This is a genomic window from Brevundimonas sp., assembly GCF_051858995.1.
Classification (GTDB): Bacteria; Pseudomonadota; Alphaproteobacteria; order Caulobacterales; family Caulobacteraceae; genus Brevundimonas.
Window position 1 is genome coordinate 218,241 of the sequence record NZ_JBHYGN010000001.1, and the last position, 53,565, is coordinate 271,805.

Annotated in this window: 61 protein-coding genes and 1 pseudogene (2 of these 62 running past the window's edge); 31 read left to right on the top strand and 31 right to left on the bottom strand. The window is 67.5% G+C overall.

Annotated features, from left to right (window positions below):
* A protein-coding gene (locus ACTIEF_RS01140) for a methyl-accepting chemotaxis protein (protein WP_439470345.1) crosses the window boundary here: on the bottom strand, positions 1–678 show its beginning. The gene continues 1,224 nt to the left of window position 1, outside the view; only the first 678 of its 1,902 coding nucleotides appear in the window; it begins with the start codon at positions 676–678; the stop codon falls past the left edge of the window.
* Positions 679–726: 48 nt separating this feature from the next.
* Positions 727–1,434, bottom strand: a complete 708-nt coding sequence (locus ACTIEF_RS01145) for a TorF family putative porin (RefSeq protein WP_439470346.1) — start codon at positions 1,432–1,434, stop codon at positions 727–729.
* Between the two features lie 415 nt (positions 1,435–1,849).
* Here ACTIEF_RS01145 and ACTIEF_RS01150 point away from each other — a divergent pair, with 415 nt between their 5' ends.
* The 8 genes from ACTIEF_RS01150 (at position 1,850) to truA (ending at position 7,305) form a co-directional block, all read left to right on the top strand.
* Entirely contained in the window at positions 1,850–3,289 is a 1,440-nt protein-coding gene (locus ACTIEF_RS01150) for a two-component system sensor histidine kinase NtrB (RefSeq protein ID WP_439470347.1), read from the top strand.
* Positions 3,286–3,900 carry a response regulator transcription factor gene (locus ACTIEF_RS01155; RefSeq protein WP_439470348.1) on the top strand — a complete coding sequence of 205 codons (615 nt, stop codon included), beginning with the start codon at positions 3,286–3,288 and terminating at the stop codon, positions 3,898–3,900. Before ACTIEF_RS01150 ends, ACTIEF_RS01155 begins: the two co-directional genes overlap by 4 nt.
* Positions 3,901–4,028: 128 nt before the next feature.
* A complete protein-coding gene (locus tag ACTIEF_RS01160) occupies positions 4,029–4,385 on the top strand; it encodes an acyl-CoA thioesterase (RefSeq protein WP_439470656.1) in 357 nt (118 codons plus the stop codon).
* A gap of 34 nt (positions 4,386–4,419) precedes the next feature.
* Positions 4,420–4,692, top strand: a complete 273-nt coding sequence (locus tag ACTIEF_RS01165) for a hypothetical protein (protein WP_439470349.1) — start codon at positions 4,420–4,422, stop codon at positions 4,690–4,692.
* Positions 4,693–4,749: 57 nt separating this feature from the next.
* Positions 4,750–5,340 (top strand): peptide deformylase, encoded by a 591-nt coding sequence (locus tag ACTIEF_RS01170; protein ID WP_439470350.1) that lies wholly within the window; start codon positions 4,750–4,752, stop codon positions 5,338–5,340.
* Positions 5,340–5,567, top strand: a complete 228-nt coding sequence (locus ACTIEF_RS01175; RefSeq protein WP_439470351.1) for a hypothetical protein — start codon at positions 5,340–5,342, stop codon at positions 5,565–5,567. Before ACTIEF_RS01170 ends, ACTIEF_RS01175 begins: the two co-directional genes overlap by 1 nt.
* 17 nt (positions 5,568–5,584) lie before the next feature.
* Positions 5,585–6,559 (top strand): methionyl-tRNA formyltransferase, encoded by a 975-nt coding sequence (gene fmt, locus ACTIEF_RS01180; protein WP_439470352.1) that lies wholly within the window; start codon positions 5,585–5,587, stop codon positions 6,557–6,559.
* Positions 6,559–7,305, top strand: coding sequence for a tRNA pseudouridine(38-40) synthase TruA (truA, locus tag ACTIEF_RS01185; protein WP_439470353.1), 747 nt, complete (start codon positions 6,559–6,561; stop codon positions 7,303–7,305). Before fmt ends, truA begins: the two co-directional genes overlap by 1 nt.
* Positions 7,306–7,359: 54 nt before the next feature.
* Here the strand turns inward: truA and ACTIEF_RS01190 are convergent, their stop codons facing one another.
* The gene (locus ACTIEF_RS01190; RefSeq protein WP_439470354.1) at positions 7,360–7,497 is read right to left on the bottom strand and encodes an entericidin A/B family lipoprotein; all 138 of its coding nucleotides are present in this window, start codon (positions 7,495–7,497) and stop codon (positions 7,360–7,362) included.
* A gap of 99 nt (positions 7,498–7,596) precedes the next feature.
* On the opposite strand from ACTIEF_RS01190, the gene ACTIEF_RS01195 reads away from it, so the two are divergent.
* A complete protein-coding gene (locus tag ACTIEF_RS01195; RefSeq protein WP_439470355.1) occupies positions 7,597–9,258 on the top strand; it encodes a thiamine pyrophosphate-binding protein in 1,662 nt (553 codons plus the stop codon).
* 8 nt (positions 9,259–9,266) lie between these two features.
* Positions 9,267–9,722 (top strand): hypothetical protein, encoded by a 456-nt coding sequence (locus tag ACTIEF_RS01200; RefSeq protein ID WP_439470356.1) that lies wholly within the window; start codon positions 9,267–9,269, stop codon positions 9,720–9,722.
* Between the two features lie 7 nt (positions 9,723–9,729).
* Here ACTIEF_RS01200 and ACTIEF_RS01205 read toward each other — a convergent pair whose 3' ends face one another.
* Positions 9,730–10,365, bottom strand: a complete 636-nt coding sequence (locus ACTIEF_RS01205) for a hypothetical protein (RefSeq protein WP_439470357.1) — start codon at positions 10,363–10,365, stop codon at positions 9,730–9,732.
* A gap of 107 nt (positions 10,366–10,472) precedes the next feature.
* Between ACTIEF_RS01205 and polA the strand changes: the two genes are divergently transcribed.
* On the top strand, positions 10,473–13,382 hold the full coding sequence (gene polA / locus ACTIEF_RS01210) for a DNA polymerase I (RefSeq protein ID WP_439470358.1): 2,910 nt from the start codon (positions 10,473–10,475) through the stop codon (positions 13,380–13,382).
* Here polA and ACTIEF_RS01215 read toward each other — a convergent pair whose 3' ends face one another.
* The 3 genes from ACTIEF_RS01215 to ACTIEF_RS01225 form a co-directional block, all read right to left on the bottom strand.
* Entirely contained in the window at positions 13,383–14,249 is an 867-nt protein-coding gene (locus tag ACTIEF_RS01215) for a hypothetical protein (RefSeq protein WP_439470359.1), read from the bottom strand.
* 2 nt (positions 14,250–14,251) lie between these two features.
* Positions 14,252–14,803 (bottom strand): hypothetical protein, encoded by a 552-nt coding sequence (locus tag ACTIEF_RS01220; protein WP_439470360.1) that lies wholly within the window; start codon positions 14,801–14,803, stop codon positions 14,252–14,254.
* Between the two features lie 186 nt (positions 14,804–14,989).
* Complete coding sequence (locus tag ACTIEF_RS01225; RefSeq protein WP_439470361.1) at positions 14,990–16,681, bottom strand: DNA methyltransferase; 1,692 nt, start codon at positions 16,679–16,681, stop codon at positions 14,990–14,992.
* Positions 16,682–17,877: 1,196 nt separating this feature from the next.
* On the opposite strand from ACTIEF_RS01225, the pseudogene ACTIEF_RS01230 reads away from it, so the two are divergent.
* From ACTIEF_RS01230 to rplS, 5 genes and pseudogenes are all read left to right on the top strand, one after another.
* Positions 17,878–18,447: pseudogene (locus ACTIEF_RS01230) on the top strand (terminase large subunit domain-containing protein); the annotation flags it as partial.
* Between the two features lie 282 nt (positions 18,448–18,729).
* Positions 18,730–19,608 carry a hypothetical protein gene (locus ACTIEF_RS01235; protein WP_439470657.1) on the top strand — a complete coding sequence of 293 codons (879 nt, stop codon included), beginning with the start codon at positions 18,730–18,732 and terminating at the stop codon, positions 19,606–19,608.
* A 63-nt stretch (positions 19,609–19,671) separates the two neighbouring features.
* The gene (locus ACTIEF_RS01240) at positions 19,672–20,859 is read left to right on the top strand and encodes an NAD(P)/FAD-dependent oxidoreductase (RefSeq protein WP_439470362.1); all 1,188 of its coding nucleotides are present in this window, start codon (positions 19,672–19,674) and stop codon (positions 20,857–20,859) included.
* A 63-nt stretch (positions 20,860–20,922) separates the two neighbouring features.
* On the top strand, positions 20,923–21,687 hold the full coding sequence (gene trmD / locus ACTIEF_RS01245; protein WP_439470363.1) for a tRNA (guanosine(37)-N1)-methyltransferase TrmD: 765 nt from the start codon (positions 20,923–20,925) through the stop codon (positions 21,685–21,687).
* A gap of 1 nt (position 21,688) precedes the next feature.
* Positions 21,689–22,111, top strand: coding sequence for a 50S ribosomal protein L19 (gene rplS, locus ACTIEF_RS01250; RefSeq protein WP_439470364.1), 423 nt, complete (start codon positions 21,689–21,691; stop codon positions 22,109–22,111).
* A 100-nt stretch (positions 22,112–22,211) separates the two neighbouring features.
* Here the strand turns inward: rplS and ACTIEF_RS01255 are convergent, their stop codons facing one another.
* The 6 genes from ACTIEF_RS01255 to ACTIEF_RS01280 form a co-directional block, all read right to left on the bottom strand.
* Positions 22,212–22,511, bottom strand: coding sequence for a hypothetical protein (locus ACTIEF_RS01255; RefSeq protein WP_439470365.1), 300 nt, complete (start codon positions 22,509–22,511; stop codon positions 22,212–22,214).
* A 96-nt stretch (positions 22,512–22,607) separates the two neighbouring features.
* Positions 22,608–23,093 (bottom strand): PA2169 family four-helix-bundle protein, encoded by a 486-nt coding sequence (locus ACTIEF_RS01260; RefSeq protein WP_439470366.1) that lies wholly within the window; start codon positions 23,091–23,093, stop codon positions 22,608–22,610.
* A gap of 79 nt (positions 23,094–23,172) precedes the next feature.
* On the bottom strand, positions 23,173–23,967 hold the full coding sequence (locus ACTIEF_RS01265) for a tryptophan 2,3-dioxygenase (RefSeq protein ID WP_439470367.1): 795 nt from the start codon (positions 23,965–23,967) through the stop codon (positions 23,173–23,175).
* A 100-nt stretch (positions 23,968–24,067) separates the two neighbouring features.
* The gene (locus tag ACTIEF_RS01270) at positions 24,068–24,436 is read right to left on the bottom strand and encodes a DUF1318 domain-containing protein (RefSeq protein WP_439470368.1); all 369 of its coding nucleotides are present in this window, start codon (positions 24,434–24,436) and stop codon (positions 24,068–24,070) included.
* A gap of 14 nt (positions 24,437–24,450) precedes the next feature.
* A complete protein-coding gene (locus ACTIEF_RS01275) occupies positions 24,451–24,645 on the bottom strand; it encodes a YnbE family lipoprotein (protein WP_439470369.1) in 195 nt (64 codons plus the stop codon).
* Positions 24,646–24,722: 77 nt separating this feature from the next.
* The gene (locus ACTIEF_RS01280) at positions 24,723–27,944 is read right to left on the bottom strand and encodes an intermembrane phospholipid transport protein YdbH family protein (protein ID WP_439470370.1); all 3,222 of its coding nucleotides are present in this window, start codon (positions 27,942–27,944) and stop codon (positions 24,723–24,725) included.
* Positions 27,945–28,353: 409 nt separating this feature from the next.
* On the opposite strand from ACTIEF_RS01280, the gene ACTIEF_RS01285 reads away from it, so the two are divergent.
* Together ACTIEF_RS01285 and ACTIEF_RS01290 are read left to right on the top strand one after the other, a co-directional pair.
* Positions 28,354–29,706, top strand: a complete 1,353-nt coding sequence (locus tag ACTIEF_RS01285) for a peptidoglycan DD-metalloendopeptidase family protein (RefSeq protein ID WP_439470371.1) — start codon at positions 28,354–28,356, stop codon at positions 29,704–29,706.
* Positions 29,707–29,890: 184 nt separating this feature from the next.
* The gene (locus tag ACTIEF_RS01290) at positions 29,891–30,799 is read left to right on the top strand and encodes an alpha/beta fold hydrolase (RefSeq protein ID WP_439470372.1); all 909 of its coding nucleotides are present in this window, start codon (positions 29,891–29,893) and stop codon (positions 30,797–30,799) included.
* A 134-nt stretch (positions 30,800–30,933) separates the two neighbouring features.
* On the opposite strand, the gene maiA is transcribed toward ACTIEF_RS01290, so the two are convergent.
* Positions 30,934–31,566: a maleylacetoacetate isomerase gene (gene maiA / locus ACTIEF_RS01295; protein ID WP_439470373.1), complete on the bottom strand. Its 633-nt coding sequence runs from the start codon at positions 31,564–31,566 to the stop codon at positions 30,934–30,936.
* On the bottom strand, positions 31,563–32,213 hold the full coding sequence (locus tag ACTIEF_RS01300) for a fumarylacetoacetate hydrolase family protein (RefSeq protein ID WP_439470374.1): 651 nt from the start codon (positions 32,211–32,213) through the stop codon (positions 31,563–31,565). Before ACTIEF_RS01300 ends, maiA begins: the two co-directional genes overlap by 4 nt.
* Positions 32,214–32,417: 204 nt before the next feature.
* Here ACTIEF_RS01300 and ACTIEF_RS01305 point away from each other — a divergent pair, with 204 nt between their 5' ends.
* From ACTIEF_RS01305 to greA, 4 genes are all read left to right on the top strand, one after another.
* A complete protein-coding gene (locus ACTIEF_RS01305; RefSeq protein WP_439470375.1) occupies positions 32,418–32,798 on the top strand; it encodes a glycine zipper domain-containing protein in 381 nt (126 codons plus the stop codon).
* Between the two features lie 29 nt (positions 32,799–32,827).
* Complete coding sequence (locus tag ACTIEF_RS01310; protein ID WP_439470376.1) at positions 32,828–33,202, top strand: hypothetical protein; 375 nt, start codon at positions 32,828–32,830, stop codon at positions 33,200–33,202.
* Between the two features lie 91 nt (positions 33,203–33,293).
* A complete protein-coding gene (locus tag ACTIEF_RS01315; protein WP_439470377.1) occupies positions 33,294–33,458 on the top strand; it encodes a DUF1328 family protein in 165 nt (54 codons plus the stop codon).
* 104 nt (positions 33,459–33,562) lie between these two features.
* Complete coding sequence (gene greA / locus ACTIEF_RS01320; protein ID WP_439470378.1) at positions 33,563–34,039, top strand: transcription elongation factor GreA; 477 nt, start codon at positions 33,563–33,565, stop codon at positions 34,037–34,039.
* Positions 34,040–34,042: 3 nt separating this feature from the next.
* Here greA and ACTIEF_RS01325 read toward each other — a convergent pair whose 3' ends face one another.
* Entirely contained in the window at positions 34,043–34,825 is a 783-nt protein-coding gene (locus ACTIEF_RS01325) for an SDR family oxidoreductase (RefSeq protein ID WP_439470379.1), read from the bottom strand.
* Complete coding sequence (locus ACTIEF_RS01330) at positions 34,825–35,124, bottom strand: 4a-hydroxytetrahydrobiopterin dehydratase (protein WP_439470380.1); 300 nt, start codon at positions 35,122–35,124, stop codon at positions 34,825–34,827. The genes ACTIEF_RS01325 and ACTIEF_RS01330 overlap by 1 nt, the downstream gene beginning before the upstream one ends.
* 120 nt (positions 35,125–35,244) lie before the next feature.
* Between ACTIEF_RS01330 and ACTIEF_RS01335 the strand changes: the two genes are divergently transcribed.
* The 5 genes from ACTIEF_RS01335 (at position 35,245) to ACTIEF_RS01355 (ending at position 39,643) form a co-directional block, all read left to right on the top strand.
* Positions 35,245–35,949 (top strand): Crp/Fnr family transcriptional regulator, encoded by a 705-nt coding sequence (locus tag ACTIEF_RS01335; protein ID WP_439470381.1) that lies wholly within the window; start codon positions 35,245–35,247, stop codon positions 35,947–35,949.
* A 61-nt stretch (positions 35,950–36,010) separates the two neighbouring features.
* The gene (locus tag ACTIEF_RS01340; protein ID WP_439470382.1) at positions 36,011–36,790 is read left to right on the top strand and encodes a class I SAM-dependent methyltransferase; all 780 of its coding nucleotides are present in this window, start codon (positions 36,011–36,013) and stop codon (positions 36,788–36,790) included.
* Positions 36,778–38,379 (top strand): 2-polyprenylphenol 6-hydroxylase, encoded by a 1,602-nt coding sequence (ubiB, locus tag ACTIEF_RS01345; protein ID WP_439470383.1) that lies wholly within the window; start codon positions 36,778–36,780, stop codon positions 38,377–38,379. Before ACTIEF_RS01340 ends, ubiB begins: the two co-directional genes overlap by 13 nt.
* A gap of 22 nt (positions 38,380–38,401) precedes the next feature.
* Positions 38,402–38,869 carry a hypothetical protein gene (locus ACTIEF_RS01350; protein WP_439470384.1) on the top strand — a complete coding sequence of 156 codons (468 nt, stop codon included), beginning with the start codon at positions 38,402–38,404 and terminating at the stop codon, positions 38,867–38,869.
* A 45-nt stretch (positions 38,870–38,914) separates the two neighbouring features.
* Positions 38,915–39,643, top strand: a complete 729-nt coding sequence (locus ACTIEF_RS01355; RefSeq protein WP_439470385.1) for a hypothetical protein — start codon at positions 38,915–38,917, stop codon at positions 39,641–39,643.
* A 9-nt stretch (positions 39,644–39,652) separates the two neighbouring features.
* On the opposite strand, the gene ACTIEF_RS01360 is transcribed toward ACTIEF_RS01355, so the two are convergent.
* From ACTIEF_RS01360 to ACTIEF_RS01415, 12 genes are all read right to left on the bottom strand, one after another.
* Positions 39,653–40,207 carry a hypothetical protein gene (locus ACTIEF_RS01360; RefSeq protein ID WP_439470386.1) on the bottom strand — a complete coding sequence of 185 codons (555 nt, stop codon included), beginning with the start codon at positions 40,205–40,207 and terminating at the stop codon, positions 39,653–39,655.
* Between the two features lie 90 nt (positions 40,208–40,297).
* A complete protein-coding gene (gene arfB, locus ACTIEF_RS01365) occupies positions 40,298–40,705 on the bottom strand; it encodes an alternative ribosome rescue aminoacyl-tRNA hydrolase ArfB (RefSeq protein ID WP_439470387.1) in 408 nt (135 codons plus the stop codon).
* The gene (locus ACTIEF_RS01370) at positions 40,702–41,163 is read right to left on the bottom strand and encodes a YaiI/YqxD family protein (protein WP_439470388.1); all 462 of its coding nucleotides are present in this window, start codon (positions 41,161–41,163) and stop codon (positions 40,702–40,704) included. Before ACTIEF_RS01370 ends, arfB begins: the two co-directional genes overlap by 4 nt.
* Positions 41,164–41,270: 107 nt before the next feature.
* Entirely contained in the window at positions 41,271–42,626 is a 1,356-nt protein-coding gene (locus tag ACTIEF_RS01375) for an amidohydrolase family protein (protein WP_439470389.1), read from the bottom strand.
* Positions 42,626–44,107 (bottom strand): amidohydrolase, encoded by a 1,482-nt coding sequence (locus ACTIEF_RS01380; protein ID WP_439470390.1) that lies wholly within the window; start codon positions 44,105–44,107, stop codon positions 42,626–42,628. The genes ACTIEF_RS01375 and ACTIEF_RS01380 overlap by 1 nt, the downstream gene beginning before the upstream one ends.
* Positions 44,108–44,201: 94 nt before the next feature.
* Positions 44,202–44,480 carry a DUF167 family protein gene (locus ACTIEF_RS01385; protein WP_439470391.1) on the bottom strand — a complete coding sequence of 93 codons (279 nt, stop codon included), beginning with the start codon at positions 44,478–44,480 and terminating at the stop codon, positions 44,202–44,204.
* A 12-nt stretch (positions 44,481–44,492) separates the two neighbouring features.
* Entirely contained in the window at positions 44,493–44,867 is a 375-nt protein-coding gene (locus ACTIEF_RS01390; RefSeq protein ID WP_439470392.1) for a hypothetical protein, read from the bottom strand.
* 157 nt (positions 44,868–45,024) lie between these two features.
* On the bottom strand, positions 45,025–45,546 hold the full coding sequence (locus ACTIEF_RS01395; protein WP_439470393.1) for an SMI1/KNR4 family protein: 522 nt from the start codon (positions 45,544–45,546) through the stop codon (positions 45,025–45,027).
* A gap of 86 nt (positions 45,547–45,632) precedes the next feature.
* Entirely contained in the window at positions 45,633–45,869 is a 237-nt protein-coding gene (locus ACTIEF_RS01400; RefSeq protein WP_439470394.1) for a DUF4926 domain-containing protein, read from the bottom strand.
* The gene (locus tag ACTIEF_RS01405) at positions 45,862–46,209 is read right to left on the bottom strand and encodes a DUF6883 domain-containing protein (protein ID WP_439470395.1); all 348 of its coding nucleotides are present in this window, start codon (positions 46,207–46,209) and stop codon (positions 45,862–45,864) included. The genes ACTIEF_RS01400 and ACTIEF_RS01405 overlap by 8 nt, the downstream gene beginning before the upstream one ends.
* A 4-nt stretch (positions 46,210–46,213) precedes the next feature.
* Positions 46,214–47,143 (bottom strand): electron transfer flavoprotein subunit alpha/FixB family protein, encoded by a 930-nt coding sequence (locus ACTIEF_RS01410; protein WP_439470396.1) that lies wholly within the window; start codon positions 47,141–47,143, stop codon positions 46,214–46,216.
* The gene (locus tag ACTIEF_RS01415) at positions 47,143–47,907 is read right to left on the bottom strand and encodes an electron transfer flavoprotein subunit beta/FixA family protein (RefSeq protein ID WP_439470397.1); all 765 of its coding nucleotides are present in this window, start codon (positions 47,905–47,907) and stop codon (positions 47,143–47,145) included. The genes ACTIEF_RS01410 and ACTIEF_RS01415 overlap by 1 nt, the downstream gene beginning before the upstream one ends.
* Positions 47,908–48,014: 107 nt before the next feature.
* Here ACTIEF_RS01415 and ACTIEF_RS01420 point away from each other — a divergent pair, with 107 nt between their 5' ends.
* Positions 48,015–48,365: a hypothetical protein gene (locus ACTIEF_RS01420; RefSeq protein ID WP_439470398.1), complete on the top strand. Its 351-nt coding sequence runs from the start codon at positions 48,015–48,017 to the stop codon at positions 48,363–48,365.
* Here the strand turns inward: ACTIEF_RS01420 and ACTIEF_RS01425 are convergent.
* Both ACTIEF_RS01425 and ACTIEF_RS01430 read right to left on the bottom strand, forming a co-directional pair.
* Complete coding sequence (locus tag ACTIEF_RS01425) at positions 48,362–48,934, bottom strand: cob(I)yrinic acid a,c-diamide adenosyltransferase (RefSeq protein ID WP_439470399.1); 573 nt, start codon at positions 48,932–48,934, stop codon at positions 48,362–48,364. The genes ACTIEF_RS01420 and ACTIEF_RS01425 overlap by 4 nt on opposite strands.
* Positions 48,935–48,938: 4 nt before the next feature.
* A complete protein-coding gene (locus ACTIEF_RS01430; protein WP_439470400.1) occupies positions 48,939–49,142 on the bottom strand; it encodes a twin transmembrane helix small protein in 204 nt (67 codons plus the stop codon).
* Positions 49,143–49,290: 148 nt separating this feature from the next.
* Between ACTIEF_RS01430 and ACTIEF_RS01435 the strand changes: the two genes are divergently transcribed.
* The 3 genes from ACTIEF_RS01435 to ACTIEF_RS01445 form a co-directional block, all read left to right on the top strand.
* Positions 49,291–51,693 carry a TonB-dependent receptor domain-containing protein gene (locus tag ACTIEF_RS01435; RefSeq protein WP_439470401.1) on the top strand — a complete coding sequence of 801 codons (2,403 nt, stop codon included), beginning with the start codon at positions 49,291–49,293 and terminating at the stop codon, positions 51,691–51,693.
* 115 nt (positions 51,694–51,808) lie between these two features.
* Positions 51,809–52,930: a hypothetical protein gene (locus ACTIEF_RS01440; protein WP_439470402.1), complete on the top strand. Its 1,122-nt coding sequence runs from the start codon at positions 51,809–51,811 to the stop codon at positions 52,928–52,930.
* Between the two features lie 99 nt (positions 52,931–53,029).
* Positions 53,030–53,565: the beginning of a methyl-accepting chemotaxis protein gene (locus ACTIEF_RS01445; protein WP_439470403.1), read on the top strand. Its footprint extends 946 nt past the window's final position; the window shows 536 of its 1,482 coding nt (coding positions 1–536); its start codon is at positions 53,030–53,032; its stop codon lies off the right edge, out of view.

Sequence of the window (53,565 nt, forward strand, 5' to 3'; positions counted from 1 at the left end):
GGTGTCGCCGCCGATCAGGCGCTTCATGTGTTCGACCATGCGCAAGACCGGACCACCGATGCCACGCGACAGGGTCAGGCCAGCGAGCAGCGACAGGATGATGGCGGCGGCAATACCGATGCCCAGCGTCCATTTGGCGGTCGTGGACGCGGCGGCCTGGGCTGCGCGAACGCGCTCCAGTTCGGCCATGTCCTTTTCCTTGATCGCGTCGAGGGCGCCTTCGACCGGCTCCATGACCTGATCGGCGCTGCCGGTGCGACCCACCATGGCCACGGCGCGGGCGCGGGTGGCCGGGTCATTAGCCAAGGCGCCGCCCTGGGTCACGACATGGTCGTACCAGGCGTCAGCCGTGCTCTTCAGGGCCTCGATGTCCGCCTTCAGGTTCTCCGGAGCGATCTCCTCCATCTCCTTGACCGCGTTGTGGAAGGACTGGCGGTGCGCGGCGGCGCGCTCGATGTAGTACTCGTCGCCGGTCAGCAGGAACCCGCGGAAGCTGTTCTCCTGACGAGCCAGATAGAACTCGGCCGCGGACGCCGAGCGGACCATGGAGTTGGCGGCGGACCGCTCCACGCCGGCCTTGTCGAGGGCCATCATCTGCAGGAAGACGACCGCGCCCATCACGGCGATGGCGGTAAGGACGCAGGCGAAGGCCAGGAAGAGCTTCCGGCCGACGGGCAAGTTGTTCAGGAAATTCACAGTGAAGCCTCGAACGTTCGGAAATGGAAATCAGAAGGCGTAGGTGAGGGCGCCGACCAGTCGGCCCTCGTAGGGCTCGCCCAGGTCATGCTCGTCGGTGTCGTACCAGCGCAGGTCAGCCGAGACGGCGTCGGTCAGCTTCTGCTTCACGCCGACGTTCCAGGCGGTGTAGTCGGCGCCGCCGTGGGCGCGACGCGAGCCGACCGCGACCGAAGCGCGGGTCTTGGCGGAAATCTTGTAGGCGCCCTGGGCTTCGACCCACCAGGCTTCCTCGGTCGAGGCGAAGCCGTCGGCGGTGTAGTTCACGCGGAGGCGGCCGCTGACCGGACCGATCGCGCGCGACACATCCGCCTGATATTCCCAGTAGTTGGCGTCGACGCCGGCGCGGGTGCCGGGCAGGTCTCGGTTAACGGCCGAGAAGTCGAATTCGAAGCCGAAGGCCTCGGGAGCCCAGCCGATGGTGGTCACAATCTCGGCATCCGAGCCCTGCGACAATTCGGCGGTCGAGACGAAAACGCCGGCGTGGAAGTCGCCTTGCGAGACTTCGGCCTGGCCCGACCAGGCGATCTCGCCGTTGCTCTTGCCGACACCCTTGCCGAGATATTCGCTGGCCACGCCGACCTGGAAGTCGAAATCAGGATTGGCCGCGGCAGGGCTCGCGATCAGCAGGACGGCCGAGGCGGCCGCGATAAAGAAGGCGCCGTTCCGACGCGCTGCTTGAAGTTTGGAGGAGGACATTCTTACCCCTTGGAGAACTCCACCACACTCGGGGTAACGCTAATATTCTTCGTAAACTGAGCGGTACGTACAAAACCTTACGTATAAGTATGATTACGTAATCAGGGCATACTTAGCCCGTACAACTAATCACTTACGGGCTGCTTGCGGATGCCGTCCGGAGCCTTCAAAGGTGGTGACGGGTCGTCGTTTTGGGCTCGCGCTGTAAATTCGTCAGCAAAAATTTGGCCATGGATGAAAATGGCGCCGCAAGCGTCACGTTTTTTCACACGGGCGGAGCTTATACGTATTTTCCCCTATACGGATAATTGGTATGCCTGACTCCAGCGGGGCGACAGTCTCGGCAAATGGAGGAGTCGATCCGATTACCGGCATCGACCTGAGACAAGTGACTGGCAGACGCTCGGCGTCCGAAATGCTGTTCGCCATGGCGACCACCCGAACCTATCGCGGATGGCGCGCTTACCTGTTGGCGATCGCTTCGGTCCTGGCCTGCTTCGCGCTGCGCGGCGTGCTCGAACTGTTCGGTCATTTCTACTACCTGCCGATGGTGCCGGCGGTGGTGATCACCGCCATGCTGGCGCGTCGCGCGCCGACCGCCCTGGCCATCGCCCTGTGCGTGGCGGGCAATGTCGCCCTGGTGGCCCGTGAAGGGTTGGTGGACACCGCCGTCAACGCCGGACTGTTCGTGGTGGTCGGCTGGCTGGTGGCCGAAATCTGCTGGGCCCAGCGCCGGATGCACCGTCGTTCGATGGAGCTGACGCGGACGCTGGCGGGACGCAATGCGGTGCTGGACACCGTCCTGGCCACGGTGCCGGTGGTCATTCTGGATCGGGCGGGACGGATTCGCCGCCTGACCCCCGCCGCCGCCAGCCTGTTCGGGGTCGACAGCGCCCCCACCGCCGGGCGTCCCTTCGGCGATCTGGTCCACGGCTTCGATCTGCAGAGGCTGGACGGCAAGGCCTCGAACGGGCCGCTGGAGGCGCCCACCGGCCACTGGATCGGCCGCCGCCCCGACGGCCGTCCCCTGATCCTGAGCCTGCAGATGGGCGTGATGCCCGAAGCGTCGGAAGACGACTATGCGGCGGTCTGCGTCACCGACCTCACCGAGGCCGAAACAGCCACCGAACGGGCCCGCGATCTGGATATCCAGCTGAACCGGGTCTGGCGCCTGAACTCGCTCGGCGAGATGGCTGCGACACTGGCGCACGAACTGAATCAACCGCTTAGCGCCGCGACCACCTATATGCAGGCCAGTCAGCGCGACATCGAGCGCGCCGGCGTCCCGGGCCAGAGCGCCGCCCGGACGCTGGACCTGGCGAAGGGCCAGGTGCTCCGTGCGGGAAGCATCATCCGGCGCATGCGCGACATGCTGGCCACCGGGACCCGTCGACTGGAACGAGAGAGAGTATCTTCCATGATCGAGGACCTAGGCCAAGCTTTCGCCCTTATTGCTCGAGATAGGGGGGTCGAGATTCGCACTGATATCGATAACAAAGACGATATCGTGCGAGCCGAGCGTATTCAGTTCCAACAGGCCCTGATCAACCTGGTCCGTAACGCCGCCGAGGCGGTCACGGATCAGGCGCAACCCGTTGTGCTGATCCGCGGCCAGGTCTCTGACCACGGGGGTTATCGATTGACGGTTGAGGACAGCGGGCCGGGGATTCCCGGCAACGACATCGAAGGCATCTTCCGCCCCATGACCACGACCAAGTCGTCGGGCATGGGCCTGGGCCTGTCCGTGACGCGCACCATCGTCGAAAGCCACGGCGGAACCCTGTCCGTCGGCCGCAGCGATCTGGGCGGCGCCGCCTTCTCCATCGACCTGCCGCGTGAGGCCGAGGACACATGAGCAACATTCGACATTCTGTCTTTGTGATCGACGACGATGCGGCGGTCCGCGATTCCCTGCTTCATCTGCTGCGCAGCGAAGGCGTGCGCGCCCGGGGCTTCGCCAGCGGCGCCGATTTCTTCGCCAACCTGCCGGAGGACCGCTCGGCCTGCGTGGTCACCGACATCCGCATGCCCGGCATGGACGGCGGCGAGGTGGTGCGGCGCCTGGGCGAGCTGAATGACCGCGCCTGGCCGGTCATCGTCTTCACCGGCCACGCCGACGTGCCGATGGCGGTGCAGCTGATGAAGGCGGGGGTCATCGACTTCATCGAGAAGCCGTTCGATCCGATGCGCATGATCGAGACGGTGAAGAACGCCCTGGACCGGCTGGACGACCTGTCGGCCCGGCAGGAGCAGCGGATGGAGACCGACCGCAAGCTGGGCCTGCTGACCCCGCGCGAGCGTCAGGTGTTCGACGCCCTGATCGAGGGCCGGTCGAACAAGGAGATCGCCCTGCTGCTGTCGATCAGCCCGCGCACGGTCGAGATCTTCCGTTCGAAGGTCATGGACAAGATGCAGGCCGACAGCCTGTCCGCCCTGGTCCGCATGGGCCTGTCCGTCGGCGGGTGACCACAGAATTCCCGAGGCGCGGCTGACCCCCGGCCGCCCTCTTCGACCTCCCTCCCCGGAGCCTTGCCTTGACCACCCAGGACACCCCCACCCGACCCGAGGGCCAACCCGTCGGTCGCGTCATCGCCATGCCCGCCGACACCAACCCCGAGGGCGACATCTTCGGCGGCTGGCTGCTGGCCCAGATGGACCTGGCCGGCGCCACCCCGGCGTTCGAGCGCGCCCAGGGCCGCTGCGCCACCATCGCCCTGGACGGCATGGTCTTCCACCAGCCGGTCTCGGTCGGCGACGAGGTCTCGATCTATGCGAAGGTCATCAAGACCGGCCGCACCTCGATCCGCGTCCATGTCGAGGCCTGGAAGCGCCCGCGCAATCACGTCGGCGTCGACCCGGTGCGCGTGACCGAAGGCGTCTTCACCTATGTGGCCATCGACGCCGAGCGAAAGCCGCGCCCCCTGCCGATGGTCGACAACGCCGACGGATAACGCCACTGTCCCGCTCAAACGGGGGATAGTCGTCATGTGGTTTCTGATCGGCGCCGGCGCGATCGGCGCGGGCCTTTTGCTGGCCTTGCGCGAGCTGCTGCCGTGGATGGAGGCCAATCGCACGGGCCGCATCAGGACCCGCGGCGACCGCGCCCAGACCGTCCTGCGCGACGAGGATCCCGAGCGCTTCAAGGCCCTGCTGAAAAAGCGCTTCAACGCGGCGGGACCGGGCGCCCTGTTCGTCATCGGCGGTGTCGTCTGGCTGGCTTGGAACCTGCTGGGCCTGCTCATGATGGCCGCCGCATAACCCAGCGAAACAGTCGGAAATCTTGACCTTTCGGCCCCGTGCGCCTACCTCGCGGGCATGACCGTTCGCCGCATCCTGACCATCGACAACGCCGCCGACCTGGCCGTGCTGAAGCAGATCTCCACCCCGGTCGAAGGGCCGGTAACCGATGAGCTGCGCGCCCTCATGGATGACATGCTCGACACCATGTACGACGCGCCCGGCATCGGTCTGGCCGCCGTGCAGATCGGCGACACCCGCCGGGTGATCGTCATGGACCTGGGCGACAAGCTCGGCGACGATGATGACACCGACCCGTCCAAGCTGAGCAAGGAAGAGCGCGAAAAGTGGGAGGCCGAGCGCCGCAACCCCCGCTATTTCGTCAACCCCGAGATCACCTGGTCCTCGGACGAGCTGTTCACCTACGAGGAGGGCTGCCTGTCGGTGCCGGAGTATTTCGACGCCGTCGAACGCCCCGCCCGCGTCCGCCTGAAGTTCATGAACTACGCCGGTGAGACGGTCGAGGAAGAGGCCGAGGGCCTGTTCGCGGTCTGCATCCAGCACGAGATGGACCACCTCGAAGGCGTGCTGTTCATCGACCATCTGTCGCGACTGAAGCGCGAGCGCGCCGTCGCCAAGGTTAAGAAGGCCGCGAGGATGGCCGCCTGATGGCTCGTCTCAAGCGCAACCGCGACCGCATCATCGACACCAGCGGCCGCCGCCGCATGACCCGCAACGAAAAGGTGGGCGTGGCCTCGGTCGCGACCATCGTCGGCGTCGCCGCCATCGGCGTCATCGCGGGCCTGCTGCTGGACCGCCTGCTCGACTTCGACGACGCCCTGGACGCCGGTGGCGAATGGGACGAAGGCGGCGGGGTGTTCACGCGCTGGGATTAAGAGGGTAGGAGGCGCGCATGCGCCTCGCCTTCATGGGTACCCCCGACTTCGCCGTGCCGTCGCTGGCCGAACTGATCGCCAGCGGCCATGAGGTCGTGGCCGTCTATTCCCAACCGCCGAAGCCCAAGGGGCGCGGTCAGAAGCTGACCCCCTCACCGGTCCACGCCTTCGCCGAAACCATGGGTCTGCCGGTCTTCACCCCGGACAGCATGAAGGCCGCCGAGGCCATCGAGACCTTCCGCAGCCTCGATCTGGATGCCGCCTGCGTGGTCGCCTACGGCCAGATCCTGAAGACCGAGGTGCTGGAGGCGCCGCGTCTGGGCTGTTTCAACCTGCACGGCTCCCTGCTGCCCCGCTGGCGCGGCGCCGCCCCGATCCAGCGCGCCATCATGGCCGGCGACAAACAGACCGGCGTGCAGATCATGCGGATGAGCGAGGGCTTGGACGAGGGCGACATCCTGCTGTCCGAGATTCTGGACATCCGCGCCGACGACACCGCCGCCACCCTGTCGGAGCGGATGTCGCACACCGGCGCCAGCCTGTGGCCGCGTGCGCTGGCCGCCATTGATCGGGGCGGGGCCGAGGGCACGCCGCAAGTCGGCGAGCCGACCTACGCCCGCAAGATCACTCCGGCTGAGGCCCGCGTCGACTGGTCGCGCCCCGCCGCTGAGGTGGACGCCCATATTCGCGGCCTGTCGCCCTTCCCCGGCGCGTGGTTCGAGGCGCCCGGCCCGGACGGCCCGGTGCGGATCAAGGCCCTGCTGTCGGCGGTCGAGGCCGGGACGGCCGCCCCCGGAACCGTGCTCGACGGCGACGGCCTGCGCATCGCCTGCGGCGAGGGCGCCGTGCGCCTGACCCGCGTCCAGCGCGAGGGCAAGGCCCAGCAGGCGGCGGACGAGATGCTGCGCGGCTTCGACGTCCCTGTCGGGACGATTCTTGCTGGGCCGCGGTCAGAAGGCTCCGCCTTCTCGACCCGACGCGGCCTGGACTGATGCCCCGGTACAGGCTGACCATTGAGTACGACGGCTCGGGCTACAACGGCTTTCAGGTGCAGGCCGGACAGCCGACCGTGCAGGGCGCGCTGGAGGCGGCGATCAAGGCCTTCTCGGGCCAGAGCATCCGGCTGGCGGCGGCGGGACGCACCGACACGGGCGTTCATGCGACGGGTCAGGTGGTCAGCTTCGATCTGGAGAAGGACTGGCCTGAACACACGGTCATGAACGCCATGAACGCCCACCTGATCAGCGAGCGGGTGTCGGTGCTGGACTGCATGGGCGTGGACGACGAGTGGCACGCCCGCTTTTCGGCGACGGGCCGCAAATATCTGTACCGCATCCTGAACCGCCCCGGCCGTCCGGCGCTGGACCTCGGGCGCGTGTGGCATGTGAAGAAACCGCTGGACGCCGACGCCATGCACGCGGCGGCGCAGGCGCTGGTGGGCCTGCACGACTTCACCACCTTCCGCGATGTGAACTGCCAGTCGAAATCGCCGGAGAAGACGCTGGACGTCGCCCGCGTCGCGCGCGTCGGCGACGAGGTGCATCTGGTGTTCGAGGCGCGCAGCTTCCTGCACCGACAGGTGCGCTCGATGACCGGGACGCTGGCCGAGGTCGGGCTGGGCCGCTGGGCGGTGGAGGACGTGGCCAGGGCGCTGGATGCGAAGGATCGCGCCGCCTGCGGTCAGGTCGCGCCGTCGGACGGGCTGTATCTGACCGGCGTGGTCTATGACCAGACATGAGAAAGGCCCGCCGGATCGACCGGCGGGCCTTTCGTGTTCTCGCGGACGCAGGCCTTAGCGGCGGGCGTCGTTCGAGGCGCCGGTGACGGCGCTGCCGGCGGCCGAGACGTCGCGGCCGACTCCGGCGACAGTGTTGCAGGCCGACACGGCCAGGGCGGCGGCGACCAGGGTGAGGGCGATGATCTTCTTCATTGGGTGATCCCCGATTTGCGTTGAACCTTCGCCGTAAACGCAAGCGTGGCCGTGCGGTTGCATGGTCAACACATCGCGCAGTCTGCTAGATCGGTCGCCATGACCCAGCCCGCGAACACCGCCGCCCGCCGTCTTGTCGAAACCCTCGTCATGAACGGCGTGGATCGTGTCTTCTGCGTGCCGGGCGAAAGCTATCTGGCCGTGCTGGACGCGCTGGCCGATGTGCGCGACCAAATCCAGGTTATCGCCTGCCGCCATGAGGCGGGCGCCGCCAACATGGCCGAGGCCTATGGCAAGCTGAGCGGCAAGCCCGGCGTCTGCATGGTCACGCGCGGACCGGGCGCGACCCACGCCTCCATCGGCGTGCATACGGCGCATCAGGACTCGACGCCGATGATCCTGTTCGTCGGCCAGATCGCCCTGACCGACCGGGGTCGCGGCGCCTTCCAGGAGGTCGACTACCGCGAGGTGTTCGGCGGTCTGGCCAAATGGGCGACCGAGCTGGAAAGCCCCGAGCGCACCGTCGAGGTGGTCGAGCGCGCCTTCTCCACGGCCCTGCAGGGCCGGATGGGGCCGGTGGTCATCGCCCTGCCCGAGGACATCCTGCACGAGGACGGCGGCCCCGCCCCGATCCGTCCGGTCGTTCCGGCCAAGGCCGCGCTGGACCCCGCCTTCGTCGAGCAGGTGCGCGAGCGTCTGGCGAAGGCCGAACGCCCCCTGCTGGTGCTGGGCGGTTCCGGCTGGACCACCGAGGCCGCCGCCGCCATCGGCGACTGGGCCGAGCGGTTCGGCCTGCCGGTGTCCCTGTCCTTCCGCCGCAAGGACATCCTGTCCAATGATCGGCCCAACTATGCGGGCGATCTGGGGCTGGGCTGCAATCCGAAGCTGACCGCCCGCGCCAAGGCCGCTGACCTGATCATCGCCGTCGGCGCCCGTCTGGGGGAAAACCCGACCCAGGGCTACACCCTGCTGGACCGCGCCCGCACCGCCGAGATCCTGATCCACATCCACCCGGGCGCCGAGGAACTGGGTCGGGTCTGGGCGCCGATGCTGAGCGCCACGGCCGACAATTCACTGGCCGCCTTCGCCTTGGCGACCATCGACCCCGGTCGTGAGTGGAAGGCGGAGGCCGAGGCCGCCCACGCCGACTATCAGGCCTTCTCGACCCCCGTGCCCGTCGGCGGCGACGTCAACATGAGCGAATGCATGGCGCACCTAGGCGACATCCTGCCGCCGGACGCCATCGTCACCAACGGCGCGGGCAATTTCGCCGCCTGGCTGCACCGCTTCTACCGCCACCGCGCCTGCCGCACCCAGCTGGCCCCGACCTCGGGCGCGATGGGTTACGGCTATCCGGCGGCGCTGGCGGCCAAGAGCATTCATCCGGATACGGACGTCATCTGCATCGCGGGGGACGGCGACTATCTGATGACCGGGCAGGAGATCGCCACGGCGGTCCAGTACGGCATCAACGCCGTCGTCGTCATCGTCGACAACGGCACCTACGGCACCATCCGCATGCACCAGGAAACCCACTATCCGGGCGCTTCGCGGGTCATCGCCACCGATCTGAAGAACCCCGACTTCGTCAAATACGCCGAGGCCTTCGGGGCGTTTGGCGTCCGCTGCGAGCGGACCGAGGACTTCCCCGCCGCGCTGGACGCCGCCCGGAACGCCGGTCGCCCCGCCGTCGTTCACCTGATCACCTCGGCCGAGGACATCGCCCCCACCCGGACGATCACCGGCCTGCGAGCCAAGTAGGAGCCGCCATGCGCGCCGCCGCCCTCCTCTGCACCGCCGCCATGGCGCTGACCGCCTGCGCCGGCACGCCCGGCCAGCCGGGTCAGCCCGGCGAACAGGCGACCAACCAGAACGACTGCGCGGTCATCGCCGCCGTCGCCAAGGGCCACTACCAGTTCAGTCCGGGCAACGTCCCGCCGCCCCTGTGGTTGTTCAGCGAGGACGCGAGCTGGAAACCGCGCTGCGACTGGAGCCGTTACGGCGTCAGCTTCCCGACCACCTATGATCCGAACCGCCAGCACCAGCCCGGCGACCGCGTCCAGTACGTCCAGTTCCAGAAGCCCATCTACGACGGCAAAGGCGCCACCATCGAGGCGGGCATTCTGCACGGGCCGCTGGCGGGCATGGGCGTGCGCTGTCGCGTGGTCTCGGGCGTCGCCGGCTGGACCCTGGCGGGCCAGTGCGAGAACACCTGGATCTCCTGATCGCCTGTCAGCGGGGCGGCGCCGTTCCGGTCCAGCACACCTTCAGCCTATCAAGGCTCTCGACGATGATCGGCGCGAACGGCGCATAGGATCCGCCCGCAACGGTGATCTTGTCCGCGTAGACGGATCCGTCGAACCGCGCCCGAAGACGGACGCTGTAGCTGACGTCGTCCAGTATGATGCCTTTCACTTCCAGTGCGGATTGCGACGCGGCGCTGCTCTCGGTTTCCAGATAAGGCACTCCCGGCGTCAAGTCGGGCAGACGGCTGAGCGCCTCAAGGGAGGCGATGACGCCGGGACAGGTGCGAGCGTCCGCGAAGAGTTCGGTCGACGCCATGCCTCTCGCGGCCCTCAATCGCGCGAACCATACGCCGCGACGGCCGGCCCCATCTGTGACCTGTACGCGGTTGAAGACCACGGACGCCGACATCAGCCGGTTCGGATCCACGACAGACATTTCGACGACGGGGAGGCCGAGGTCGCCCGAGTATTCCGCATTTGTATCGACAGCACGATAGCCCGCCTCGAGGCTCACAGTCCGTGCGTTGGGCGCCGGCAGATGGTCCTCCAGCTGAATGCGCGGGTAGGGGGCGGGATCCTGAACAGCGACGGCCACCGCCAGCGCGACAATGGATGCGAACATGGAAACCTCCTGAAGCTGGCAGCAGACTTCGGGTGGGTTTCAGGGTCAATGCCGAATCCGGTCGCTGTCGAGGTGACGAGGTCCCGCACCCCGCCTATGTTCCCGCCATGACCGACGCGACGCCCGAAACGACCGCCCCCGACACGCCCGTGGCAGGCGGCCCCATCCGCCTGTGGATGATCGACGCCTCGGCCTACATCTTCCGCGCCTACCACGCCCTGCCGCCCCTGACCCGCAAGTCTGACGGCCTGCCGGTGGGCGCGGTGCAGGGCTATTCCAACATGCTGTGGAAGCTGCTGCGCGACATGAAGGGCGAGGATGGGCCAACCCATCTGGTGGCCATCTTCGACCACTCAGAGAAGACCTTCCGCAACAAGCTCTACGACCAGTACAAGGCCCACCGCCCGCCGCCCCCGGAGGATCTGATCCCCCAGTTCCCGCTGGTGCGCGAGGCGACGGCGGCCTTCGGCGTGCATTGCGTCGAACTGCCCGGCTTCGAGGCCGACGACCTGATCGCGACCTATGCGCGGCGGGTTCGGGAATCCGGCGGCGAGGCCGTGATCGTCAGCTCGGACAAGGATCTGATGCAGCTGATCGGGCCGTCGGTGGTGATGTGGGACCCGATGAAGGATCGGCGGCTGGCCGAGGAGGCCGTGTTCGAGAAATTCGGCGTCAGCCCGGAGAAGATGATCGATCTGCAGGCGCTGATCGGGGACAGCGTGGACAATGTGCCGGGCGCGCCGGGGATCGGGCCGAAGACGGCGGCGCAACTGCTGGAAGAGTATGGCGACCTAGATACGCTGCTGGCGCGGGCCGGCGAGATCAAACAGCCCAAGCGGCGGGAGACCCTGATCAATTTCGCCGACCAGATCCGGCTGAGCCGGGAGCTGGTGAAGCTGGACTGCAGCGCCCCGGCGCCCGAACCGATCAGCGACTTCGCCGTGCGCGACCCGGACCCGGAAATCCTGGGCGCCTTTCTCGACCAGATGGAGTTCCGCTCGCTGCGCAACCGCGTCGGCGACGGCAAGGCGCCGGCCAAGGATGGCTCGGCCTTCGCGGCCCGCCCCAAGCCGCTGACGGCCCCCGTCATCTCGCCCCGCTATGCGCCGCAGGCGGTCCCGGCCGACGTGACTGTCCAGACCTTCGACCACGACGCCTATGTCACCATCCAGACCCTCGACCAGCTGGACGCCTTCATTTCCCGGGCGACCGAGGCGGGGGTCACGGCTTTCGATTGTGAGACGTCAGCCCTCTCCGCCACCCATGCGGGCCTGTGCGGGGTGTCGCTGGCGCTTGGGCCCAATGACGCGTGCTACATCCCGCTGACGCATGAGCTGGAGCCCATGGCGGGCGGGGGCGGGCTGGACTTCGGGGATGCGGTCGATACGCGCGAGCCCCTCGTCCAGATCGACAAGCCGACCGCCCTGAACCGCCTCAAGACCCTGCTGGAAAACCCGGCGGTGCTGAAGGTCGGGCAGAACATCAAATACGACATCGCCGTCATGGCCGGGCGCGGGATCGCCGTGGCCCCGTACGACGACACCATGCTGATCAGCTACGTCCTCGAGGGTGGGCTGCACGGCCACGGCATGGACGAGCTGTCGCGCCTGCATCTGGGCCACGAGCCGATCCCGTTCAAATCCGTCTGCGGCACGGGCAAGAGCCAGAAATCCTTCAGACACGTCGAACTGATCCCGGCGACGAAATACGCCGCCGAGGACGCCGACGTGACCCTGCGTCTGTGGCGCATCCTCAAGCCCCGGCTGGCGGAACAGGGCCTGGTCACCGTCTATGAGACGCTGGAGCGCGGCATGCCCGCCACCCTGGCGGCCATGGAGCGCGAGGGCGTCCGCGTCGACCCCGCCCGCCTGCGCGCCCTCTCCAGCGAGTTCGGACTGAAGATGGCCGAGCTGGAGGCCCGCGCCCACGACCTGGCCGGCCGCCCGTTCAACATCGGCAGCCCCAGACAGATCGGCGACATCCTGTTCGGCGAGATGAACCTGCCCGGCGGCAAGAAGACCGCCTCGGGCCAATGGGGCACCGACGCCGCCGTGCTGGAGGAGCTGGCCCTCACCCACGACCTGCCGCGCGTCCTGCTGGACTGGCGCCAGCTGGCCAAGCTGAAGGGCACCTATACGGACGCCCTGATCGAGGCCGCCGACCCGACCACCGACCGCGTCCACACCAGCTACCAGCTGGCCGCCGCCACCACCGGTCGTCTGGCCTCCAGCGACCCCAATCTGCAGAACATCCCGATCCGCACGGCCACCGGCCGCCAGATCCGTCAGGCCTTCATCGCCGGGCCGGGCAATGTGCTGATCAGCGCCGACTACAGCCAGATCGAGCTGCGCCTGCTGGCCCATATCGGCGACATCCCGGAGCTGAAACGCGCCTTCAAGGCGGGGCAGGACATCCACGCCGCCACCGCCAGCGAGATGTTCAACGTCCCGCTGGACCAGATGGACCCCGAGACCCGCCGCCGCGCCAAGGCGATCAATTTCGGCATCGTCTACGGCATCTCCGCCTTCGGCCTGGCCGCCCAGCTGGGCATCGACCAGGGCGAGGCCGGGGCCTATATCAAGACCTATTTCGAGCGCTTCCCCGGCATCCGCGCCTATATGGACGCGACGAAGGCGCAGGTGCGCGAGACGGGGACGGTCTCGACCGTCTTCGGCCGCCGCATCCACATCCCGGCCATCCATTCGAAGTCCGGCGCCGAGCGCCAGTTCGGCGAACGCGCCGCCATCAACGCCCCCATCCAGGGCGCCGCGGCCGACATCATCCGCCGGGCCATGGTGCGGATGCCGGAGGCTCTGGCGGCCGCGGGCCTGTCAGAGGTGAAGATGCTGCTGCAGGTGCACGACGAACTGGTGTTCGAGTGTCCGGAGGCGCTGGCGGATCGCGCCATCGTGGAGATCAAGCGGGTGATGGAGGGGGCGGCGTTGCCCGCCGTTGCGCTGAGCGTGCCGCTGGTGGTCGAGGCGACGGCGGCGGGGAACTGGGATGAGGCGCACTAATCAAAGGGGGCGATTTGAATTGGTGATGAAGAGTTGCTGATTAATCGGTCCGCGATAGACCTTGTTCAGCAGGAAGCTAAAAAGCTCCTTCGCGTTCTTCCTGTCCGGTGGAACCTCTATCCGACCGCCCGTGACACCCAAGGCAAATCCGATGTCAGCAGCCTTGGCCTCGATATCCGGAACGGTGTGCTGTGCCAGCACTTCGGAGCGAGTGATTGCGTGCACTTGTTTCCGGATGCCCTCATCTGCGTTTCCGACAAATCCTTGGGCGTTGGCTACGGCAAGGCTGGCATGAGCGCAAAACGCATTCAGCTCCGCATCTGTCGCCTGCTGAAACACTGGAGCGACGTCGAGAACCCGTCGCAGAGCTGAATAGCTTTTGAATCGAATTTCGCCCGCCGCGTTGATCACGGCTGTGAGATGATTTCCAACAGTAAATGCTGGTTCCGTGATCTTTCTAAAAACGTTTCCATCAAACATCAGGGCGAGTTTGGTTTGAAGTATCTGCTGAGCCGAGAAATTTTGGACCAGCAATCTTAGATTTTGACCCACCCCAGCAGTCGTAAATAGCCCAACTATATTCTGATTTAGAAAATTGTTTACGTCTACTGGTTGCAACGCGACCGCATTTTGAGCCACAGCGCCGAGCAGCGTTTGCACCTCCGGAAGCGCGCGAATTACGAGCAACTCGTCCTTGTCTGGCTTCCAGTCGCCGGTAAAATCTATCTCATTCTGGATCCCGTCGTTGAACAGCACCTCCTGGAATTGAATGACGTTTACGACTTCTGTCTGAACTTGTTGATTTAGCTGCACAAGACGCACTTCAAGCCCACCAACAGGTCGGCAGATGGCATACAGATTCGGCAAGTTTATTCCTCCAGATCCAGTAGGATGTATTCGGTAAGCTGACCGACTTTCATCGATTCCTTGTTAGATCGTATCTGCCTTTTCGTTATCAGAACAAATGTTACGCCCTCGCTAGACTCTACTTTGTAGAAATGCCACCCAAACAGTCCCAGCAGCGGATTGAAATGATAATTGTATCCGGTAGCAGTTATAAGGACAAATATCAAAGCAGTTGGCACCCAGAACTCCCACTCAAGAGACCTAAACTGCGATGTAAAAAGCGGCATCACATATAGAAGCAAGAATGCAGTATTCTCGTGATCTGCCGCCTCTATAGATTGGGCTCTGAAATCGGTGGCTGAAAGAGACGCCTTTGCTGCTCCGGTAACCAGCAAGCAGATCACCATTAGTGAAACGCTCACGGCTGCTATTATGAAGGCAGCCTTATGCATGTCTTGGATGTAAGCTACCCATGCATAAGTGAAGCCCACAGGAGCCAACGCGGTCGCGGTTAGCAACACACGTGCGCCGACGTTGATCGCGCGCGATTTTGCTCGCTTTGACCAGCTCGTCATAACCCCCTCCCCATCCAACAGAATCCTATCTTAGGGTTGCGATCAATGTCGCAAGGATAATTGAGCGCTGTCATTTGCTGTCCTCCAATCACCAAATAAGTGGCAACGGAGACCGAACAAACCAAGAACAATCTATCCAGACCTCGATCCCATACGACCATTTTTGACGCACGGCCTTGTTCGTCGTCAGCCGACGAGAAGTTTGGGATCAAGCACCACGCCGTCCTCCGCAACAGGGCGGCTATACCGATGGCCCTCAAATGCGAAGGTGAAGCTGAGTTGGTTGGTGCGCTTCGCTTTGGCCTGTTTCGGAGGACGAAGAAGTGCCGCGGGGGCCGGTACAGGAAGGCGGGGACGCCTCCCCTCAAACAGATCGCTCATCGGAGCTAATTGCAGCTTGGGGAACTCTCCGTGCGTAGTTCGCGCCACGCCAGCCGAGAGAGCAGCATTGATCGCGTCTCGACTGGGATCCGCCAACGAAACCAAGACGCCCATGTCCGCCCCTTGTTGGTCGACCACCGCACGGAGCTCACGAACCGCATCAACCCCAAGCGCCTTCCCGCCCTTTACCGACACGATAATCCGACCAACGCCACGTGGCCCGTTTAAGAAGAGGATTTCGCCGTCCACCCCGCCATCGGGGCCTTTCTTTCTATCGCGATAGCGCTGCGCACCGATGACATCGCAGGCCCACCACTGGAACTGATATTTGTTTCGGCTGGCAAGAGCCGCAGCGTCCGCAAGGTCTTGAGGACGACCATCAATTTCGACAGCCAAATCCTCAAACGATGCAGAAAGCCGCTCGCTAATCAACTTAACTGCGTAGTTTGTGACATCGATGCCTACCCATCCACGTCCGAGTTTCTCGGCGGCGTGAACCGTAGTCCCGCATCCACAGAACGGATCAAGGATCGTGTCGCCTGGAGCGCTTGAGGCTCGTATAATCCGTTCGAGGAGGGCGAGCGGTTTCTGGGTCGGATAACCAAGCCGCTCCTTTGCTGACTGGTTAAGCCTATCGATGTCCGTCCAGACGTCGCCGATTGTCACCAACCGCGCCGCTGGGTCAAAAGGATCTTCAGCGCGTCTTCGTGGAAAGCCTCCATTCGAAGGCCAATGGATTAGGCCCTGAAGATCGAGGGCGTCGCGCTCCGCCTCGTTTTGTCCCCAGTGACGCCCAAAGCGCGACGGATCAAATCCACGCCATTCTCGGCCGCTTTCTCCATCCTTGGTTCGTCCAGGACCGGTCAGTTCATAAGTTTGGTATTTTCGGCCGTCGAGCCCAGTGATCAGGGTGTGAGGTATTCGATTGATATCACCCGGTCCCGTCTGCGTGCTGAAACGGAACCTGTCTGATTTTGTATAAAATAGAATTACGTCATGGAGCGCTGGCCATTTTCCTTTCGTGCCTCGAGCATTGGTGCGTTTCCAGACTATCTCACTTTTGAATGAGGTCGGACCAAAAATGGCATCAAGCATCATCTTGAGGTAATGGCTCGCCGCCGGATCACAGTGAAGATAAAGACTGCCCGTGTCTTTCAAAACTCTATGAAGTTCTATTAGACGCACTGTCATCATGACCAAGTAGGCCATGGTGTCGCTCTCTTGCATCCAATGGCGCAATGAACCGACTAGCCGAGCTGGAGCTCCGCCGTAGGCAACAATCTCACGAAAGGCTGTTTCAGCGCTGGAGCCCCACCGCCACGTATCTTCGAACGCTAGCGCTTGAGCCCCGGCAGCCAATCCGTCGGATGATCGGAACAACAGATTGTAGTCAGTCTTCGAGTTGAACGGCGGATCTAGATATATGAGATCAACCGAGCCGTCGGCGACTCGCTCCCGGAGGATGTCGAGATTGTCGCCAAAGAACAACTTACGCATGGTGCCCCCGCCAAATCACTCGTTATGATAGCAGGTTATCCACAGAGATGTGTTAACTGGGAGAACGTCGCTCTTTGGCAACCCGTTGGTTTGCTGACTGGCAAGTTGGGGACCCAGCGGAAGGATTTGGGGGAGCGGCAAGGCAATTTTCACCGCTTCGCGGCCGCCTCCCCGCAAGTGGGGAGGAGAAGGGACGACCAAAGATACCGCGAGAGTTAATGTTCAACCCGCATATTGGCCCCCGCCAAGCCGCTGATGCGGCGGCGCTTTTCTGATTGTCAGAGCCTTATTCCTGGCCGGGTTTCCCGCGCCCGTAAAATGGCGGGATGACCAGACACTCCAATTCCAAACATGACGACGACGCGTGGCGGGCCTGGTTCGGGCGCTGGCATGCGGGGGAGACCGCGCTGGCGCTGGTCCGGGAGGCGCGGGTGTCGATGGACACCTGGAACGCCAATGCGCGGCGGCTGGGGATGCAGATCCGGGACCTGCCGCCGGATCATCCGAAGCGGCGGGCGCCCGCGTTCGGGGAACGGCCTGCGGACTATCGGCATCGCAACAGCCTGCTGACCGAGGGGCAATGGGCGGCGCTGTTCGCGAAACGGGCGGCGGGGGCGCCGGACCGGGTGCTGTCCCTCGAATACGGGGTGCATCCGGCGACGATCTGCACCCAGGCGAAGAAGCGCGGGTTGCGGCGGGAGGATTTGGGGATGGGGGCGAAGGGCCCCTCCGTCTCGCCCGCGAGACGGGCGAGCCGCCTCCCCGCGGGCGGGGAGGAGACGTTGGCCGTCTCTGCTGACGGAGCCGCCCCCTCCACCCCCCGGGCTGAGACGCCCGGGCGGTCCGCCTCCCCATCGCTGCGCGACGGAGAGGAGATGATGGGGGCCGGGTCGCTGAGCCCTTCCCACCCGCTCGCCGATGGCGAGCACCCTCCCCGGGGCGGGGAGGGAGAGGCGCCAGTGCGTGAGCCAGCGCCCCTCCACCCTGCTTCGCCGATGGCTACGCAGGGTCCCCCTCCCCCCTTGGGGGAGGAACTCAAGGGCATTGCGCTGGCCGGGTTGGGGGTCTCGATTTCGCCCGAGGATTGGGTCGGGACGCAGGCCAGTTTTGATCGGGCGGTGCAGCGGGCCGGTCTGGTGGGGAATCTGGCGCGGGTGGTGGCGCTGTGTGACGCGAAGATGAGCGTGAAACGGGCGATGTTCTCTGATCCCGGGGGCTATCGCCCTTCGGGCTACTTGAGCCCCCGAACCCCCACGGGGGCCGAGAGCCCCTCCACCCTGCTTCGCCCCGCGGGCTTCGCAGGGTCCCCCTCCCCATCGCTGCGCGACGGGGAGGAGACATCGGCGCTTTCTGTAGCCCCGATTGAACTGCGTCCGGCGCAGAGGGCGCCGGAGGGGGAGTGGGGGACGTGGCTGTTCCTGGGCGGGCGCGGGGCGGGCAAGACGCTGGCGGGGGCGATGTGGCTGGCGGACATGGCCGAGCGCGTTGGGCCCGGCGGACGGCTGGCGCTGATCGGGCCGACGCTGCACGACGTGCGCGAGGTGATGATCGAGGGGGTGTCGGGGCTGTGCTCGCTGCCGCGCTGGAACGGTGGGGCGAAGCCGGTGTTCGAGATTTCGCGGCGGCGGCTGGTGTTTCCGAACGGGGCGGTGGCCCAGGTCTTCTCGGCCGAGGACCCGGACTCGCTGCGCGGGCCGCAGTTCTCGGCGGCGTGGGCGGATGAATTTTGTGCGTGGCGGAATGGGGGTGAGGTGCTGGCTCTCTTACGCATGGGCTTACGTCTGGCTTTGCCAGCCGTAAGCAGCGCTAACGCTCGGCTCGCGGGGGCGAGCGGCTTGAGCGCGGAGGGCGCTGTGCCTGACAGAACGGCTCCCTTCCCCCTCGAGGGGGGAAGGGTCGGGGATGGGGGTGGAGGCAGTGAGGTTGAAGGTGAAGCGCGGGAGGCTGGTTCGGGGGACGAGGCCTCAGGCGCTTCGCCTTTGAAGACCGAGCGCGCACCCCCACCCCGACCCTCCCCCCTCCGCCAACGGGAGGGAGGACATCCTCTATTGTGCATCACCACCACGCCCCGTCCGACGGCGGCGCTTCGGACCCTGAGGGCCGAGGCCTCCTGCGTGGAGACCCATGCGGGGACGGCGGACAATGCGGCGCATCTGTCGCCGGGGTTTCTGGCCGGGCTGGAGGCGCTGTACGGCGGGACGAAGCGGGCGGCGCAGGAGATCGAGGGGAAGGTGGTCGAGAACGACGGGGCTCTCTTTACCGCGGAGATGCTCGCGCAAGCGCGCTCGCATCCCGCCGGGGCCTACCGCCCTTCGGGCTACTTGAGGCCCCGGACCCCGGATGCGCCATCATCGGCTGACACCCCCTCGGCGCCCGTCAAATACGACCGGGTGGTGGTGGCCATCGATCCGACGACGACGGCGGGCGGGAACGCCTGCGGGATCATCGTGGCCGGGCGGATCGGGGATCGGGCCGAGGTGCTGGCGGATCGGTCCAAGGCGGGGCTGAGCCCCGGCGGCTGGGCGCGGCGGACCATGGCGGCGGCGGCCGAGTTCAGGGCGACGCGGATCGTGGCCGAGGTCAATCAGGGCGGAGAGATGGTCAAGGCGGTGCTGGAGGCGCAGGGCTGCACCGTGCGGGTGCGCGAGGTGCGGGCGACGAAGGGCAAGCGGGTGCGGGCCGAGCCGGTGGCGGCGCTGTACGAACAGGGGCGGGTGACGCACCGGGGCGACTTCGCGGCGCTGGAGGAGGAGCTGATGGCCTTCGGCGGCGAGGATGAGGGGGCGTATGACCTGGACCGGGCCGACGCCCTGGTGTGGGCGATCACCGACCTGCTGATCGACAAGGCCGGGACGGCGACGCCGCCGCGGATGTTCGCCTTTGACTGGGCGCCGACGCGGATCGGATTGTCCAACAGGGCTTGGTGAGGGCGCTAACGCTCGCGACGCGGTCGCTCGCTGCTTGAGCGCGGAGCGTGGTAGGGGGAGCGGATGAAACCCTCTGAAGTGGATGTGCTGATCGTCGGCGCCGGCGCGGCCGGGATGATGTGCGCGATCGAGGCCGGGCGGCGGGGGCGGTCCGTGCGGGTGGTCGACCATGCGCGGAACCCGGGGGAGAAGATCCGCATCTCGGGCGGCGGGCGCTGCAACTTCACCAATACGGGGACGGGGCCGGCGAATTTCCTCGGCGAGAACCCGCGCTTCGCCACCTCGGCGCTCAAGCGGTTCACGCAACACGACTTCATCAAACGCGTCGATAAGGCGGGCATCGCCTGGCACGAGAAGACGCTTGGGCAGCTGTTCTGTGACGACAGCGCCAGGCAGATCGTCCGCATGCTGACGGACGGGATGCGCGAGGCGGGCGTGGTCCTGTCGATGGGGCTGGCGGTGGACCGGATCGGGCGCACCGGCGCGGGCTTCGAGGCGGCGCTGTCGGACGGGAGCGTGGTGCGGGCGTCGTCGCTGGTGCTGGCCACCGGCGGCAAGTCGATCCCCAAGATGGGGGCCACCGGCTGGGCCTATGAGACGGCGCGGGGCTTCGGGCTGAGGATCACCGAGACGCGGCCGGCGCTGGTGCCGCTGACCTTCGAGCCGGGCCTGCTGGAGAAGCTGGCGCCGCTGGCCGGGCTGTCGGTGGAGGCGGTGGTGAGCCATGGCAAGACCAGCTTCGAAGAAGGCCTGTTGTTCACCCACCGGGGCCTGTCGGGGCCGTCGATCCTGCAGATCAGCTCCTACTGGCGCGAGGGCGAGGCGATCACGGTGCAGATGGCGCCGGGCGAGGACGTCTATGCCCGGCTGAAGGCTGCCAAGGAGGAGAACGGCAAGCAGATGGTGCACACGGCCTTGGGCCACATCGTCCCGCGCCGCCTGGCCGAGAGCGTCTGCGAGCGCGAGGGGGTGAGGGGCAAGCTGGCCGAGGTCGGCGACAAGGTCCTGCGTCGTCTGGACGAGGCGGTGAACGGCTGGACCGTGAAGCCGGTGGGCTCGGAAGGCTATCGCACCGCCGAGGTGACCCTGGGCGGGATCGCCACCGACGAACTCGACCAGCAGACGATGGAGGCGAAGGCGGTCCCCGGCCTGTTCGTCATCGGCGAGGCGGCGGACGTCACCGGCTGGCTGGGCGGCTATAATTTCCAGTGGGCCTGGTCGTCGGGCTGGGCGGCGGGGCAACATTGTTGAGTGCGCTAGCGCTCGCGGCGCGGCCGCTCGCTGCTTGAGCGCGGATGAGGTATAGGCGCCGCAATGACCGCCCGCCCGCCGTTCACCGCCACTGTCCTGACCATGTTTCCGGAAGCGTTTCCGGGGCCGCTCGGCGTGTCGCTGATCGGGACGGCGTGGCGCGAGAAGGGGCTCTGGAGCCTTGAAACGCTTGACATCCGGGCGTTCTCCGACGATAGGCGCGGCTTCCTGGACGACACCCCCGCGGGTGGCGGCTCAGGAGCTGTGCTTAAAGCGGACGTCGTGGCCCGGGCGGTGGATAGCCTTTCGGGACCGAAGCGGCCGCTTTTGTACATGAGCGCCCGGGGTCGGCCCCTGACCCAGGCGCGGGTGAAGGAATGGGCCAAGGCGGACGGCATCGTCGTCCTCTGCGGTCGTTTCGAGGGGGTGGATCAGCGGGTGCTCGACGCGCGTGGGTTCGAGGAGGTCTCGGTCGGAGACGCGGTTCTCGCCGGTGGCGAGGCGGCGGCGATGGTCGCGATCGAGGCGTGCGTAAGACTGATCCCCGGAGTGCTCGGCGCGGCGGAAAGCCTGTCGTCCGAGAGTTTCGAGGACGGGCTTCTGGAATATCCGCAGTACACGCGACCGCGGACGTTCGAGGGGCAGGAGATCCCGGAGGTCCTGTTGTCGGGCGACCATAGAAAGGTCGCTCAGTGGCGTCAGGAGCAGCGGGAGATCACGACGCGGGAACGGCGACCCGACCTTTGGGCCGCCCACACCGCGAAGGACGAACGCGGAGCTTGCTCCGCCAATTCACAGCTAAAGGGCGCAAAAGCCCGAGGAGAATAGAATGAACATCCTTCAGACCCTGGCGGCCGAAGAGAAGGCCCGTCTGATCGAAACCCGCGCGATCCCCGACTTCCAGCCGGGCGACACCCTGCGCGTCAACGTGAAGATCAAGGAAGGCGAGCGCGAGCGCGTTCAGGCCTTCGAAGGCGTCTGCATCGCCCGCGCCGGCGGCGGCGTGAACGAGAACTTCACCGTCCGTAAGATTTCCTTCGGCGAGGGCGTCGAGCGCGTCTTCCCGATCCTGTCGCCGAACATCGAGTCGATCGAAGTGAAGCGCCGCGGCGTCGTGCGTCGCGCCAAGCTGTATTACCTGCGCGACCGTCGCGGTAAGTCGGCCCGTATCGCCGAAAAGCAAACCGTCCGCGCGCCGAAGGTGGCCGTGCCGGAAACCGGCAAGGCGGACGCTGCCGACACCGAAGCCTAAGCCGCTTCAACGGTTCGAAATGACGAAGGCCCCGGTGGAAACGCCGGGGCCTTTTTCATGCGCGGCGCGGGCCCGACGCACCGGGTTGGCAGGAGCGACCTTACCGCCAGCGCCGGTAAACAAGGCGTCGCAGGACGGCGCAAAGAAGCCCCGCAGCCAATAGACAGATCGCCAAGGGCCTGGCCCAAGGGTGCCCGACCCCACGATCGCCAACGAGCACGACAAAGCCAAGTGGCGCGGCCGTAATCCCCCACGCCAAGGCAAGCTCACCGCGTGAGAGTTCATGTGCGGCGACCGAGTCCGCGAGCGGAACCTGTTCCCGGCGCAGAAAGAAGAAGCCGAAACCGGACATAACAGCCACTGCCAGAACCACCGCAAGTGACGAAAGCAGCTTGAGCATCAGTCCCCCGCATCATAGCCGACGCCCACGGCCGCCGGTCAGGCGCGGGAAGCTGGACCTTGCCCATTGCGATAGCAAGGTCGAGGGCGTCGCCCCCTACCTCGGGAACAGCCCGCTGTTCGCGTCCCGCTGGCCCTCGAGGCTGTGTTTCAGGCCGCTGAGCGCGTCGTGATCATGGCGCAGGCGGGTCCAGGCGCGGCGGATGGTTTCGCGGGTGGTGGCGGAGATGGTGGTGTCGTCCATTGCCTTCTCAAACCGAGCGCGCAGATGGTCCTCGGCGCTTTCGACAGCGCCGACCACGGTCAGTTCGTCGCGCAGCAGGGCGTGCTTCACATCGGTGAAGGCGCGCTGGGCCTTGGCGAGGAAGGAGCCGTCGACGTCAGGCTCGCCGCCGAGGCCCCGGACGTCGTCGACAAGGGTCTGCGCGATCTGGCGGCGCTCGCCCTCGCGGCGGGCGAACAGGTCGCGATGGCCCGGATCGGCGGTTTCACCCACGGCGTCATGATAGCCGTCGGCGCTGTCGATGAGGGCGCGGATCAGGCCGTTGAGAACCTGGATGTCGTGGCGGTTGGCGTTGGGCATGGCGGTCACTCCGGGGAGAGACCTGTAAAGCGTATGCCTGCGGCGAAGGTTTCCGGCGGATGTGGTTTACACGCGAACGTCAGAGCTTCGTGCGCAGGGACCAGAGTTCCGGGAAGCAGCGGCGCTGGAGCGTTTCGGTCAGATAGCCGACCCCGTCGGTGCCGCCGGTGCCGCGACGACGGCCGATGATGCGCTCGACCGTGACCACATGCTTGTGACGCCAGGTCAGCAGGGCGTCGTCCAGATCCACCAGCTTCTCGGCCAGTTGATAGAGGGGCCACCAGCGCTCGGTGTCGCGATAGACCTCCAGCCAGGCCGCCTCGACGGCCTCGGACGGCTCATAGGGACTGGACACGTCGCGGGTCAGGACCTCGGTCGGGACCGGCAGGCCGGCCCTGGCCAGCTGGGCCAGGGCGTCGTCATAGAGGCTGGGGGCGTCGATGGCGGCCTTGAGGGCGGCGTGGGCCTCGGGCCGGTCTTCGTGGAAGCGCAGGAAGCGGTCGTCCTTGAGGCCCAGGGCGGATTCAAAACGGCGGAACTGGTCACTCTGGAAGCCGGAGGATGAGCCCAGCGAGCCGCGGAAGCGCAGGTAGTCGGCGGGGGTCATGGTCGCCAGGATATCCCAGCTGAGCGTCATGACGGTCTGGATGCGGCTGACCCGGGCCAGCGACTTGTAGGCGGGGACCAGATCGCCCGCGCGGACCAGCGACTGGGCCAGGGCCACCTCGTGCAGGATCTGCTTGAGCCACAGTTCCTTGGTCTGGTGGATGATGACGAAGAGCATTTCGTCATGCTGGTCGGACAATGGGTGCTGGGCGGCCAGCAGGTCATCGAGGGCCAGATAGCTGGCGTAGGTGATCGGCGCGTCGGTCATGCGGACCGTATCGCGCGATGAGGGGGGCGGCTCAAGGGGCCGGATTGTCCAAGGGGCTCAGGTCCCCCTCCCCGTCGGGGAGGGAGAACCGGAACTCAGATCAGCGCTGAACCCACTGGCCCTGGGCGTTGCGGTACCACTGGCCCGAGCTGATGCGGGGCAGCAGCTGGGTTTCGAACATGCGGGCTCCGGCGTCCGCCGCAGTGGCCCCGCCGCCGGCTTCGGCGGCCGAGCTGGCGTAGGCGGCGCGACGGCCCGAGTTGGTCGCCTGGACGGCGGCGGTCAGGGCGGCGTCGGACGAGGGGACGCGGAAGCCGACGTAGCCGTCAGCCTGTTCGCCCACGGTGCCAGCGGCCTTGGCGGCGTCGATCAGCGCCTTTTGCTGGCTGGTCTGGGCGAAGGCCGCGCCCGCGGCCACGCCGAGGGCCGCGACGGCGGCGACCATGACGAAGACTTTGCGGAAGGACATGGCGGACTTTCCCATCAGAACAGGTTCGGGTTTTCGGCCAGGAGGTTCTGAAGCTCCCGGTCGAGGCGGACGCGGATGTCGGCGTCCAGACGTGCGTTGATCGTGATCGGATCGACCTGCAGCCGGACGGTCGGCGTGCAGGCGGCGGCGCCGATGGCGGCGGCCATCAGGCCGAGCGCGGCGACGGTTCTGCGTTTCGTCCGGGACATGAAGGACACTCCGATTGATCCGCGACGACTAAACGCGAACGAGGGTGAACGGGTTCTGAACAGCGAAGGCGGCGTGATCAAGGCACAGCTTCGGCATCGGGCGCCGTTACGTCGATCTGGCCGTTGCGGGCGCGGTCCAGCGCCATCAGGTCGCTGACCAGCTGGTTCAGGTTCACCGAGGTGTCGAGCGTCAGGTCGATGCCCGTGTTGGACGGCAGGGGCAGTTCGCGATTGAGGAACTGACGGCTGATGAACTCGGCCAGCGGGATGCGCAGTTCCTGCCGCTGGGGCGGGTCGTGGCGGCCGCGAATATGGAAGATCACGCCGAGCCGGCCCTGATCCTCGCTGTCCACCTGAGCGGACAGGACGTCGAAGGCCAGGTTCTCCATCGCCTGATAGGCCAGGTCCTGGACAGTGTTGGGCGGCAGGGCCTCGCCGCCGCCCTGGGCCTCCAGCCCGGTCAGGGCGGCGCGGGGGATGGACAGGCGGCCCGGCTGGACGGCCTGAACCTGACCGCCGACGATGCGGACGCCGTCGGTGGGGTTCCAGCTGAACGGCAGACGGCCCGAGACCACGGCGTCGAGGCTGACCTTGTCGCCGAAGCCGGCGCTCTTGATGATCTCACCCAGCTGGACGGTCTCCAGCACGATGACGCCGGTGAAGCCCTGACGGATGTCCAGCGGAATGGACAGGGGCTCGACCCGCACCGTGCCGCCCGCGACGCTGAGGTCCGCGCCCTCGATCGACAGGGCCGCCTTGTCGAGGCCGAAGACCAGATCGATGTCAGTCAGGGGGGCGACGGATTCCAGCAGGTCGGCATGCAGGGTCTGGCCGGGGGCGGCGACCAGAGGGGTAAGGCTGGTGAAGTCGACCGCGCCGCGCAGCCCCTTCACCGGCCCGGCGGGGCTGGTGAAGTCCAGGCCCGGGACGGTCAGGCGGCCGCTGCTGGTCCCTTCGGTGTCTGCGCGCCAGTCGACGCGGCCGGTGAAGCCGACGGAACCGACAGCCGGGGAGCCGACGATGTCGCCGGCCAACGGGCTGAGGTCGGACGGCTGCAGCCCCCCCTCGGCGAAGGTGATCGAGGGGGCGTCGATGATGATCCCGCCGACGCCCGTCTTGCCATCGTGGTTCAGGGTCAGGCGGCCGAGGGTGGTTTCCCCGTGCGACAGGTCGAAGGCGCCGGTCCAGACATCACCCGACAGACGAGCCGAGCCGACGGCAGCCATCGGGTTGAAACGGGCCGGGCTGGTGGCGTCGACCACGGTGGCGCGGCTGATCTGGGCGACCATGCCGACGCCGCGAGGGCCGCCGGTGGCCGCCAGCAGGCCCTCGGCGTCCTGGAAATGCAGGGCGAGGAAGGGCGCCGAGGCCTTGACCTCGCGCAGGGCGCCGTCGGCCCGCCAGGCGCCGTCGCGCACTTCGAACAGGGGACGACCGGCGGGGCAGAAGCGGCCCGAGAGGTCGGTGACGTCGTTCTCATCCAGCTCGAGCCGTTCGACGGTCAGGGGGACGCAGTCCGTGGTGGTGTAGGTCAGGCGACCGCCGGCGGAGGCCAGCTCGCCGCGGGTCTGGAGCGCGATACCGCGGGCGAGGCCGAAGTCCAGGGCGGCGCGACCGTCGAGGGTGGCGGTGAAGCCGTCCGGCGTCAGCGACCAGCGCGGAATCTCGAAGGCCGCTTCGGGCAGGCCCTTGCCGCGCGTGGCGGTCAGGCGGAGGGTGCCGCCGCCGCGTTCGCCCCGCGCCGCGCTGAACAGGGGACCGGCAGCGGGGTTGAGGGTCAGGACGCCGCCGTTGGCAGGGGTCAGGGTGGCGGGCCGATCCAGCGTCAGGCGCGTGCCGGTGTCGCCGGTGGACAGGGTGAAGGCGGGGATGTTGACCGCGAAGGCCGACAGGGCGCGCTTCATCTCGGCCAGTTCGGGGATGTCGTCACGAGCGGGAGCGCCGAACAGGGGCCAGGCGCCGCGCGCCGAGCGCAGCCCGCCCCGAGCGTCGATCCGCAGGGCGCCGTCCGAGACCAGATCCAGTTGCGCCGAACCCTGGACCCCGCCCAGCGACAGGTCGTCCATGGCCAGCCGGTCGGCGGCGAGGCTGAGCGGACTCTGGGCCTCAAAGGCCGCGCCGCGCCCGCCGGCGATCAGGCGCGAGGCGGTCAGGCGAACGCCCGCGCCCTCGAACCCGGCGCCGGAGAAGCGGGCGGCGGTCAGGTCGGCGGGACCCTCGACCCGCCAGCCGATCCCCTTGCCGTCACGGTCCAGCACGGTGGCGGCGTCGGTCAGGCGCAGGCGCGCCCCCTGCCCGGCCACGGCGCCGTCCATCCGCTCGGCGCGGAGGTCGGCGGTGGTGCGACCGTCGATGCGGAAGGTCTCGATCCAGCCCGCCGTGCTCCCATCGAAGGTCAGATCGGCGGCGACGCCCTGGGCGGCGCTGTCGCCCGCCGCCAGACGATCAGCGGAGAGAGCCAGCTGCAGGCGGGCGCGACCGTCGCCGCGCCGGGTCTTGAGGTCCGGATAGGGCAGGTCGCCGGTCAGGATCAGACGCGCGCCCCGGCCTTCGACGCCCTGTCCCTGAACCCCGGCGATGCGGGCGGAGTCGGCGGCGGCGGCCACGCGCAGCGACACCCGGTCGCCGACGGTGGTCAGATCGACCGAGGCGGTCAGGCCCCGGGCGTCGAGGCGGTCGCCGCTGCGCAGGGCGGTCGTGGGCATCTGCGCGACGAGGCGCATCAGCTTGCCGTCCTCGATCCGGGCGTCGCCCTGGATGTCGGCGGGGCCGTAGTCGGTGTCGAGGCTGACGCGCCCGCGCTCGACCAGCACCACGGGCGAGCGGCTGTCGGGGCTGGGCGGACGGCCGGTGAACTGGTCGATCAGCGGGTCCAGCGAACCGAAGGAGACCTTGCCGCCGCGCAGGCTGACGCGGGCGACGGGGCGCAGCAGGCGGATGCGGGTGGGCGTGACGCCCATGCCGTGCTCGGACCAGGGCACGCCGATGGCGTAGTCGACCTCGACCCGCTCGACGGTGACGTCGGGGTTCTTCGGATCGCCGATGCGGACGCGGGCGACGACGCCGTCCAGCTCGACCCGTTCAATGTCCACATCCGCCGGGACGCCCTGGCGCTCCAGCCAGCCGACCAGCACCTGCCGGGTGACGGCGCGGCGGTTCAGCCAGGTCAGGGCGGCGACCACCGCCAGGAAGCACAGAAGAACGCCGACGATCACGAGGATGCGGCGGACGGCCGACCCGGCGCGGCGCGGGGCCGGACGCGGAGACTGACCTGAGGCGGGGGAGACCGTGTCACTCATGCCCTTCGTCCTTTAGCGGCACAAGCGGCGGGGCGGAAAGAGCGATGAACAAACTCACGCGCGCCTTGAGCAATTAACCCGTGTCGCGAGCGCCACAGGATAGTGACCTGAGAGCCACTTTGAATGCAGACAGAGTCAGCGGGAGAGACCTGCGACATCGCGCCATGAATAGCGGTCAGATGCTGTGTGAATACTGTGGCGCTGAACTCCGATCACCTCACCGCTCACGCAAGCTTTACCCGCGACTACGGCTCCGGTTAACGGCTTGTAACGATCCACCTTCCCATGATGGCACAGACGGGCTATATGGCTCGCCTCGCGCTCGACGGCTCCTTCGGGGGACAGTCCGGCGCGATCCTTGCTTTCAGTGGCTTTGGCGCCGCCCGGCGTCGTCGTTTCTCGGGGACCGATGGCTCAGTTCGATCCACGTCGCCAGCCGATGCGCATCGCGCCGCACGCCCTCACGGCTGTGGCTGCTGTCTCGGTGGCGCTGCTTGCCGGTCGTGTGTACCAACCCGCGAAAGCGGAAGAGGCTCCGCCTCTCTCTCAAATTGAAATTGCCCAGCTGGAGGCCCAGGCCTTCGCCGCCGGCGGCACGCCCGCGGGCCTGACCGCGCCGGAAGCCATCCCGGTGCAGATTCGCAAGGGCGAGACCTTCGAACAGGCCGTACGCCGCACGGGCATCGCGCCGGAAGAGGCCTCGGCCGTCGCCGCCACTCTGTCCAACGCCATGGACGTCTCGTCGATGCGCGCCGGGCAGCGGTTCGAAACCGCCATCGCCAAGCCGCGCGGCGGTCGGGGCGACGCCCGCCTGATCGGCCTGACCATGCGGACCGGCCCGGCCAGCCAGCTGACCGTGTCGCGCAGCTTCGACGGCGCCCTGCGCCTGCGCGCGCTGGAAGAGAAGGTGACCCACGAGACCGTGGTCCTGAACGGCAAGGTCGAGGGCTCGCTGTCCCGCACCGCCCGCCGCGAAGGGGCTCCGGCCGCCATCGCCCGCGTCGCCGGCCGCCTGTTCTCGCACAAGTTCGACATGGACCGGGACATCAAGTCGGACGACGAGTTCACCTATGTCTTCGACCGCACGGTCACCGAAAACGGCCGCACCATCGATTCCGGCGAGCTGCTGTACGCCCAGCTGAAAGGCGTGACCTTCTATCGCTTCCAGCCCGCCGGCGCCCGTGAGGCCCAGTATTTCGACGCCACCGGCAAGAACACCCGGTCGGCCTTCATGCGCACCCCGCTGGAGCGTGGATTCCGCATCTCGTCGTCGTTCGGCTTCCGCCGTCACCCGATCGCGGGCTTCCGCAAGATGCACCAGGGCATCGACTTCGCCGCGGGCATGGGCACGCCGGTCGTGGCCCCCGCCGACGGCGTGGTCGTCGAGGCCCGCCGCTGGGGCGGCTATGGCAACTGGTTGCGCATCCGTCACCCGAACGGTCTTGAGACCGGCTACGGCCACCTGTCGCGCTACGGTTCGGGCATTCGCGCCGGTCAACGCGTCCGTCAGGGCCAGGTCGTCGCCTACGTCGGTTCGACCGGCGCCTCGACCGGCCCGCACCTGCACTATGAAATCTGGCGCGGCGGCCAGCGGATCAATCCGGCCGGCGTGCGCACCGAGGAAGGCACCGTTCTAGCGGGCGCCGACCTGGCCGCCTTCCGCGCCGAGAAGGCCCGCATCGACCGCATCATCGCCTCGGGCGGCGAGCGTCGCTCGGGCGCCCCGGCCATGGCCGGCGGCCTGCGCCCCGCGCGCACCTGAAGCGACTGAAGACACCCCACTGAACCGTCACCCCCAGGCTTGACCCGAGGGCCTGATCGTCCGCGAACTGTGCCTTTCCGGCGGCCACGCGGCGCACGACGTCTGATCCTCGGGTCAGGCCCGAGGATGACGGCGGGAGGGTGCGTTTCATCATGGCGCCGCAATCGCCCCGGAAAACGGGGGGATGCAGGCGAGGCGCGACATCCTGATCGGCATGGCTCTGGCGACGGGGGCTCTGGCGACGGGGGCTCTGGCGAGCCTCGCCCCCGCGGCGTGGGCGCAGACAGGCTTCGCCTCGCGCCGGATCACGGTGGAGACGCGGGGGCAGGGGCCGGACGTGATCCTGATTCCCGGCCTGGCCTCGACGGCGGCGGTGTGGCGCTCGACCGCCGACCGGATGGCGGGGAAATATCGGCTGCATCTGGTCTCGGTGCGCGGCTTCGGCGAGCTGGCGGCGCAGGCCAACGGCGAAGGCGCGGTGTTGAGCGCGGTGGCGGGAGAGGTGTTGCGCTACATCACCGAAAGCCGACTGAGCCAGCCCGCGATCATCGGCCATTCAATGGGCGGCCAGATCGGCCTGCGCGTCGCCTCGGACTGGCCCTGGGCGGTCGGGCGGCTGATGACGGTGGATTCCTCACCCTTCTTCGCGGCCCTGATCAGCCCGCGGGCGACGGTGCGTGACGTCGAGCCCATCGCCCAGGTGGCCTATCAGGCGATCCAGTTCCTCGGCGACGAGGCCCTGCGCACGCGGGGCCGCGAGATGGGGGTCGAGCTTGGCGGGGCCACCGACGCCCTGTTCGGCACCATCGGCTGGCAGGGCGGCGACCGGCAGATGCTGGCCCAGTCCCTGTATGAGGTGATGACGGTGGACCTGCGCCCGCGCCTGTCCCGGATCACCTCGCCGGTGACCGTGGTCTATGGCTGGAGCCCCGACCGCAACTCGCCACGCGGCCACGCCGACGATCTGTTCCGCGGCGCCTACGCCCGACTGGCGCGCCCGGCGACCTTCGAACGCATCGAGGGCGCCGAGCATATGGTGATGATCGACCAGCCCCGGCGGTTCATGGCGGCGGTGGATCGGTTCATGGGGTGAGGCGTGGAGGCGTGAAAAGTGAGTGGTGAGTAGTGAGTAGTCGATAGCGGCGGCGGGAGTGATCGCGGTCACTCAGGTGCTGACCTCTTCTCAGCCTTTCCACTCACTACTCACCATTCACTTTTCACCCAAGGTCACCCCGCGTCCGGCTGATTGTCCGGATGCGCCGCCACGAAGGCCGGGTGGGTCCTCGCCGCTTCGTCGATGGCCAGCAGGCCCGGGAAGGCGTCGAGGGCCACGTTGAAGCGGGCCGCCGAATAGATCTGCGGGATCAGGTAGCAGTCGGCCAGGGTCGGGGCGTCGCCATAGCTCCAGCCAGCGCCGTGGCGGGCGACCAACGCTTCCAGCGCCTCGAAGCCGGGGAGGATCCAGCGGGCGGCCCAGGCGTCGACGGCCGCCTGGTCGGCGCCGAAGCCTTCGCGCAGAGCCTTGCCGACGCGCAGATTGTTCAGCGGATGGATGTCACAGCCGATCAGGGCGGCCATGGCGCGGACGTGGGCCCGACCGATGGCGTCGGACGGCAGCAGGGCGGGCGTCGGATGCGTCTCTTCCAGCCATTCGAGGATGGCCGGGCTCTGGGTCAGGACAGCGCCGTCCACCTCAAGCGCCGGGACCATGCCCTGCGGGTTCAGCGCGACATAGGCCGGGTCCTTCTGGGCGCCGATGCGCAGGTCGTGGCCCTGCTGTTCGTAGGACAGGCCCTTCAGCGCCAGGGCGATGCGGGTGCGATAGGCGGCGCCCGAACGCCAGTAGCCGTGCAGGATCATCGCGCCGCCACCGTGAAGCTGAGGGCCGGAAGGCCGCCGATGGTCGCCTCGACCCGGTCACCGGGAACCACCGGACCGACGCCCTCGGGCGTGCCGGTGAAGATCAGATCGCCCGCCTGCACGTCCCAGAGCTCGCGGGCCTTGGCGAGGATCTCGTCCGGGCTCCAGATCATGTCGTCCAGACGGCCCGACTGACGCGCCTCGCCGTTGACGGTCAGTGCGATGGGGGCGGCGGGGTCCGGCAGGGCGCCCGGCGCCAAGGCGGCGCAGGGGGCGGACTGGTCGAAGCCCTTGGCGGCGTCCCACGGACGGCCCGCCTTCTTGGCCTCGGCCTGCAGATCGCGGCGGGTCAGATCGCAGCCGACCGCCCAGCCGAAGATGCCGTCCGGCCCGACGGCGCAGACCAGTTCGACCTCATGGTGCAGATTCTGTGTGGCGGTCGGATAAACGGGATCAGCCCCGTCCGTGACCAGCGCGTCACCGGGCTTGCTGAAGAAGAAGGGATCGGCCCGCTCATGGTGGCCCATCTCGCGCGCATGGGCGGCGTAGTTCTGACCCACGCAGAGGATGCGCCGCACCGGGAAGCGGGCGTCGCTGTCCTTGATCGGGAGCGAGGGCGTGGGGGCGGGGGGGAAGAGAAAGGACATGAGAGGGAGTAGGGCTCAGGAATTAGGAATTAGGAAGGGACGGCGTAGCCGATGGCCACGGCGCGATCTCACTAATTCCTAATTCCTAAGCCCTACTGCCTGCCTTCCGCCATGCTGTACCGCGGGAACCGTGACGTCAGAGTGGCGTTCCGGCTCAGGGTTCTCTATTTAAACCGTCAAGCTTGACCAAACGGAGCGCGCATCATGGCGACGACCAAGGCGGCCCGCGCCGCAGTTAAGAACGATCTGAACACGCTGAAGGACGATCTGAAGGTCCTCGGGACCGAGGAAAAAGCCGCCCTGCGCGAGAAGGCGGCCGTCGCCGACGCCCGCATCCGCGCCAAGGCCGCCGAGGCCGAGGCTCAGCTGCGTGAACAGGCCGGCGTGCTGCGCGAACGCGCCCGCGGCTACTATGACGAGGCCCGCGTGAAGGGCCGCGAGTATTATGATGATGCGTCGGAGCGCTTCGACGAAGCCCAGCGCTATCTGACCGAACGTGTCCAGGAACGTCCGATCCAGTCGACCGCCATCGCGCTCGGTGTCGGCGTCGTGCTCGGCCTGCTGCTCGCCGGTCGCCGCCGCTGATGTTCGGCGGGGGGCTGGCCAGGGGTCTGGTGAAGAAAGCCGTCGCGGCCGCCGTGGCGGCTGGGGCGGCGCTGGTCGCTGTCCTCTTCCTGGGCGTATCGATCTTTTATGCGCTGGCGCTGGTGGTTCCGGCGCTGGCCGCCGCAGCGATCACCTTCCTGCTGTTCGCCCTGATCGCCGCCATCGTCGCGCTGATCTTCCTGCGCGGCGAAGGCGAGGATGAGGACGAGGAAGCAGAGCCGACCGGCCTGGGCGAACGCGCCTTCATGCTGTTCCGCGAGCGTCCGATCCTGGGCACTGCGGCGGCTCTGGCCGGCGGCTGGATTTTCCTGCGAAATCCGGCGCTTGCGAGCCTCGTGGCGGCGGCGGTCACCGAGAAATCCCATACCGGAAGACGCCGCTAGGCGGGAACCGCATGGCTTCCTGACAGTTGCTTAGACAGGTGCGGCGACGAGCCGTTCCGTCTTTGAACAACCGCTCTGGAAGGAACCGCTCATGCTTCGCTGGGCCCTGATCTTTCTCGTGCTCGCCGTTGTCGCCGGTCTGCTCGGCGCCGGCGGTGTCGCGGGTATCTCGATGAACATCGCCTATGTGCTGTTCGTCGTTTTCCTGATCCTGCTCGTGGTGAACTTCATCATGGGTCGAGGGAAACGGATTTAGCGTCCCGTCACTCGACGATCGCAAAAAGGGCCGTGGTTTTGCGACCACGGCCTTTTTTCTGTCCGGTGGACCCCGCCGCCGGATATCGCCATAGCAGAGGGACCATGAGCGTCGCCTTCACCCGCGAGGAAGATCTGGAGGCGACCGCCGCCGATCTTCCCGACCGTCCGATCTCCCCCCACCCGAACCTCGTCACGCCCAATGGGCTGGCGATGATCGAGGCCGCGCTGGCGGAGGCGCGGGCGGCCTATGCGGCGGCGCAGGCGGCGGGGTCGATCGAGACCGACCGGACGCCGATGGCCCGGGCGGCCCGGGACCTGCGATACTGGTCAGCGCGCCGCGCTTCGGCCCAGTTGGTCGAGACGGAGGCGGACGGCCGGGTGCGTTTCGGCGGCTCGATGACCATCGAGCGCGAGGACGGGCGCACCCAGACCTGGGCGATCACGGGCGAGGATGAGGCCGATCCGGCGGCGGGTTCGGTCAGCCACGTCTCGCCGCTGGCCCGCGCCCTGATCGGCAAACGGGTCGGCGACGAGGCCATGGTCGCGGGCCAGTCGGTCGAGGTGACCGCCGTCGACTGACGGCTATTGGGCGAGCATGCCGCCGTCGATAACGAACTCGGTGCCGGTGACGAATTTGGACTCGTCGGAGGCCAGATAGACCACCGCATAGGCCACGTCGTCCGGCTCGCCGATGCGCTTCAGCGGGATGCCGCGCGCCAGGCGCTCATGCGCCTTGCCCTCGTCGCCCCCGGCCATGGCCACGAAGGGATCGAGGATCGGGGTCTTGATGAAGACGGGGTGCACCGAGTTGCAGCGGACGTTCCAGTCCATCTTGGCCGCCTCGAGCGCGATGGTCTTGGTGTACATCCAGACGCCAGCCTTGGTGGCGTTATAGGCGCCCATGCCCGGGGCGGCGGCGAGGCCCGCCACAGAGGAAATATTGATGATCGAGGCCGGGGCCGCCTCGCGCAGGCGCGGCATGGCGTGCTTGGTCCCCAGCATGATGGAGCGCAGGTTGATCTCATACTGGCGCTGCCAGTTCTCGACCGTGTCCTGCTCGACGAAGGCCAGCGGCCCGCCGATGCCCGCATTGTTGACCAGCACCGACAGGCCGCCCATCGCCTGCGTCGCCGCGTCGATGGTGGCGATCCACTGATCCTCGGAGGTCACGTCCTGCGCGAAGGCGAAGGCGCTGCCCGGATGGTCTGCGTTGATGGCGTCGGCGAGCGCCTGGGCGCCCTCCAGATTGACGTCGGTGACCGCGACCTTGGCCCCCTCGCGGGCCAGCATATGGGCCATGGCCGTGCCCAGGCCGCCCGCGGCGCCGGTGATCAGGATCTTCTTGTTCGAGACGCGTCCCGCCATCACTTCGCTCCCATCGCAGCGGCGGCTTCGTCGATGAAGCGCGCCATGTCGGTATCCCGCTGGGTCACCCCGCCCGCGTCGTGGGTGGTCAGCAGGACCTCGACCCGGTTGTAGACATTGGACCATTCCGGATGGTGGTCGACCTTGTCCGCCAGCAGGGCGACGCGGGTCATGAAGCCGAAGGCGGCGTTGAAGTCGGCGAAGGTCAGCGACCGGGCGATGGCCGGACGTTCGTCCTCGGCCTTTCGCCAGTGAGGCAGGCCCTTCAGGGCTTCCGCGACGTCAATCTGTTCCGGCATCGTTCCCTCCGTTTTTTCCGGCGTAACCCGCCCCGAGCGCGGCCACAAGCGACCAGACCTCAGGAACGAGTCGCGAAGCTTTGGCGTTACCGAGCGTCGCCATTCCGACAGGAGGACGTCATGGATAATCTTTGGATCACCGCCCTGCCGGCGGCCGACCGTAAACGGATTGAACCCCATCTGACCGAACGCCCGTTCGCCCAGGGCCAGATGCTGTATGACGCCGGCGAAGCGCTGGGCGAGGTCTGGTTCCCGCTGACCGGCGTGGTGTCTCTGATGACCGTGCTGTCCGAGGACCACATGGTCGAGACCGCCGCTATCGGGCGCGAGGGTCTAGTCGGGGTCACCTGCGGTCCGCTGAACGCCCGCGCCTCGAGCCGCGCCATCGCCCAGCTGGAGGGCTCGGCCGCCTGCTGCCCGTCTGACATCTTCTCCGACGCCCTGAGCCAGAGTCAGGAGATGCGCGAGGCCCTGTCCCGGTTCACCGAAAGCCTGTTCGCCCAGGTGCAGCAGACCGCCGCCTGCAACGCCCAGCACCGGCTGGACGAGCGGCTGGCGCGCTGGCTGCTGACCCTGCATGACCGGTCGGAGGGTGACCGCTTCAACCTGACCCAGGCCGACATCGCGGGCATGCTGGGCGTGCGTCGCGCCACCGTGTCGGAGGTCGGGGCCGAGATCGAGGGCAAGGGCCTGATCCGGCGCGGTCGGGGCTGGGTCGAGGTGCTGGACCGCCCCGGTCTGGAGAAGGCCTCGTGCGGTTGCTACGGCCTGATCTCAGGCGTGATGAAGGACCTGGGCGTGCCGAGGCCGAACCCTCAGAACTGATCACGCAGCTGCGGCCACACAGACGGATGACGCGGCCCCGGCGAAGGGGTAGAGCGTCAGCATGACCGACGCCTCTCCTCCTCCGTCCGGCAAAACCTCCTCCTTCGGCTTCCGTGATGTCGACGCGAAGGAGAAGGTGCGCATGGTGCGCGGCGTGTTCGACTCGGTGGCGTCGAACTACGACCTGATGAACGACCTGATGAGCGCCGGCGTGCACCGGCTCTGGAAGGATGCGGCGGCGGCCAAGCTGAACCCGCGTCCGGGCGAGACCATCCTGGACGTGGCGGGCGGCACCGGCGACATGTCGCGGCGCTATTCGAAGATGGCGCGCGCGGCCCAGCTGCGCATGGGCGGCGACGACGCCAAGGTCATCGTGCTGGACTACAACGCCGAGATGATCATGGCCGGCGTGAATAAGGGCGGCGAGCCCGAGATGAGCTGGACCGTCGGCGACGCCATGGGCCTGCCGCTGCCGGACGCCTCGATGGACGCCTATTCGATCAGCTTCGGCATCCGCAATGTCGCCGACGTCCCGCAGGCCCTGCGCGAGGCGCGCCGGGTGCTGAAGCCGGGCGGCCGCTTCCTGTGCCTGGAGTTCTCGCGCCCGATCGCCGGGCCGATCCGAAAGGCCTATGACGCCTGGTCCTTCCACGCCATTCCGCGCATCGGCGGCTGGGTGGCCAAGGATCGCGACAGCTACCAGTACCTGGTCGAGAGCATCCGCCGCTTCCCCGACCAGCCGACCTTCAAGCGGATGATCGAGGAGGCGGGCTTCAGCCGCGTCACCGTGACCAATCTGTCGGGCGGCGTGGCGGCCATCCACCACGGGTGGGCGATCTGAGTACGAGGATCGATCCGGGCACGCCTCCGCCGCCGCCGGCTGACCTGCCGGTGCGCGACCCTGTGGGCGCAACCTTCCGCCTGCTGGGCTGGCTGGGCGTTCTGATCCGGCACGACGCCCTGGCGCCGCGCGAGATCACCCCCCTGCTGCCCGTCTGGGCGCGCTGGATCGCCCATCTGCTGCACGTCTTCGCCGGGCGCGAGGGCCGCGAGGGCCGTCCGGGCCAGCGGCTGGGCAAGGCGTTCGAACATCTGGGGCCGGTAGCCATCAAGCTGGGCCAGGTGCTGGCCACCCGCGCCGACATTTTCGGCGTCGAGTTCGCCCGCGATCTGGGCCGTCTGAAAGACGCCCTGCCGCCCTTCCCGCTGGATCAGGCGCGGCGCGAGGTCGAGCGGTCGCTGGGCCGTCCGGTCGAGGCCCTGTTCACCGAGTTCGGCCCTGCCGTCGCCGCCGCCTCGCTGGCGCAGGCGCATCCGGCCAAGCTGGCCGACGGCCGCAAGGTGGCGGTGAAGATCCTGCGGCCCGGCGTCGAACGACGCGTGGCGCAGGGACTGGACTCGATGCGGCTGGCCGCCCGGCTGGCGGTGAAATTCGTACCCCTGGCCCGGCGGCTGGAGCCCTCGGCCTTCGTCGAGACCATCGCCCGCGCCCTGACGCTGGAGCTGGACATGCGGCTGGAGGCCGCCGCCGCGTCCGAGCTGAAGGAGATTATGGCCAAGCCGGACCCGCAGGATCTGACCGGCCATATGGACGCCCCCGCGGTCATCTGGGACGGGGTCGGCAAGCGGGTGCTGACGCTGGAGTGGGCCACGGGCCTGCCCCTGACCGATCCGAACGCCGCCCTGCAGCCGGGGCTGGACGTCAATCAGCTGGCCGACAACGTCGTGCGGTCCTTCCTGTCGCAGGCGCTGGACCACGGAGCGTTCCACGCCGACCTGCACGAGGGCAATCTGTTCTGCCACGCCCCGGCGGAGCTGACGGCCATCGACTTCGGCATCGTCGGGCGGCTGGGGCCGGCGGAGCGGCGCTATCTGGCCGAGATCCTGTGGGGCTTCATCAGCCGCGACTATGACCGCATCGCCCGCGTCCATTTCGAGGCCGGCTATGTGCCCAAGGAGCATTCGGTCGAGGCCTTCGCCCAGGCCCTGCGCGCGGTCGGCGAGCCGGTGATCGGCAAGCAGGCGTCGCAGGTGTCGATGGGCCGCCTGCTGGGCCAGCTGTTCGAGATCACCGACCTGTTCGACATGCACCTGCGGCCCGAGCTGATCCTGCTGCAGAAGACCATGGTCTCGGTCGAGGGGGTGGCGCGTCGCCTGAACCCGGACCACGACCTGTGGGCCGCCGCCCAGCCGGTGGTCGAGCGCTGGATCCGGCGTGAGCTGGGTCCGCAGGCCCAGGTTCGAGACGCCCTTGAAGAGTTGCGCGCGACCCTGAAGGCCCTGTCGAAACTGGCGCAGAACCCGCCGCAGGCGCAGACCGTTATCGTGCGCGAGGCCCGGGCGCCCGTCTGGGTCATCGTCTGTGTCACCCTTGCAATCTGCGCCTCGACGGCCGCCCTTGTTCTGTCGCTTTGGCCCGCCATCGTCTGAGCCGCCCCCCGGGAGACGTTTCATGAAGTTGATTGTTCTGGCCGCCGCGATCAGCGCCCCCCTGATCCTCGCGGGCGCCGCCCAGGCCCAGGTGGCGGCGGGCAGCGTGCCCAACACCTTTGATCGCGCCGCCCCGGCGGCCCCGGCCCGAACCCCGGCTCCCGCCCCGGACGCGGAGCCGACCCTGACCGAACCGGCGAATGCGCAGTCCGAAGAGGTCCTGCGCACCGTCATCGCCGCGGCCCAGGCGGGGACCATCGACTACACCCGGATCGACACCGGCCTGGCCGCCCGCATGCGTGAGCAGGAGCCGCGCATCCTGCCGCTGCTGCAGAGCTTCGGCGCCGTGCTGGCGGTGGATTTCGTCGGTTCGCAGGAAGGCGCCGACCAGTTCGTGGTGACCTTCGCCAACGCGACCACCGAATGGGTGATCGGCTTCAATGACGCTGGCAAGATCGACGCCCTGCTGTTCCGCCCCGTTCAGTCCTGATTTCCCAGCCCTGACTTCCTGCCCCTGATTTTCCGGAGACCGCCGATGCGCGCCGCCCAACTGGGAGCGACCACGCTCGCCCTGTCGCTCACGGCCCTGCTGACGGCCTGCGCCGGCATCGAGAATGCGCCTCGGGGCAGCGGTCCGCCCAATCCGTTCGCCGCCCCGCCGCCGCCGCGCATCCCCCTGTTCATCAGCCCGTTCGGCGAGGCCTTCCTCGGTGAAACGGGGCGACCCTGGCCGACGGCGGACTGGTTCGCCGGCGCCGACAGCGACCATGACGACGCCCTCACCTTCGAGGAGTTCGCGGCGGACGGCCGACGCTTCTTCGCCACCCTGGACACCGACCGCGACGGCCGGCTGAACCAGGACGAGCTGGCGGCCTATGAACAGAGCCTGCGGCTGCTGGCCCAGGGCGGACGCGGCGGCGACCGGCCTAGCGGTCCCGGCGGTCCGGGAGGCCTTGGCGGCGGTCCGCGCGCGGGACTTGCGGACACCTCGACCATGGGCATCGCGCCACAGAATGGAGGCACGCGCCGTCAGGCGCCGCGCAGCCGCCCGGTCGGCTATGGCGTGATCGCCGAGTCCGGCTTCTTCAACCTGCCGCAGCCGGTGAAATCGGCTGACATCAACGTCGATCAGCGGGTCAGCGCCGAGGAATGGGCGCAGGCTACCCAGCGCTGGTTCTATTCGCTGGATACGGATCGCGACGGCAAGCTGACGCTGGCCACCCTGCCGGTCACCCCAGCGCAGGCGGCCGCGTCGCGCCGCTGATCCCCGCGATCAGGACTTCCGATAGACGCGGGCGCCCGCATAGCAGGGCGCCAGCTTGCACTCGGTCATCGTCATGCGGACGGTGTAGGCGCCGGCGGCGGTCGGGGTGAAATCCAGCACCGGGAAGTCGCGGCTGTCGGTGTCCTTCTTGATCTCGCGGCCCGAGCTGTCCAGCAGGGCGAGGTCGACCACGGTGCAGTCGCCGTCGCAGACGCCGAAGACCAGATAGGGCGTGCCCGCCGTCATCGGGACGGTGAAGTTGTGCGCTTGCAGCGGCTGCATGGCGACCACCTGGTCGCCGATGCCCTCGACCGGCACATGGCCCTCGGCCCGGTCGGCGCCGACCTCGTCCAGCAGGGCGCTGGTCTGGGTGCGGAAGGCCTCGCGCTCGGCCGGGGTCATCGAGGCCTGCGGGGTGGTGGCCTGGGCGGCGATCTGCGCGGCGCTGACGCCTTCACCGGACGGTCTTTCGGCTGCGGCCTTGGCCTTCTCTTCCGCGCTGTCGCAGGCGGTCAAAGCCAGCATCGCCGAGACGGCGACCATCGAGGGGAAAGCGAACTTCATTCCAGCGCCCTTTTCTGTGAAGCGGGCCGGTACATCAGCCCAAGCTTCGCCTTAACGGGGAAAGCGGCGCTGTGTTCCTCGCTTTCGTCCTTAACCGTCGTCTCTTGTGGGCTTTCCGCGTCCGCTCTTGATCGCCGAGCGCTTGGACTTGCCCTCCAGCCGCCGCTCCTTCGAGGCGCGGGTGGGTTTGGTCGGCACGCGATAGACGGGCTTGATCGAGGCTTCGTCCACCAACCCCTGAAGCCGCTCGATGGCGTCGGCGCGGTTACGCTCCTGGGTGCGGAAGCGGACGGCCGTGATCAGGATTTCACCGTTGAGAGTGGCCCGGCTGCCCGCCAGCTTGAGCAGGCGCTCACGCACCGGATCGGTCAGGGACGGGGAATTGCGGGCGTCGAAACGCAGCTGGACGCTGGTCGAGACCTTGTTGACGTTCTGCCCGCCGGGACCGCCCGCGCGGAAGAAGCGGAACTCCAGCTCGTCCTCGGGGATGAGGGTCATGCCAGCGCCCGTTTTGCGATGACTACCGCCTTGTCCAGAGCCTGCAGGAAGTTGGAGCGGTCCTTGGGACCGAAGGGCGGCGGGCCGGAGGTCTGCAGCCCCATGGATCGCATATGCTCGCCCACCATCCGGCCGGCGAGGGCCGAGCCGATGGAATCCGGGGTGAAGGGCGTGCCGTTGGACTTGATCGCCTGCGCGCCCGCCTGAAGGCATCGGTCGGCCAGGGGGATGTCCTGGGTGATGACGATGTCGCCCTTGCCCGCCCGCTCGGCGATCCAGTCGTCGGCGATGTCCGGCCCGGCGTCGACGACCACCTGCTCGATCCACGGATCCCGGCGGGTGTTGATCCAGCCGTTGGAGACCACGAACACCTTCAGCCCATAGCGTTCAGCCACGCGATAGACCTCGTCCTTCACCGGGCAGGCGTCGGCGTCGATGAAGAGGCGGGGAAGGGACATGAGAAGGGAGTAGGGACTAGGGATTGGGGATTAGGGGGAAGAGATACTCTTTCACCACCCTGACGCCTAACGCCCAAACCTAATCCCTAATCCCTGTTCCCTAATCCCTACCGCCCGTAGGCCGGAGGCATCGCCCCCTCGCCACCCGAGCGGTAGCGGTCGCGCAGCAGGAACTGGCGGCTGGTGGGCGCCTGTTCCTGGCCGTTGACCCAGATGTGCTCGGCGAGGCTGAGCGGCTCCAGCGGATCGCCGGACCAGACGACCACGTCGGCGGCGGCGCCGGGGCGCAGCTCCCCGAACTGGCCGGCCATGCCGAAGATCTTCGCCGGATTGACCGTGATCGCCTCGATCGCCGCCTCATAGGGCAGGCCGTGCGAGACGGCGTTGCCCGCGTTGTAGCGGGTCTCACGGGCGCGGTGGATCGAGCCCTCATTGCCCTTGATGGCGATGACCACGCCCGCCGCATCCAGCGCCGCCGCGTTCTGCATCCGCGCGCCGCGCGTCTCCAGATTGCCCGGCAGGTTGGAGATCGGGTTGAGCAGAACCGGAACCCCGGCGGCGGCGATCTGGTCAGCGACCATCCAGCCTTCCTCGGCGCCGTCGATGATGATCTTCAGCCCCTCTTCCTTCGCCAGACGCAGCACCTGCTGGATGTCCGCCGCGCGACGCACGGTGACGATGAGAGGCATGGTCCCGTTGGCGACCGGGATCAGGGCCTCCAGATCGGCGCGCGACAGGCTGAGGTCGCGGATGGCGCCCCGGTCATAGGCGGCGCGGTTGCGGGCATAGAGGCGGACCTCGGTCAGGGTCTCGCGGAACTGGGTGAACTCGGCGCCGCGGGCGCCGCCGGCGACACCGGCTCCGGCCTCGCCGAAGGGCGCGACCTGGGCCACGCGCGGCTTGACCAGAATGTCGTTGCCGCTGCCCAGATGGATGACGGCGGCCTGGCCGGCGAACAGGCTGGGCGACTGGAGCCCGGCATGGCCGACGCCGGCGAAGTCGCTGTCGTCCTGATGGTTGTGACCGCCCGAGCTGCCCGGGTGGTTCGGCACCACGATGGCGCGGGTGATGCCGCCGAGGCGGGCCACCGGCAGGGTGAAGGACCACGGATCGAGGCCATAAGAGACGTCGAAGGCGGCGCTGATGGTGTTGGCGCCGTTCGACAGGTCGTCCGACCCGCCCACCGAGGAGATTTCCGAACCGCCGAGGCCGCTGTCGACCGCGACGAAGCCGGGGGCGACGACCTTGCCACGCGCGTCGATGACGCGGGCGCCGGACGGAGCCGCGCCGGTCCCGACCGAGACGACGCGGCCGTTCTGGATGACCACGGTGCCGTTCTCGATGACGCCGGTTCCGGTCAGAACGCGGCCGCCGGTGATGGCGGTCAGCTCCTGCGCGACAGCGGGAGAGGCGGCGAGCGCGACCAGCGAGGCGGCGCCGAGGATGAGACTCTTGAGGCGCATCAGCGGGCTCCCTGCGGCACGTTGGCGGCGCTCAGGCCGAAGCCCGGCTGACCCAGTTCGAAATCGGACACCGGCTGATAGGCCGGGTTGCTGCGGTCGAAGGCGAGGCCGCCGTCGACATAGACCTGATCGGCGCGGGCGTAGATCGAGAAGGGATCGGCGCTCCAGATCACCACATCGGCGCGCTTGCCGGCCTCCAGCGAACCGGTCTGGTCGGCGATGCCCAGCGAACGGGCCGGATTCAGGGTGATCCAGCTGATCGCCCGCTCCTCCGGGATGTTCATGCCGATGCGACGACCGGCGGCGAGGGCGGCGGCGGCCTCCTGATTGAGGCGCTGGGTCAGTTCGGCGTCGTCCGAGTGGATGACGGCGCAACTGTTGGGCTGGGCGTCGACGAGGGCGGCGTTGGCCTCGACCGCGTCCAGGGCTTCCATCTTGAAGCCCCACCAGCCGGTCCACATGTCGGCGCAGATCCCTTCACGGGCCAGTTGCGGGGCCAGCTTGTAGGCCTCGATGGCGTGGTGGAAGGCGGTGATGCGGAAGCCGAACTCCTTCGACAGGTCGATCATCATGGCCATTTCGTCGGCCCGGTAGCAGTGGTTCTGCACCAGGATCGAGCCGTCCAGCACGCCCGCGATGGTCTCGAGCTGCAGATTGCGGGTCGGGGGCGAGCCCTCGCCGTCCGCGCGCCACTTGTCCCATTTGGCGCGATAGTCCTGGGCGGCGATGAAGGCGGCGCGATAGCCGGCCATATTGCCCATGCCCGTCGCCGGGCTCTGGTTGCGCGAGCCGTAGACGCGCGACGGGTTCTCGCCGCAGGCCATCTTCAGGCCATAGGGGGCGCCGGGGAATTTCATCCCCTGCATGGTCACCGACGGGATGTTGCGCACCGTCACGCCGCGCCCGCCGAACAGATTGGCCGAGCCGGGCAGGATCTGGAGGGTGGTCACCCCACCGGCGCGGGCGGCGTTGAAGCCCGGGTCCTGCGGCCACAGGCTGTGCTCGGCCCAGACCTGTGCGGTGTTGGGGCTGGTGGCCTCATTGCCGTCGCTCATCCCCTGCACGCCCGGCGAGGGATAGACGCCCAGGTGCGAGTGCACGTCGATGATCCCCGGGGTCACATAGCGTCCGTTGGCCTGCACCGTGCGGTGGCCCGCCGGAATGGCCGTGGAGGCGTCGCCGACGGCGGCCACGCGGCCATCGGTGACCACGACCACGCCGTTCTCGATCTTGCGCCCGGTGCCGTCCAGCACGGTCCCGCCGACGATGGCGAAATTCTCGCGCGGCAGGCCGCGATAGGTCGAGGGGAAGGGATCGGGATTGTTGGCGGCGTCCAGACCGGCGGCCAGGGGCTCGCGGGTGCGGGCGCTGGATGATCCGTCCGACGCGGGCGTCTGGCTGGAGCCGGTGGTGGCGCAGGCCCCGAGGGCCAGCACGGCGATCGCGGCAAGGCTTGGGCCCCGCAGGCGGCGAAGTCTCATGAAAAGCTCCCCTGATGCGCCGGGCGGTATCGGGCGGCGCGAACTCGGGGCGGATTACAAGAGGCTGCGGGCGGTCACGACAAGGCCGGAAACATTACAAGTCGGTAAGGCGGGCTTTCAGTTCGGGTTCGGACAGTCCCTCGACCGCGATCATCTTCGTCCGCGACTGCCCGCCACGCGCCAGTGATACAGCGGATTTGGGGACGCCGAGGGTTTTGGCCAGAAGCTTGATCAGGGCGGTGTTGGCCTCGCCCTCGATGGGCCGGGCGCGGACGCGAACCTTGAGGACGGGGCGGCCGTCGGGGTCGGTGTCCCAGCCGTCGATGCGGTCGGCGGACGCGCCGGGGGTGAGCTTGATCGGGAGGGTGGTCATCGTCCTGAGAAATTAGTTCGCAACATCGAGCTTTCCTGAGAAGTGCGGGATCACGACCTCAGTCCAGCAACCCGAAACTGTACTGAACCCGCGCACCCTCAGGTCGGCGCCATCGACGTCCCATTCGCATATATCCCCCAGCTTCGCCTGCGCGGGCTCCGTCTCTCTCCAGTCCACCATGTCGTAGGTTCGAGCGGTTATGCGGGAGTCTGTGAACAGGCATATTTCGCAAGGTGCGCCGGAAAAGCCGCGCCCTTCGATGAAGACACCATCGGTCGTTATGGAAAGCTGTTGCTGGGCCAGATCGAACCGCATCACCGCGCAATCTGGAAAGCTAACTCGAGCCACACTCGCCTGATCTACCTCCAAATTCATGGTCATCTCCATGCTCGGAAGCATCAAAACACGCGAAGCGAACATCTCTGTTCGATTGCTCAAGTAAAGAGGACAAGGCGCCATTCCGGCGCGCCGAGCGACCGAGACCAGGCTGTGTTCAGCGATGCCCCTCCACGGTTCCGAACAGGCTTCAGAACGAGGATGGTCATCACAATCCTCGATCAGCCGTTACGCCGGAAAGCTCGGACCAGAAGTCGATCTCGCGGATCGCTTGGGGCCACGGCCTGCAACCCCAGCCGTTCTCTTCCCGCTCGAGGTAGTCCTCAAGGTTGGCGCCATAGAGGATGACGTCGGACTGATGGACCGAGAAGACAGGGTTTCCGGCCCGGCCTGGCGTCGCGGGCAGGTACCTGTGGCTGAAGACCGGTATCAGCATCGGTGCACGAGCGACAACATCGCGCAGGACTTCAGCGCGCTCCGCCGCATCAGTGGGCCGCTCGCCCCATTCGCCCCACCAAAGCACATTGTGCTCGACGTCGAACATCAGGCCCTCATAGGGCCAGGCCAGACGGGAGCGGATATCAGCCTCATTGGTCCAGTCCGGCCCGCCGACCGGCCGGCGATCACGCAGGAGCGCGACGAGATCAGGCGGGAAGGTCAGGCGGAAGAGCGCCTGCGCCCGCTCGAGCTCAGCCGCTGTATAGCCGTGTGTCCAGATCATCCCCGCCATGTGAGAGAGCATAGAATGGCGCGCGACAACTGGCTCGTGGAAAAGCAGCGGCGAATCTCGGCGCCCAACCCCGCCCTATGGGCAGATCAGCCGGCAGCGCGGCGCTCTGCCTGACCCTCGAGATGATCAGCGATCCGCCAGACGACCTCGACCTCTTCGGCCGTCAGGGTCGGCATGGCGTACTCGACACCATCGCTGTCCGAAAACTCGACCAAGAAGTTCCGCTCATCGTGCTTCAGAACAATCGTGCCCCGTTGGCCGGCCTTGAGCCCAAGGTCGGGACGGTCTTTCTTGAGCGCGATGACGTCGAGTTCGTCAGCCATGGGACGATGGTAACACGAACGCCGTTGTCAGGTAAGGCGGACCGCCGGGCTGCCGGATGATCCATCCGCTGCGCACCGTCCGGCTTCGTCCCTCGCGCTCCATCTTGAAGTCGATCCTGTACTGGTCGCCGAACGCGTCGGAAACTAACAGCTGGGCCTCGCCGTCAGCCGCCGCCTGACGCAATGCCGTCCGGAGAAGCCCGACGTTCGCCAGCGTGATGCCAAGCGCGGAGGCGAAAACCCGAGCCTTGTCGCCACCGCGGCCATGAACCGGGTTCAGGCAGTAAAACTCGAGCTTGCCGGGCGGGATGATCGCACGATCCCCGCCCGGCAGCTTCATTGGATCAGCCCAGAGCCTTCATCAGCTCCGGCACCGCCGTCTTGTAGTCGGCGACCAGGCCGTAGTCGGCGACCTGGAAGATCGGGGCGTCGGCGTCCTTGTTGATCGCGACGATGACCTTGGAGTCCTTCATGCCGGCGAGGTGCTGGATGGCGCCCGAGATGCCGATGGCGATGTAGAGGGCCGGGGCGACGACCTTGCCGGTCTGGCCGACCTGATAGTCGTTGGGGGCGTAGCCCGCGTCGACCGCCGCGCGCGAGGCGCCGACGGCGGCGCCCAGTTTGTCGGCCAGCGGGTCCATGACGGCGTGGAACTCTTCCGCCGAACCCAGGGCGCGACCGCCCGAGACGACGATCTTGGCGGCGCCCAGTTCCGGGCGGTCCGACTTGACCATCTCTTCCGAGACGAAGGCGGCCTTGCCGGCGTCGGCGCCGGTCACGGTCTCCACCGAGGCCGAACCGCCTTCAGCGGCGGCGTCGAAGCTGGTCGGGCGAACGGTGATGACCTTCTTGGCGTCTGACGACTGGACGGTCTCCAGCGCGTTGCCGGCGTAGATGGGGCGCACGAAGGTGTCGTTCGACACGACCTCGATGATGTCCGAGATCGGGGCGACGTCGAGCTTGGCGGCGATACGCGGCATGAAATTCTTGCCGTCGGTGGTGGCCGGCGAAAGGATGGCGTCATAGCCGGCGGCGAGGCCGGTGACGGTCGCCTCGACGGCTTCGGCCAGCTGGTGACCCAGGCCGGCGCTCTCGGCCAGCAGGACCTTGCGGACCCCGGCGATCTTCGCGGCCGCGTCCGCCGCGGCCTTCGAGCCCTGGCCGACGACCAGAACGTCCACGTCGCCCGAGAGCTTCAGGGCGGCGGTGACGGTCTTGTGGGTGGTGTCGCGAACGGTGTCGCCGTCACGGTCGGCGATGACGAGAACGGCCATTACAGGACCCCCGCGGACTTGAGCTTGGAAACCAGTTCGGCGGCGTCAGCCACCTTGATGCCTGCCGAACGGGTCGGCGGGGCCGTCACCTTGACCACCTTCAGGCGCGGCGCGGTATCGACGCCGTAGTCGGCGACCGCCTTCATGGCGATCTCCTTCTTCTTGGCCTTCATGATGTTGGGGAGCGACGCGTAACGCGGCGTGTTCAGACGCAGGTCCACCGTGACCACCGCCGGCAGGGTCGCCGCCACGGTCTGCAGGCCACCGTCAACCTCGCGGGTCACGGTCGCCTTGCCGCCGCCGATCTCCAGCTTGCCGGCGAAGGTCGCCTGCGGCCAGTCCAGCAGGGCGGCCAGCATCTGGCCGACCGCATTGTTGTCGCCGTCGATGGACTGCTTGCCCATCAGGACCAGGTCCGGCTTCTCCTCATCGACCACCGCCTTGAGCAGCTTGGCGACGGCCAGGGGCTCCAGGTCGGCGTCGGACTGGATCAGCAGGCCGCGGTCCGCGCCCATGGCCAGGGCGGTGCGGATGGTCTCCTGGGCCTGGGTCACGCCGATGGAGACGACCACGATCTCGGTCGCCGTGCCGGCGGCGTGATGTTCCTTGCCTTCCTTGAGGCGCACGGCCTCTTCGACGGCGATTTCGTCGAAGGGATTCATGCTCATTTTGACGTTGGCGAGATCGACGCCGCTCTGGTCCGCCTTCACGCGGGCCTTGACGTTGTAGTCGATCACCCGTTTGACGGGGACTAGAACCTTCATTGCGCTATCCACAAAGTCGCCGGAATGTTGGGTCAGGCAATAGGTACGCCCGACCCGACCTGTCAACGTAACGCGGCGTCAACACGCCGGATCACGGAAAACTCGAAATGCATCGTCTTTTGACCATGAAGCGGCTCAGCGTGCTGTTTCTGTGCACCTTCGCGGTTCTGGTCGGGGCGACCCTGACCTGGCAGGCGCTGGTCAAGGCGCCCGGTGATCGCTGCGTCGCGGACGGCGGCTGGTGGGACGGGGACAAGGGCGTCTGCGCCCAGCCCCTGTCGATGGCCGAGATCGAGGGCATCACCGGACGCAAGCCGGGCGAGACCCGCGCCCAGGCCTCGGACCGCAAGAACCGCGAACTGCTGGAGATCGAGGCCCGTCTGGACGCCGAACAGGCCGCCCGCGACGCCGACGCCGAACGCCAGCGCAAGGCCCTGGCCGAGGCGACCGGACGCTAACGCGTCGCCCCCGGTCTCCATTTGACGTCGCCCGCGCCGTTGGCGTTGGCGCGGCGGGCGGCGACGAACAGGTGGTCGGACAGGCGGTTCAGATACCGGACCGCCGGGCCGTTGACGGCCTCGCCGCCCTCGACCAGCCGCACCGCCTCGCGCTCGGCCCGCCGGGCGACCGTGCGCGCCAGATGCAGATGGGCCGACAGGGCCGCGCCGCCGGGCAGGATGAAGCTGTCCAGAGGCTTGAGGCTCTCGTTCATCCAGTCGATTTCCTGCTCCAGCCGCTCGACCTGGCTGTCGAGGATGCGCAGGGCCTCCCAGGCGGGGGCGGGCTCGAGTGGCGTGGCCAGATCGGCGCCGAGGTCGAACAGCTCGTTCTGGATGCGGCCCAGCATGGCGTCGATGCGGTCGTTCTGGCCCGAATGCAGCCGGGCGACGCCGATGACGGCGTTCAGCTCGTCCACCGCGCCCATGGCCTCGATGCGGGCGTCGCTCTTGGACACCGGGGCGCCGGACGCCAGCCGCGTCTGACCGCCGTCGCCGGTCTTCGTATAGATGCGGTTCAGGACCACCATGGAATCAGGCCCCGTGCGTGGACTTCCACCACAGGCCGAAGACCAGCAAGACCACCGCCACCGCCTGCAGGAGGACGCGCAGGCGCATCAGCTTGTTCGAGCGCGAACGGGCCTCGGGGCCGGTCTTATAGAGCTGGCGCAGGCCCAGGCCGAGGGTGACGGCCACGGCGAGGATGGCCACGGCGATGAGGATGTCGAGCAGGTTCATGAGGCGGTTTTAGGCGTCTGTCCGGAACCGCGCCAGAGGTCGCCCTCTGCGGCATCCGCCCCCTGCGACACTTGCGACCGATCCCCGCACCCCGCTTGCGGTGAAGCCTGACTCGCGATTGAGAAGCGCTCGCATTTCAGGGGGCGTCATGTTCGCGAACAAAAATCGTTCAGTCTTCTCGCTGGTCTCGGCCACGGCCCTGCTCGCCGCCGCCGGTCCGGCCCTGGCCCAGGAGGCCGCGGCCCAGCTGGACGACGTGGTCGTGACCGCCGCCGGCTTCGAGCAGAAGATCACCGACGCCCCGGCCTCGATCAGCGTGGTCACGGTCGAGGAGCTGCAGAGCCGCCCCTATATGACCCTGCTGGACGCGGTGCGCGATCTGGAAGGCGTCGACATCGGCGAGACCCGCGACAAGACGGGCCAGGGCACCATCTCGATGCGCGGCATGGGCTCGGACTACACCCTGATCCTGATCAACGGCCGTCGCCAGAACAACCACGGCGACATCTATCCGAATAATTTCGGCGGCAACCAGTTCAACCATATCCCGCCGCTGGACTCGATCGAGCGCATCGAGGTGATCCGCGGCCCAGCCTCGACCCTGTACGGCGCCGACGCCATGGGCGGGGTGATCAACATCATCACCAAGCGCAGCCTGGATCGCTGGAGCGGCTCGCTGACCACCGCCCGCACCTTCGAGAGCAATGACGAATACGGCGACGACACCACGGTCGATTTCTACGCCAACGGGCCGCTGGTCCGGGGCCTGCTGAACCTCAGCGTCCGGGGCAGCTGGTACAACCGCGACGCCTCCAACCCGGTCTATGACACGGTCACCGACCCCGCCGGGACGGTGCACGTCCGCTCGCTGGGCTTCGGCGGCGGCGGCAAGACGGTCGACAACGAGAACATCTCGGGCGGCCTGACCCTGACCTGGACGCCGACCGCCAACCAGACCGTGACCCTCGACTACGACACGTCGCGGCAGGAGTATAACAACTCGATCCAGACCAATGACGCGGGCGGGCTCGAATACCCGGTCGGCACCGTCGACAATATCGACAGCATCTGGAGCGCCGGGAATTTCTGCCTCGGCGGGACGGGGGCCAACGCGGGCGCCTGCACCACCTCGGGCGGCACCTGGTCGCGCCGGGCCAATCCGCGCGTCGGCTACGCCCCGTCGCAGGAGTTCACCCGCGACTTCTGGTCGGTGACCCACGAGGGCGACTGGGGCTTCGGGACCAGCCGGGTGTCGCTGTCGCACGTGGAGACCAACAACGAGGGCCGCACCCTGCCCTTCACCGTGGCCGAGCGTGAGCTGCTGCTGACCATGATCGACGGCACCGGCGCCTATGCGGGCATGGCCCTGGCGGACCGTCGCGCGGCGGCCGAGGCGACCTTCCTGCCGCGTCCGAAGCGGACGCTGGAGAGCGCCCAGTACACCCTGGACGCCCAGCTGACCGTGCCGCTCCAGATGGCGGGCGAGCACACGGTCGTCACCGGCGCCCAGATCATCCGCGGCGAGCTGACCGACGGCGTCTTCGGTCTGGAAGGCGGCACGCCCGGCCTGAAGCAGGAGCACAATATGTGGTCCCTGTTCGCCGAGGACACCTGGCGGATCGTCGAGCCCTTCGCCCTGACGGCGGGCATCCGCTACGACGACCACGATGTGTTCGGCGACCACTTCAGCCCGCGCCTGTACGGCGTCTACACCCTGAACGACCAGTGGACGATCAAGGGCGGCGTCTCGACCGGCTTCAAGACCCCGAAGACGACCCAGCTGTATGACGGCATCACCGGCTTCGGCGGTCAGGGCACCTCGCCCATGTTCGGCAGTCCGGACCTGCAGCCGGAAACCAGCGTCAGCACCGAAATCGCCGTCTATTGGGAATCCTCCGAGGGCCACAACTTCAACATCACGGCCTTCAACAACACCTTCGAGGACAAGATCGCCAACCAGCCCTGCGGCCCGGGCACGACCCTGTCGTGCGCCAGCAGCGGCGAGTACGCGGACCTCGGCTACGGCTCGAGCAGCCGCGCCACCAATATCGACGAGGTGGAGATCCAGGGCATCGAGGTCGCCGGTCGCTGGCGCATCCTGGACGGGCTGAGCCTGCGCGGGAACTACACCTTCACCGACAGCGAACAGAAGAGCGGCGCCGAGATCGGTCGTCCGCTGGGCAACAGCGCCAAGCACATGGCCAACGCCTCGCTGGACTGGCAGGTCACCGACCGGTTCAACCTGCTGCTGACCGGCGAGAGCCGTTCGGACCGCTATCGCGGCCTGCACGCCATCACCAATGAGGAGCTCTTCTACAAGAGCTACACCGTCCTGAACCTGGGCGGCTCGTATGAGCTGACGCCGTGGCTGACGCTGAACGGGCGGGTGAACAACCTGCTCGACGAGGACTTCACCACCTACGACACCGAGTTCCGCGACCTGAACACCGACGGCGACTATCAGGACACGAACGAGGCCCTGTTCTTCGATCACTACAACAACAAGGACAAGGGCCGCAGCCTGTGGCTGAGCCTGAACGCCCGGTTCTGATCCAGGCCGGATGATGCAGAGACGGGCCGTCCCCTCGCGGGGGCGGCCCGTTTCGCTTCGGCTAAGCCGTTGGTCATCTTTGCATGTCAGGGTTTCTCCTTATCCAAGGGGCTCCATGACCGACCGCGCCATTCGCAACCTGGCTCACCTGCGCCGCTCGGCCTCGACCGCGCGCGTGCTGAACCTGCTGAAGGTGGCGACTGAGCACGGGCATGAGCTGGACTGGCGCGAACGGCCGATCTTCAAGACCCCGGCCCTGAACTGCGCCCTGATCATCAAGCACCGGCTGCGCCGGGACGAGCTGGACGCCTTCCACCTGCGCCGCCAGGTGGCGACCAAGGTGGTCATCCCCATCGACGCCGAAGACCTGAAGACCGGCGGACGCTTCGTCTTCGTGGACCAGCGCGGCTTCGAGCGGATGATGCAGGAGGCCTTCGGCCTGGAGTCGGAGCATCCGGACCTTCAGACCCTGCGCCTGATGGACGCCCTGCCCTCGCTGGACCCCTTCCTGCTGCGCGAACAGCTGCGCCGCGGCGGCGTCGAGCCGGCGCCCTGCTATTTCTCGATCAGCGACGGCGACCTGATCCGGATGATGCAGTTCGTGGAATCCGAAATCCGCCCGCTGGTGACCCTGAGCCTCGGTCAGGACATCGAGGCGGTGGGCTCGACCCGTCGACTGGCCGGAAAGATCCTGTCCAACGACCCGGGCGACCGCATGGAGGCCCTGCGCCAGACCCTGCACCTGAAGCCGGAGGAGTATCAGGAGGGCATCTTCTGCTGGAAGGGCTTCCTCTACTACAAATGGGTGCTGACCAGCCTGATGGACGATATCGGCGTCGTCGCCGAGGCGGTGTCGTCGGTGAAGCCCATCGGCAAGATCGACCGCAATGCGCGGGAGTATCTGGATCGCGGACGGCATGTGCTGCGCGACCGGATCGTCACCGTCTGCGACGACGCCTCGCGCACCCTGCGCATCTATGACGACGCCTATGCGGCCCTGACGCAGGAGGCCAAGCCCGGCGCCTTCCGCGACTTCCTGCTGCAGGCTCCGCGTCTGTTCACCCGCCTGGGCGAGCAGCTGGGCGCGATCCAGCACGTGGTCAGCTTCTGGCGCTTCCGCTTCAGCCCGGGCGCCGCCCCCGTCAGCGTGGACGAGCTGATCGACGTCTTCATGGACTTCGAAACCGGCCTGGCCGACCGCGATCAGGAACTGAGCCGGCGCTTCCTCGCCGCCTGAGCGGCATAGGGGTTATTGCGTAGCTTCGCCTTAAGGGCCGATACCCACAACAGGACTAGGGCCTTCCGCTTGAATAGTGGCGTGAGGAGGCCTGCCGTCATGGCGAGCGAGGATATCCAACGGCGGATGGCGTTCATGAAGCTGGGCGAGGCGTCGCCCGGTTACCGGTCGATGGGCGGCGTGCTGCGCGCCGCCGCGCCCGAGGCGCTGGACCTGTTTTACGCCCAGGTGCGGGCCTTCCCCGAGACCCGCCGCTTCTTCCGCGACGACGCCCACATCGACGCCGCCAAGGCGGCGCAGACACAGCACTGGCAGGCCGTCATCGATGGCCGCGCCGATGCCGACTACGCGACCTCGGTCCGCACCATCGGCAAGGTCCACGCCCGGATCGGGCTGGAGCCGCGCTGGTACATCGGCGGCTACAGCACCATTCTGGCCCATCTGACGCAGGCCATCGTCTCGCGCCCCCGCCTGCGCTGGGGTTCGCGCGCTGAACATGACCGGATCACCGCAGAGGCGGTCAGCGAGCTGACCCAGCGTGTCATGCTGGACATGGATCTGGCCATCTCGATCTATCTGGAGATCCTGCAGGTCGAGCGGGATCGGGTGCAGGCTGAACAGGCCGAGGCGCAGGG

Excerpts from the sequence above, each read along its gene's own strand:
- ACTIEF_RS01145 (WP_439470346.1), bottom strand. The coding sequence starts at position 1,434 with ATGTCCTCCTCCAAACTTCAAGCAGCGCGTCGGAACGGCGCCTTCTTT.
- ACTIEF_RS01150 (WP_439470347.1), top strand. The coding sequence starts at position 1,850 with ATGCTGTTCGCCATGGCGACCACCCGAACCTATCGCGGATGGCGCGCT.
- ACTIEF_RS01155 (WP_439470348.1), top strand. The coding sequence starts at position 3,286 with ATGAGCAACATTCGACATTCTGTCTTTGTGATCGACGACGATGCGGCG.
- ACTIEF_RS01160 (WP_439470656.1), top strand. The coding sequence starts at position 4,029 with ATGCCCGCCGACACCAACCCCGAGGGCGACATCTTCGGCGGCTGGCTG.
- ACTIEF_RS01165 (WP_439470349.1), top strand. The coding sequence starts at position 4,420 with ATGTGGTTTCTGATCGGCGCCGGCGCGATCGGCGCGGGCCTTTTGCTG.
- ACTIEF_RS01170 (WP_439470350.1), top strand. The coding sequence starts at position 4,750 with ATGACCGTTCGCCGCATCCTGACCATCGACAACGCCGCCGACCTGGCC.
- ACTIEF_RS01175 (WP_439470351.1), top strand. The coding sequence starts at position 5,340 with ATGGCTCGTCTCAAGCGCAACCGCGACCGCATCATCGACACCAGCGGC.
- fmt (WP_439470352.1), top strand. The coding sequence starts at position 5,585 with ATGCGCCTCGCCTTCATGGGTACCCCCGACTTCGCCGTGCCGTCGCTG.
- truA (WP_439470353.1), top strand. The coding sequence starts at position 6,559 with ATGCCCCGGTACAGGCTGACCATTGAGTACGACGGCTCGGGCTACAAC.
- ACTIEF_RS01190 (WP_439470354.1), bottom strand. The coding sequence starts at position 7,497 with ATGAAGAAGATCATCGCCCTCACCCTGGTCGCCGCCGCCCTGGCCGTG.
- ACTIEF_RS01195 (WP_439470355.1), top strand. The coding sequence starts at position 7,597 with ATGACCCAGCCCGCGAACACCGCCGCCCGCCGTCTTGTCGAAACCCTC.
- ACTIEF_RS01200 (WP_439470356.1), top strand. The coding sequence starts at position 9,267 with ATGCGCGCCGCCGCCCTCCTCTGCACCGCCGCCATGGCGCTGACCGCC.
- ACTIEF_RS01205 (WP_439470357.1), bottom strand. The coding sequence starts at position 10,365 with ATGTTCGCATCCATTGTCGCGCTGGCGGTGGCCGTCGCTGTTCAGGAT.
- polA (WP_439470358.1), top strand. The coding sequence starts at position 10,473 with ATGACCGACGCGACGCCCGAAACGACCGCCCCCGACACGCCCGTGGCA.
- ACTIEF_RS01220 (WP_439470360.1), bottom strand. The coding sequence starts at position 14,803 with ATGACGAGCTGGTCAAAGCGAGCAAAATCGCGCGCGATCAACGTCGGC.
- ACTIEF_RS01225 (WP_439470361.1), bottom strand. The coding sequence starts at position 16,681 with ATGCGTAAGTTGTTCTTTGGCGACAATCTCGACATCCTCCGGGAGCGA.
- ACTIEF_RS01240 (WP_439470362.1), top strand. The coding sequence starts at position 19,672 with ATGAAACCCTCTGAAGTGGATGTGCTGATCGTCGGCGCCGGCGCGGCC.
- trmD (WP_439470363.1), top strand. The coding sequence starts at position 20,923 with ATGACCGCCCGCCCGCCGTTCACCGCCACTGTCCTGACCATGTTTCCG.
- rplS (WP_439470364.1), top strand. The coding sequence starts at position 21,689 with ATGAACATCCTTCAGACCCTGGCGGCCGAAGAGAAGGCCCGTCTGATC.
- ACTIEF_RS01255 (WP_439470365.1), bottom strand. The coding sequence starts at position 22,511 with ATGCTCAAGCTGCTTTCGTCACTTGCGGTGGTTCTGGCAGTGGCTGTT.
- ACTIEF_RS01260 (WP_439470366.1), bottom strand. The coding sequence starts at position 23,093 with ATGCCCAACGCCAACCGCCACGACATCCAGGTTCTCAACGGCCTGATC.
- ACTIEF_RS01265 (WP_439470367.1), bottom strand. The coding sequence starts at position 23,967 with ATGACCGACGCGCCGATCACCTACGCCAGCTATCTGGCCCTCGATGAC.
- ACTIEF_RS01270 (WP_439470368.1), bottom strand. The coding sequence starts at position 24,436 with ATGTCCTTCCGCAAAGTCTTCGTCATGGTCGCCGCCGTCGCGGCCCTC.
- ACTIEF_RS01275 (WP_439470369.1), bottom strand. The coding sequence starts at position 24,645 with ATGTCCCGGACGAAACGCAGAACCGTCGCCGCGCTCGGCCTGATGGCC.
- ACTIEF_RS01280 (WP_439470370.1), bottom strand. The coding sequence starts at position 27,944 with ATGAGTGACACGGTCTCCCCCGCCTCAGGTCAGTCTCCGCGTCCGGCC.
- ACTIEF_RS01285 (WP_439470371.1), top strand. The coding sequence starts at position 28,354 with ATGGCTCAGTTCGATCCACGTCGCCAGCCGATGCGCATCGCGCCGCAC.
- ACTIEF_RS01290 (WP_439470372.1), top strand. The coding sequence starts at position 29,891 with ATGCAGGCGAGGCGCGACATCCTGATCGGCATGGCTCTGGCGACGGGG.
- maiA (WP_439470373.1), bottom strand. The coding sequence starts at position 31,566 with ATGATCCTGCACGGCTACTGGCGTTCGGGCGCCGCCTATCGCACCCGC.
- ACTIEF_RS01300 (WP_439470374.1), bottom strand. The coding sequence starts at position 32,213 with ATGTCCTTTCTCTTCCCCCCCGCCCCCACGCCCTCGCTCCCGATCAAG.
- ACTIEF_RS01305 (WP_439470375.1), top strand. The coding sequence starts at position 32,418 with ATGGCGACGACCAAGGCGGCCCGCGCCGCAGTTAAGAACGATCTGAAC.
- ACTIEF_RS01315 (WP_439470377.1), top strand. The coding sequence starts at position 33,294 with ATGCTTCGCTGGGCCCTGATCTTTCTCGTGCTCGCCGTTGTCGCCGGT.
- greA (WP_439470378.1), top strand. The coding sequence starts at position 33,563 with ATGAGCGTCGCCTTCACCCGCGAGGAAGATCTGGAGGCGACCGCCGCC.
- ACTIEF_RS01325 (WP_439470379.1), bottom strand. The coding sequence starts at position 34,825 with ATGGCGGGACGCGTCTCGAACAAGAAGATCCTGATCACCGGCGCCGCG.
- ACTIEF_RS01330 (WP_439470380.1), bottom strand. The coding sequence starts at position 35,124 with ATGCCGGAACAGATTGACGTCGCGGAAGCCCTGAAGGGCCTGCCTCAC.
- ACTIEF_RS01335 (WP_439470381.1), top strand. The coding sequence starts at position 35,245 with ATGGATAATCTTTGGATCACCGCCCTGCCGGCGGCCGACCGTAAACGG.
- ACTIEF_RS01340 (WP_439470382.1), top strand. The coding sequence starts at position 36,011 with ATGACCGACGCCTCTCCTCCTCCGTCCGGCAAAACCTCCTCCTTCGGC.
- ACTIEF_RS01350 (WP_439470384.1), top strand. The coding sequence starts at position 38,402 with ATGAAGTTGATTGTTCTGGCCGCCGCGATCAGCGCCCCCCTGATCCTC.
- ACTIEF_RS01355 (WP_439470385.1), top strand. The coding sequence starts at position 38,915 with ATGCGCGCCGCCCAACTGGGAGCGACCACGCTCGCCCTGTCGCTCACG.
- ACTIEF_RS01360 (WP_439470386.1), bottom strand. The coding sequence starts at position 40,207 with ATGAAGTTCGCTTTCCCCTCGATGGTCGCCGTCTCGGCGATGCTGGCT.
- arfB (WP_439470387.1), bottom strand. The coding sequence starts at position 40,705 with ATGACCCTCATCCCCGAGGACGAGCTGGAGTTCCGCTTCTTCCGCGCG.
- ACTIEF_RS01370 (WP_439470388.1), bottom strand. The coding sequence starts at position 41,163 with ATGTCCCTTCCCCGCCTCTTCATCGACGCCGACGCCTGCCCGGTGAAG.
- ACTIEF_RS01375 (WP_439470389.1), bottom strand. The coding sequence starts at position 42,626 with ATGCGCCTCAAGAGTCTCATCCTCGGCGCCGCCTCGCTGGTCGCGCTC.
- ACTIEF_RS01380 (WP_439470390.1), bottom strand. The coding sequence starts at position 44,107 with ATGAGACTTCGCCGCCTGCGGGGCCCAAGCCTTGCCGCGATCGCCGTG.
- ACTIEF_RS01385 (WP_439470391.1), bottom strand. The coding sequence starts at position 44,480 with ATGACCACCCTCCCGATCAAGCTCACCCCCGGCGCGTCCGCCGACCGC.
- ACTIEF_RS01390 (WP_439470392.1), bottom strand. The coding sequence starts at position 44,867 with ATGGAGATGACCATGAATTTGGAGGTAGATCAGGCGAGTGTGGCTCGA.
- ACTIEF_RS01395 (WP_439470393.1), bottom strand. The coding sequence starts at position 45,546 with ATGGCGGGGATGATCTGGACACACGGCTATACAGCGGCTGAGCTCGAG.
- ACTIEF_RS01400 (WP_439470394.1), bottom strand. The coding sequence starts at position 45,869 with ATGGCTGACGAACTCGACGTCATCGCGCTCAAGAAAGACCGTCCCGAC.
- ACTIEF_RS01405 (WP_439470395.1), bottom strand. The coding sequence starts at position 46,209 with ATGAAGCTGCCGGGCGGGGATCGTGCGATCATCCCGCCCGGCAAGCTC.
- ACTIEF_RS01410 (WP_439470396.1), bottom strand. The coding sequence starts at position 47,143 with ATGGCCGTTCTCGTCATCGCCGACCGTGACGGCGACACCGTTCGCGAC.
- ACTIEF_RS01415 (WP_439470397.1), bottom strand. The coding sequence starts at position 47,907 with ATGAAGGTTCTAGTCCCCGTCAAACGGGTGATCGACTACAACGTCAAG.
- ACTIEF_RS01420 (WP_439470398.1), top strand. The coding sequence starts at position 48,015 with ATGCATCGTCTTTTGACCATGAAGCGGCTCAGCGTGCTGTTTCTGTGC.
- ACTIEF_RS01425 (WP_439470399.1), bottom strand. The coding sequence starts at position 48,934 with ATGGTGGTCCTGAACCGCATCTATACGAAGACCGGCGACGGCGGTCAG.
- ACTIEF_RS01430 (WP_439470400.1), bottom strand. The coding sequence starts at position 49,142 with ATGAACCTGCTCGACATCCTCATCGCCGTGGCCATCCTCGCCGTGGCC.
- ACTIEF_RS01435 (WP_439470401.1), top strand. The coding sequence starts at position 49,291 with ATGTTCGCGAACAAAAATCGTTCAGTCTTCTCGCTGGTCTCGGCCACG.
- ACTIEF_RS01440 (WP_439470402.1), top strand. The coding sequence starts at position 51,809 with ATGACCGACCGCGCCATTCGCAACCTGGCTCACCTGCGCCGCTCGGCC.